The organism is Methylobacterium sp. D53M, from assembly GCF_053345625.1.
In genome coordinates this window covers 1-51,715 of record NZ_JBKFAL010000022.1, presented here as the reverse complement: position 1 = coordinate 51,715, position 51,715 = coordinate 1, and the positions used below count along the sequence as shown (strand labels likewise).

Genomic DNA, 51,715 nt, shown 5'->3' with positions numbered 1-51,715 from the left:
CCTCGCCGCGGCGCACGGCGACGCCGATCGAGACCGTCACCGACACGGTCCGGGTCGCCCCCTGCACGGTGAACGGCACCGCCTCGACGCGCTCGCGGATGCGCTCGGCGATGCCCTGCGCCTCGACGAGGCCCGCCTCCGGCAGGATCACCACCACCTCCTCGCCGCCGTAGCGCGCCACGATGTCGATCGGCCGCGTGTGCTGGCGGACCCGCTCGGCGAAGCCGCGCAGCACCTCGTCGCCGGCCTCGTGGCCGAAGCTGTCGTTGATCCCCTTGAAGTGGTCGATGTCGAGGATCAGCGCGGCGAGGCTCGCCCGGCGGGCGGCCTCGTCGCCGAACAGGGTACCGAGATGGCTGTCGAGGTAGCGCCGGTTGTGCAGGCCGGTGAGCGCGTCGGTCACGGCCATCTGCAGGGAGGCCTGCATCGCCCCCCGGAGCGCGTCGGTGAAGCGCTTGCGCTTCACCTGGGTGCGGACCCGGGCCATCAGCTCGTTGCGGTCGACCGGCCGCATCAGGAAGTCGTGCACGCCGAAATCGAGCCCGCGGACCACCCGGGCGCGGTCGTACTCCTCGGCGAGCATGATCAGCGGCATCGCCCGGGTCCGGTCGAGGGACCGGAGCTGGCTGCACAGGCGCAGGCCGTCGAAGCCGGTGAGGTCGAGGCTCACGAGGGCGAGGTCGAAGGACTCCTCGGCGGCGAGGCGCAGGGCCTCCTGCGGGTCGGGCTCGACCGTGACCACGTGGTGCTGGCGCAGGGCCCCGGCGAGGCGCTCGGCCGAGCCGGGCCGGTCCTCGATCAGCAGGATCCGGGCGTCGAGGCCGGTCTCGGCGGTGGCGAGCGCCAGGGGATCGCCGATCCCGAACTCCCGGGAGGCGAGCGCGCGCTGGCGCAGCTCGTCCGTCACGGCCTTGAGCCGCACGAGGCTGCGCACCCGGGTGAACAGGGCGGTGTCGTCCACCGGCTTGGTCAGGAAGTCGTCGGCCCCGGCGTCGAGGCCGCGCAGGCGGTCCGCGGGCTGGTCGAGGGCCGTGACCATCACCACCGGGATGTGGGCCGTGAGCGGGTTGTTCTTGAGGTGCCGGCAGACCTCGAACCCGTCCATGCCGGGCATCATCACGTCGAGCAGGACGAGGTCGCAGAGGCCCTTCTCGCAGATCGCGATCGCGTCCCGGCCGTTCATGGCCGCGAGCGTGTCGAAATATTCCAGGCCGAGCTTCGTCTCCAGAAGCCTGACGTTCGGGAACAGATCGTCGACGATCAGGACACGGGCCGACATGGTTCCTCGTGCGGGCGCGGGTGAGCGGCCCGGACCGGGCGCCGTGTGCCGTGGGGGCGCGCCGCCGGCCGGCCGCCGGGGCCGGGGCGGACACGACGGGACGGACGGTTGAACCGGTCACCCGGCCCGGCGCGGCCGGGGGTCCGGTTCAACGGCACGCCTCGCCGGCGTCAACGCGGTTCAAGATAGGCCCGAACCGTTGCCAAAAACTTCGCGACCGAGATCGGCTTCGACAGGTAGGCCTCGCAGCCGCCCTCGCGGATCCGCTCCTCGTCGCCCTTCATGGCGAAGGCCGTGATGGCGATCACCGGGATGCTCTTGAGGTCGTCGTCCTCCTTGAGCCACTTCGTCACCTCGAGGCCGGAGACCTCGGGGAGCTGGATGTCCATGAGGATCAGGTCGGGGTGATGGGCGCGCGCCAGCTCGATCGCCTCGATGCCGTGGGCGGTCTTGAGCGTCGCGTAGCCGTTCGCCTCCAGGAGATCGTTGAACAGCTTCATGTTCAACTCGTTGTCCTCGACGATCAGCACCGTCTTCTTCATGATCCGTTGTCCCGGTGCGCGCCGATCATGATTAGCGGGCCGTGAAGCCCCTCCGTCACCTTTGTAGCGTTCACATGTTGATGAATGGCAAACCTCTTCAAGGGCATGAGTCGGCCGAACGGCTCGCCCTGGACGTTCTGTTGTGGATCGCTGGGGACGACGACCGTCTCCTGCCCTTCCTGGCGGCGAGCGGCCTGAGCCCCGACACGCTCCGCGCGAGCGCCCGGGAGCCGGCCTTCCTGGTCGGCGTCCTCGACCACGTGATGGGCGACGAGAACGTGCTGGTCGCCTGCGCGAACGGCCTCGGGATCAAGCCGGAGCGGATCGCCGCGGCCTGGCAGGCGCTCTCGCCGCGGCCGGACGACGCATGGGCGTGAGGCGGGGCCTCAGGGCGTGCAGCCCTTGCCCGCCTCCCTGTCGGCCCGCCCCGCCTTGGCGTCGATGTCGAGGGCGGTCATGTCGCCCAGGATGGCGAAGTCGCCGTAATCGAGCTTGAGCGCGCCGCTGACGCCGTTCTCGTAGAGGTCGAAGCCGAGGGTGTAGATCGGCGTCCGCTCCCCGGCGCCCTCGGTGTAGTAGCTGAGGCGGACCGGCCAGCGCGGCATGGTGGCCAGCGACCCGTCGCGCAGGGGCTTGTCGCGGGTCGAGCCGGAGGCCGGGGCCGGGCCGGTCGCGGCGTGGCCGATCACCGCGAAGGTGTCGTAGACCTTCCGGCCGTCGTCCGAGCCGTCGAAGACCTTGACCGCGAGGGTCGACTGGCCGGCCCGCGCCGCCTCGATCAGGCGGCGCATGTGCTCGCTCGGGAACAGGACTGGCCCCTCCACGGTGAACGGCTTGGGGCCGCCCTTCAGCTTCACCGTCAGGGCGTCGCCCTGCTCGGAGGCGGTCCCGTCCACGGGGGCGGCGGGCTTGTTGTTGGTGAGCGTCGTCGTCTTGAACCGGAACTCGCGCCCCTGCCCGCCCTCGAAGGTGGTGCTGCGCATGTCGGACAGGCGCGCGCCGGTCTCGCCGGAGGACAGCTCCGTCACCTGGCGGGTCTGCATCGTGTAGCCGCGGCAGGCGTCGCCCCGGAAGTCGATGACGATGCGCCCGCGGGCGCTCTCCACCGAGCGGGTGCCGCCGCCCTCGGCCAGCGACAGGTCGTAGACCGCGCGGTGGTTGGCGAGCACGATCTCGGGCGCCGGCGGCTTGGCCTCCGGTTCGGGCGCGGCGGGCGGGGCCGCGCGGGCGGGCCCGGCGCAGACGAGAAGACCGGCCGTCAGCAGTGGGAAGAGGCGCAGGCGCATGGACAACCCCGGTTCGGTCCGCCGCAGATAGCAGGCTCAGGGAATCGGGCAATGCTTGGGCCGCCCCGGCGACGCGCCGGCCGCCCTACCGGTAGCCCTCGGCCTGGAGGGCGAACAGCTCGGCGTAGCGGCCGCCCCGCGCCATGAGGGCGGCGTGGCTGCCCTCCTCCAGGACCCGGCCGCCCTCCAGGACGAGGATGCGGTCGGCCATGCGCACGGTGGAGAAGCGGTGCGAGATCAGCACCGTCGTCCGCCCGGCCGACAGTTCCCGGAACCGGGCGAAGACGTCGTGCTCGGCCCGGGCGTCGAGGGCGGCGGTCGGCTCGTCCAGGATCAGGATCTCGGCCTCGCGCATGTAGGCCCGGGACAGCGCGACCTTCTGCCACTCGCCCCCGGAGAGGTCGAGGCCGCCGGCGAAGCGCTTGCCCAGCGGCTGGGCGTAGCCCTCGGGCAGGCGCTCGATCACCGGGGCCGCGAGCCCCCTCGCCGCCGCGGCCGCGATGCGGTCCGCGTCGTCGGCGGCCGCGATCCGGCCGACCGCGACGTTCTCCCCGGCGGTGAGGTCGAAGCGGACGAAGTCCTGGAAGATCGCCCCGATCCGCGCCCGCAGGTCGTCGAGGTCGTAGGCGGCCAGCGGCACGCCGTCGAGGAGCACGCGGCCCTCGTGCGGGTCGTACAGCCGGGTCATCAGCTTGACGATCGTGGTCTTGCCGGCGCCGTTGCCGCCGACCAGCGCCACCGTCTCCCCGGCCCGGACGGCGAAGGAGAGGTCGCGCAGCGCCCAGACCTGCGTGCCCGGGTAGCGGTAGCCGACCCCCTCGAAGACCAGCCCCGCGCGGATCGGGCTCGGCACCGGCGCGGGCCGCGCGGGCGAGCGGATCTGCGGCCGGATCGCGAAGAAGGCGTAGAAGTCCTCGAGGTACTGCGCCTGGCCGGTGATCTGGGTCAGCCCGAGGAGCAGCCCCTCCAGGCCGCCGCGCAGCCGCTGGAACGCGCCGGCCAGGAAGGCGAGGTCGCCCACCGAGAAGGCGCCCGCCACCGTCCGCCAGACGATCACCGCGTAGGCGGCGTAGTAGGCGAGCGTCCCGAGGCTCGCGAAGGCGAAGCCCCAGCCGGCCCGGGCGACCGCGAGGCCGCGGTTCTCGGCGAGCAGCCGCCCCGCCACCGCGGCGTAGAGCCCGGTGACGTAGCCCGCGAGGCCGAAGAGCTTGATCTCCTTGGCGGTCTCGACGCTGGCGCCGAGGTAGCGCAGGTAGTCGATCCGCCGCCGCTCGGGGCTGCGGATCCAGGCGAGGCGGTAGCCGGCCTTGGTGAAGTGCCACTCGTTGAGCACCGCCGGGACCAGGGCGGCGGCGATCAGCACGACGAGCCAGGGCGTGAAGGCCGCGACCCCGACCGCCAGGGTCGCGAGGGTCAGGAGGCCCTGCAGCTGGCCGAACACCGTGCCGATGAGGCCGGTGCGGCCGCTGACCTGCCGGCGGGCCCGCTCCAGCCGGTCCTGCTGGGCGCTGTCCTCGAACTGGGCGAGGTCGAGCTCGGCGGCGTGCGCCATCAGCCGCAGGGAGGCCGCGTTGGCGTAGAGGTCGCCGATCAGGGTCTCGACGAGGCTCGAGAGCCGGCCGGTCAGGTCCGAGAGCAGGGCGAGGCCGAACTCGGCGGCGACGAGGCCGGCGAGCCGCGCCCGGCCGGGATCGGCGAGCCACGAAGCGAGCCCCGCCTCCGGCGCCGGCCGGGCGTGCTCGGCCACGATCCCGTCGAGGATCAGCTTGGCGAGGTAGAGGGTCAGGACCGGCAGGCAGGCCGCCACGAGGCGCAGCGACAGGCTCGCCGCCAGTAGGCGCGGGCTCGCGGCGGCGATCTCCCGGAACAGGGTCGGCAGGTAGCGCAGGGCGCCGACGCGCGCGCCCAGGCGATCGCCCAGGCGCTTGCCGAGTCGCTCGCCGAGTCGCCGACGCAGTCCCGCCCCCGGCCGCGGTACGGGCCCGCTCATACCCTGGGGATGACCCGCCGGGTTTGGAGCGTGGATTGGACGACGCGCAAGGACAGCATTAACTGTAGATGCATATAGTTTTAATCCTCGTCGAGTGGTGCGTGCTCAGCGGTCCTGCAATTCTCAGAGTTTCGGTTCTCCTCATCATTGCCGGCATCCTCGCGGCGGTGGTGCAGGCCCTGCTGCCGAGCCCCGCACCCGGACCGGCGATTCCGCCCGCGTCCGCTCCGGAAACACCGGCGGCCCCCCAGCCCTCGGCGACGGTCCGGCGCGTCGAGCCGCCTCCCGCGGCTCCTGCGGCGCCGCCCGCCCCGGCCGCTCCGTCCGCCCCGCCAGCGGCGGCGGTCGAGCCTGCCCCCGCCCCGTCCGGCGGCGCTCCGGCGCCGACGCAGATGCCCTCCGACGCGACGGCCTTCCCCGCCGAGCCGCTCCCGCGGGAGGCGCAGCCCGATCCGTCGGCGCAGGAGGCGGCCGGTCAGGCCGAGGTCGACCGGGCGGAGGACAGCGCCGGTCCCCGGGCCCTGGCCATCCTCGATCTCAACACCGCCTCGGTGGCGGATCTCAATCACCTGCGCGGCGGCGGCGCCATCGGCCGGGCGATCGTCGCCAAGCGGCCCTACACGTCGGTGGAGCAACTGCTGTCGAAGCGCGTGCTCAGCCGGTCGGTCTACGAGAAGATCAAGGATCAGGTGACTGTGCGGTGAGGCTAGCTCCGGTCGATGGACCGCTGGCTTTCCAGGGAGTGTGCCAATAAATACACACTCCGCCGGAGGCTGCGATGCCGCGGGTCGAAACCGATCGCAAGACTACCGTGAACCGCCTCCGTCAGGAGGGGTGGATCGGCGAAGGCGGCGCCAAGCACGAGAAGTTCGCGCACCCTGACCGACCGGGAATCAAGATCATGGTGCCGCATCACCGCGTGCTCTCGCCGGGTGTCGCACGCAACATCGGCGCAGCGGCGGGCTGGATCTGAGGAGGATGCGGATGTCCCGCTATACGGTGTTGATCGATGGGGCGGCCGGCGCTTACGGCGTCGCGGTGCCTGATTGCCCCGGTTGCACCGCGATGGGTGCGACCATCGATGAGGCGATGGCGAACGCCACCGCCGCCCTCAGCGAGTGGATGGGGGATCGCATCGCGGCGGGCCTCGCGCCACCGGCTCCGCGCGCGCCCGACGCGGTCCGGGCTGACCCGGCGCTGGCCGAGGCTCTGGAAGAGGCGACGCTCGGCCTCGTTCCCCTTCTCCTCGACTCCGGCCGGCCGGTGCGGGTCAACGTCTCGCTGGATGCCGCGGCCCTCGCCGAGATCGATTCCGCGGCGCGGGCGCGGGGCCTCACCCGGTCGGCCTTCCTCGTCTCGGCCGCGCGGGACAAGATCCAGGCCGAAGGTTGAGCCGCGTCCTCACAGCTTCGTGCCGAAGATCTCGGCCACCTGCGGGATGTCCTTGTCGCCGCGGCCCGACATGTTGAGCACCATGAGGTGCTCGGCCGGGCGCTGCGGCGCGAGCTCCAGGATCTTGGACAGGGCGTGGGCCGGCTCCAGGGCCGGGATGATCCCCTCCAGCATCGAGCAGAGCTTGAACGCCTCCAGCGTCTCGGAATCGGTCGCCGACAGGTAGGTGACCCGGCCCATCTCGTGCAGCCACGCGTGCTCGGGGCCGATGCCCGGATAGTCGAGGCCCGCCGAGATCGAGTGGGCGTCGGCGATCTGGCCGTCCCCGTCCATCAGCAGGTAGGTGCGGTTGCCGTGCAGCACGCCCGGCTTGCCGCCGGTCAGCGAGGCCGCGTGCAGGCCCGACTGGACGCCGTGGCCCGCGGCCTCGACGCCGAAGATCTCGACCTCGCGGTCGTCGAGGAACGGGTGGAACAGCCCCATGGCGTTCGAGCCGCCGCCGATGCAGGCGACGAGCGAGTCCGGGATCCGGCCCTCCTGGGCGATCATCTGCTCGCGGGTCTCGCGGCCGATCACCGACTGGAAGTCGCGGACCATGGCCGGGTACGGGTGCGGGCCCGCCACCGTGCCGATGCAGTAGAACGTGTCGGCGACGTTGGTGACCCAGTCGCGCAGCGCCTCGTTCATGGCGTCCTTGAGGGTCTTGGTGCCGGATTCCACCGGGATCACCTCGGCGCCGAGCATCTTCATGCGGAAGACGTTGGGCGCCTGCCGGGCGACGTCGACCGCGCCCATGTAGACGACGCACTTGAGGCCGAAGCGCGCGCAGAGCGTCGCGGTGGCGACGCCGTGCTGGCCGGCGCCGGTCTCGGCGATGATCCGCGGCTTGCCCATGCGGCGGGCCAGCAGGATCTGGCCCAGCACGTTGTTCACCTTGTGGGAGCCGGTATGGTTCAGCTCCTCGCGCTTGAAATAGACCTTGGCGCCCTGCCCCGCCGGCGCCTTGGCGCGCAGGTGCTCGGTGAGGCGCTCGGCGTAGTAGAGCGGGCTCGGCCGGCCGATATAGTGGGTGCCGTAGCTCTCCATCTCGGCCTGGAAGGTCGGGTCCTGCTTGGCCGCGTCGTAGGCCGCCTCCAGCTCGAGGATCAGCGGCATCAGCGTCTCGGCGACGAAGCGGCCGCCGAAGATGCCGAAGCGGCCGCGCTCGTCGGGGCCGGTGCGGAAGGAGTTGGGCTCGGGGGCGATGGTCACGGGACGGATCCTGCGCGCGCGTGTCGATCTGTTGCCGGGTGCCTAGACCCATGTCGCCGTCACCGCAATGCGGCCAGCCGCGCGCGTAACCGGATCGGGCGCCGGCGCGAACGGGCTGTCAGCATCCGGCAGGAGGTTGACCATGGCCCTTCGCGACACGTTCCGCACCCTCTCCCGCCCGGTCCTCGGGGCGGGGCTCGGGCTCGGGCTCGCGGGCGCCGTCCTGCTCCCCCGGCTCCCGGCCTTCGCCGAGGAGGCGCCCCGGCGCCTGCCGGAGGCCGTGACCCGCTCCGCCGAGCCACCGGGGCCGCGCGTGGCCGTCTTCGCCGGCGGCTGCTTCTGGGGCGTGCAGGGGGTGTTCCAGCACGTGCGCGGGGTGAGCGGCGCGGTGTCGGGCTACGCCGGCGGCACCCGCGCGGAGGCCGATTACCGCACCGTGAGCGGCGGCGGGACCGGCCATGCCGAGGCCGTGTCGGTCACCTACGACCCGTCGGTCATCCGCTACGACGAGCTGCTGCGGATCTTCTTCTCGGTGGCCCTCGACCCGACCCAGGTGGATCGCCAGGGACCCGATGCCGGGCGCCAGTACCGCTCGGCCCTGTTCCCGCAGGACGCCGACCAGGCGCGGGTGGCCGGGGCCTACATCGCCCAGCTCGACGCGGCCCAGGCCTACGTGCGGCCGGTCGCCACCCGGATCGAGCCGGGCGCCGCGTTCTACCCGGCGGAAGGCTACCACCAGGACTTCATGGCCCTGCACCCCGGCCACCCGTACATCGCCGCCAACGATGCGCCGAAGCTCGAGGCCCTGAAGCAGCTGTTCCCGGAGCGGACGGCCGCGCAGCCGGTGCTGGTCAACCGCCCGCCAGCTTGAGCGCTCCCCGTCATCGCGAGCGCAGCGAAGCGACCCAGGGCAGCGCGACATCCCCCACAGCGTAGAGCCCCCTGGATTGCTTCGCTGCGCTCGCAAAGACGGCGCTGAGGGACCTAGTCCGTGTGAGGGTCGGTCCGCCGCCTTCCCTATTCTTCCGGCGGACGCGGCCGGCCGAAATCCGGTGCCGCGGTCTCCTGGCCCTGCGCCACGATGCTGCGCCGGATCGCCCGGGTGCGGGTGAACATCGCGTGGAGCGCGTCGCCGTCGCCCCAGCGCACCGCCTTGGCGAGCGCCGACAGGTCCTCGTTGAACCGGCCGAGCATCTCCAGCACCGCCTCGCGGTTGTTGAGGAAGATGTCCCGCCACATGGTCGGGTCCGACGCCGCGATGCGGGTGAAGTCGCGGAACCCGCTCGCCGAGAACTTGATCACCTCGGACTGCGTCGCCGCCTCGAGGTCGGCCGCGGTGCCCACGATGTTGTAGGCGATCAGGTGCGGCAGGTGGCTGGTGATGGCGAGCACGTGGTCGTGGTGCTCGGCGCTCATCGTCTCGACGTCGGCGCCCATCCCCGCCCACAGGGCGCGGACGGTCTCGATCGCCGCCGGATCGGTGCCCTCGGGCGGGGTCAGGATGCACCAGCGGCCCTGGAACAGGGTCGCGAAGCCCGCGTCCGGCCCCGAGAACTCGGTCCCGGCGATCGGGTGCCCGGGGACCAGCGCGACGCCCTCGGGCAGGTGCGGCCGGACCGCCGCCACCACGGCGCCCTTCACCGAGCCGACATCCGACACGATCGCGCCGGGCTTGAGATGCGGCGCCATCTCGGCCGCCGCCGCCCCGATCGCGCCCACCGGCACGCACAGGATGGCGAGGTCGGTGCCGGCGGCGCCCTCCGCCGGGTCGCCCGTGACGACGTCGGCGATGCCGAGCTCGCGCACCCGGGCGCGCACGGCCGCGTCGCGGTCCACCGCCACGATGGTCCGGGCGAGGCCGTAGCGGCGCGCCGCCCGGGCGATCGAGGAGCCGATCAGCCCGAGGCCGACGATGGCGAGGCGGCCGATAGCGGGCGCCTCGGTCCCGGGCGCCCCGGCCACGGACGTCTCAGCCATGCCGGCCCCGCACGAACTCGCCGAGCGCGGCCAGGAAGGCTTCGTTCGCCTCGGCCCCGGCGACCGTCACCCGCAGGGCGTTGGGCAGGCCGTAGGCGGTGACCCGCCGGGTGATGAGGCCGCGCTCGGTCAGGAACGCGTCCGCGTCCTCCGCCGAGCGGCCCGGCGCGTCGGGGAAGTGGATCAGCAGGAAGTTCGCGACGCTCGGCGTGACCTCCAGGCCGAGCGCGCGGGCGCCCTCGGTGAGCTTCGGCAGCCACTCGGCATTGTGGGCGGCGGCGGCGGCCATGTGCGCCTCGTCGGCGATGGCGGCCGAGCCCGCGGCGATCGCCGGGCCCGAGACGTTGAACGGGCCCCGGATCCGGTTGACCGCGTCCGCCACGTGCGCCGGCGCGACCATCCAGCCGATCCGCACGGAGGCGAGGCCGTGGATCTTCGAGAAGGTGCGGGTCATCACGACGTTCTCGGCCTCGAGGGCCAGCTCGAGCCCGGCCGAGTAGTCGTTCGCGCGGACGTACTCGGCGTAGGCGCCATCGATCACCAGCAGCACGTGCGGCGGCAGGCCGGCGTGGAGGCGGCGGATCTCGTCGAAGGGCAGGTAGGTGCCGGTCGGGTTGTTGGGGTTCGTGACGTAGACGATCCGGGTCCGGTCGGTGACCCGGGCCAGGATCGCGTCGACGTCGACGGTGAGGTCGCGCTCGGGCGCGACCACGGGCTCGCCGCCCGAGGCCAGGATGGCGATCCGGTAGACGAGGAATCCGTGCTCCGAGTAGATCCCCTCGGTGCCCGGCCCGCCATACGCGTAGGCCAGCAGCGACAGGAGCTCGTCCGAGCCCGCGCCGCAGACGATCCGCTCGGGATCGAGCCCGTAGCGCCGGGCGATGGCGGTGCGCAGGACGGTCGCGCGCCCGTCCGGGTAGGTCTCGAGCTTGGCGGTCGCCGCGTGGAGGGCGGCCAGCGCCGCCGGGCTCGGGCCGAGGGGCGTCTCGTTGGAGGACAGCTTGTAGACCTTGCCGCCCCCGGGCCGCCCGCTCTTGCCGGGCACGTAGGTGTCGATCGCCAGGACGCCGGGACGTGGTTCCGGACGGGCGGGTCGGGGGGCGGACATAGCGGTGCGACTCGGGATGCGCGGGGTTCGGTCGGTTCCGCGCCCGTCTACAGCATTTCCTCGGCCGGTGAACCCGGGGCCGCGCCCGGAGGGGCCGGCCCGACCGTGCCGGGGCGACTTGTCCGGCCCCACGGAGTCGTGCCTGTATGCCGGCGCTCCGCCGACAGGCGCCCAACACGAAGGATCCCTGCATGCCCCTCGAACGCTACCTGGACGGCGGCGCCCACATCCTCCCCGCCGACGACTCGCTGATCCGCTTCGCCATGACGAACGGCCAGCGGGTGATCGCGGTCGAGGTCCCGGTTCCCGTGCTGCGCCAGCAGTTCGGCGGCGCCGACCTCGCCCCCCTGGAGCTGTTCGCCCGCAATCAGGCGGTGATCGAGGCCGCGGCGAGCCAGGCCTACGACCGCACCGAGACCCCCAACGACCTCCTCGATCTGGGCCCGGAGGATTTCGACACCCGGCCGGCCTCGGCCAGGACCTGATCGGCGGGACTTCATCGGCAGACTTCAACCAGCGCGATCCATCCGGGGCGCCGCGGCAAATCGGCGACGCGCAAATGCCGCGGGGCACTCGCCACGTTTCGGCCTGTTGAACCGGGAGAACAGGGGCGCGTCGGGCGTGCCCCGACCCGCAACCCCTGGATGGATCGACGATGCCCGGTGACCTGATCCCCTGCAGCCTCTTCCTGATCGGGATCCTCGTTTCGGTCGCCGCGGATTGCCGCCTGCGGCGCGCCGAGGCGGCGCCCTGGGCCAACGGCTGCATCACGGCCGCCGGCGCCGCCCTGGTCTTCGCGGCCTGCGCGGCCGCCATGCGCTGAAGCGCCGGCTGAGGCGCCGGCTGAGGCGTCGGCGAGGAACCGTCAGACACCGGACGGACTTTCCCAGCGGCAACCGGGGGCGCGCCGAGACGCGCGGCGCCCCCGGTCGCGCGGCTGTCCGGGCGAGGTTCCCATGGTTTCGATGCAGGCCCTGATCGGCTGCGGTCTCGTGCTCACCGGCATGCTGATCGAGAGCGCGGCGAGCCGGCACTGGCGGGCGGGCGTCCGTGCGGACCGTCTGGATGCCCGGGCCGCCCTCGCGCTCGGCCTGCCCGCCCTGGGGCTCGCCGTGATGGCCGCCCCGATCGCGTGAGCGACCCGGCCGGGCCTGACCGTCCGGCCCGCCCGCGTTGACGCTCGGCCCCCCGCGCATTACCTCGGCGGGGCTGGCCGCGTCGGGCGAGTGCGGCGCGTCAGGCGATCCCGTGCTCTCCCGGTTCGGATCCGAACCGATACACGGTCGTCAAGACCCGCCATGGACACCCAAACGGACACGGCCCTGCGGCCCGACCCGATCGACGAGCCGGCCCGGCGCGCGTCCGAGCGCTCGCAGGCGCTCGACCCGCGGAGCCCGGTGGCGCGCTTCGCCGCCGACACGCCCCTGCTCACCGACGCGGGCGTCGAGCTCGCGCCCTTCCAGATCGCCTACCAGACCGCCGGCACGCTCAATGCCGCGCGCTCGAACGCGGTCCTGATCTGCCACGCGCTCACCGGCGACCAGTACTTCGCCCACACCCACCCGGTGACCGGCAAGCCCGGCTGGTGGGAGACGCTGGTCGGCCCCGGCAAGCCGATCGACACGGACCGCTACTTCGTCGTCTGCTCGAACGTCATCGGCTCGTGCATGGGCTCCACCGGCCCGGCCTCGATCGACCCGGCGACGGGGCGGCCCTACGGGCTGAACTTCCCGCTGGTGACGATCCGCGACATGGTCCGGGCCCAACTGATGCTGCTGGAGCATCTCGGCATCCGGGACCTGTTCCTGTGCATCGGCGGCTCGATGGGCGGGATGCAGGTGCTGCAATGGGCGGCGCTCTATCCCGAGCGCGTCTTCGCCGCGATGCCGATCGCCACCGGCGCCCGCCACTCGGCGCAGAACATCGCCTTCCACGAGGTCGGCCGACAGGCGATCATGGCCGACCCCGCCTGGGCGGACGGGCGCTACCTCGAGGCCGGCACCCGGCCCGCCAAGGGGCTCGGCGTCGCCCGGATGGGCGCGCACATCACCTACCTGTCCGAGCCGGCGCTGCACCGGAAGTTCGGCCGGCGCTTCCAGGGCGGCACGGCGCCGACCTTCTCGTTCAACGCCGATTTCCAGATCGAGAGCTACCTGCGCCACCAGGGCCTGAGCTTCGTCGAGCGGTTCGACGCCAACGCCTACCTCTACCTGACCCGGGCGATGGACTATTTCGACCTCGCGGAGGACCACGGCGGCGTGCTCGCCAACGCCTTCCGAGGCACCAAGACCCGCTTCTGCGTGATCTCGTTCACCTCGGACTGGCTGTTCCCGACCCGCGACTCCCGGGCAATCGTCCACGCGCTCAACGCCGCCGCGGCGCCGGTGGCCTTCGTGGAGGTCGAGAGCGACAAGGGCCACGACGCCTTCCTGCTCGACGAGCCGGCGATGTTCTCCGCGGCCCGCGGCTTCATCGACGCCGCCGCCCGGGCGCGCGGGCTGTGACGCGGATGGCGAGCGGCGGGCCCGGCAAGATGACCTTCGGCAAGCTGCCCCTGGGCAAGATCGCCTCGGGCAAGGTCCGCCACGGCGCCCCCTGGGAGGGCGCGGACGCCCTGCCCCACGCGGCCGAGGGCGGCGGCGCCCGCGTCGACCACCTCGTCGTGCTCGGCCTCGTCCCGGCCGGCGCCCGGGTGCTCGACATCGGCTGCGGCGACGGCTCGCTGCTGGCGCTGCTGCGCGACCGCCGTGGCATCGACGGGCGCGGGATCGAGCTGTCCCGCGAGGGCGTGAACGCCTGCCTCGCCCGGGGCCTGTCGGTGATCCAGGGCGACGCCGACACCGACCTCGCCAACTACCCGGACGGCGCCTTCGACGTCGTGGTCCTGTCCCAGACCATCCAGGCGACCCGCAATCCCCGGGTGGTGCTGGAGCACCTGCTGCGCATCGGCCGGCAGGTGATCATCTCGTTCCCGAATTTCGGGCACTGGCGGGTGCGCTCCGAGCTGGCCTTCCGCGGGCGGATGCCGGTCACCGAGATCATGCCGGACGCGTGGTGGGAGACCCCCAACATCCACCACTGCACGATCCGCGACTTCGTCGGCCTGTGCCGCCTGATCGGCGCGCGGATCGAGCACGCCACGGCGCTGGACGCCCGCGGCCGGCCGATGCGGTTCTCCATGCCCTGGTGGGTCTGGAACCTGTTCGGCGCGCAGGGCGTGTTCCTGCTCCGGCGCGAGGATGCCGGGCCCTAGAACCGCTCCCGAGCAAGGCGAGGCGGTGGCGCGTCGAGCCCGTGCCGGACGAGGCGCGGGTCCCCTCTCCCGTGCGGGAGAGGGACAGGGTGAGGGATCAGCTCCGTCCGGACGAGGCACACCCCCGTCGCGCCGTGATGGCTCGCTCGACCTCGAAGCGTCTTGTCCCTCACCGCAACCCTCTCCCGCACGGGAGAGGGGGCGTGGCGCGGATGTCTCGACCGGGGTCGTCGTCCTTCCCGACCGTTGCAACACGATCGGAAGCGGCCCCAGCATCGCGCCGCTGTTGTCCGGCGCTCCAGGGTCGCCGCGCGGCGCTGTCTCTCCCGGGCGCACCCGCGGCGCCCCGGCCCGGCGATTCCGCAATCCGTCTGAAATAGAGCAGAAACGGAGCTTGGCTATTTCTGGTCGCGTTCCCGTGATCGGACCGTGATTACGGATTCGTCCGGCGTTCATCCCGAGACGTGCGCGTCCACGAGGGGTCGTGGACTGTGCCCGGCTGCGCGGAAGACTTGCCGCAACCGCGAATTCCAGCAGGGTCGACAGGACACGTGCGCCGCGCGATCGTTCACATCGGGATGCCCCGAACCGGCTCCACCGCGTTCCAGGAGGTGCTGGCCCGCCTGCGCCCCCGCCTCGCCGCGGCCGGGATCTGCTACCCGAACCTCGCCCCGCCGGGCGCCCCCGGCAGCGACGACGTCAACCACTACCGGCTCGGCCAGGCGCTGGACCGGCGCCGCGGCGCCGCGGAGCGCCGCGAGGCCCTCGCGCGGCTCGACGCGATCCTGGCCGCCACGCCGGCCGACACGGTCCTGCTCTCCTACGAGGACTTCTCCGTCCAGCGCCCGTTCTGGCGCGTTCCCGAGATCCTGTCCGACCTGTTCGCGCGCCGCGGCTTCGCCCTGGAGGCGGCGCTCGTGGTCAAGCCGCAGGCCGAGCAGCTGGCCTCGGCCTACGCCCTGCGGGCGCAGGTCGTCGCCGAGGGCCGCACGTTCCGCGGCTTCCTGCGCTCCGAGGGCGGGTCCCGGCGCTACGACTACGCGGACCGGCTCGAGCCCTGGCGCCGCGCCGCCGCGGGGCGCGTCACCGCCCTGCCGTACCGCGACCGGCGGTCCGACGCGCCGCTGCTGGCGCGGCTGGTCGACGGGCTCGGGCTGGGCGAGCGCCTCGCGCCGCTCCTCGGCCCGGCCGACCTCGCCTACCGCACCAACCGGAGTTCCGGGCCGGTCGCGGTCGAGGCGTCGCGCCGCCTGTACCGGCTCGGCGTGCACCGGCAGGTGACCGGGCATCGCCGGCTGCTCGGCCACGTCCTCGACGACTGGGCCTGGGCGCGGGGGCTCGACGCGGAGCGGTTCCGCGGCGACGCCCCGGAGGGGCTGGCCCGCGTCGCGGCGCGCTACGCGGCCGGGAACGCGCGCTTCGCCGCCGCCTGCTGGGGGCAGAGCTGGGACGCGGTGATCGCGGCCGCGCCCGCCGCCCCGCCGAACGAGCTCGCCGCCGGGCCGGTCGCGCCCGAGACGGAGGCCGCGGTCGAGGCGCTGGTGCGGGCGGCGGCGGCGCGGGCCGCCTTCCGGTCCCCGCCCGCGTGGCGGCGGCGGACGGCCCATATCCTGGAGGAGTGCCGGGAGCGCCTCGGCGAGGCCGTCGGCTACCCGGTCTGGCGCGTGCCGTAGGGGCCCGCGCGTGTCGATGTCCGAGAACCGGCGGCCGCCCGCGCGGACGCCGCCCCAGGCGTGTGACCAGGCGGTGGACCAGGCGGTGGATATGTGCGTCGTGCAGAAGATCCCGCAGACGGTTCCGGCCGGCCTCCCTCCGGGCCCCGTGACCTGGCACCCCCTCCAGGCGCGGGAGGCGCGCTGGGCGCGCCTCGGCCAGGTGCCGGTGATCGCGTGGCTGACCGGCCTGTCGGGGGCGGGGAAGTCGACGCTGGCGGCGGAGGCCGACCGGACCCTGGTCGCGGGCGGCCGGCACAGCGCGGTCCTCGACGGCGACAACCTGCGCCACGGGCTCAACGCCGACCTCGCCTTCTCGCCGGAGGACCGCGCCGAGAACGTCCGGCGCACCGCCGAGGTGGCGCGGCTGATGGCCGAGGCAGGGACGGTGGTGATCGTCTCGCTGATCTCGCCCTACCGGGCCGACCGGGCGCTGGCGCGCCGGATCGCCGGCGACATCCCGTTCCTGGAGGTGTTCGTCGACACGCCGCTGGGCCTGTGCGAGGCCCGGGACCCGAAGGGCCTCTACCGGCTGGCCCGCGCCGGCCGCATCCCGGGCTTCACCGGCATCTCGGCGCCCTACGAGGCGCCGGAGCGACCGGACCTGACGATCGCCACCGAGGGCCGCGGCACCGCGGCCTGCGCCCGCGCCCTGAGCGCGCGGCTGATGCGGCTGAGCCGGGCGGGCGCGGGTGCGAGGCCGGGGCGGTGAGCGGCGCGCCCTGCCGGCGCATCGATCACGTGCTCGATTCCGGGCGTTCTCGTCCCTCACCCCAACCCTCTCCCGAATGGGAGAGGGGGCAGGTCGCGCCCGTCAGCGGCGCCGGTGCCCCTACCCGCCCGGCCAGCGCAGCTCCGCCCGCAGGCCGCCCAGCGCCGAGCGGCCGAAATCGAGCCGGGCGCCGGCGGCCTCGGCGACGTCGCGGGCGATGGCGATGCCGAACCCGGTGCCCGGCCGGCTCTCGTCCCAGCGCTGGCCGCGCCCGATTCCCGCGATGGCCGCGGCGCTCATGCCGGGGCCGTCATCCTCGACGGTGAGGCCCGGCTGGCCGGCGACCGTCCCGGTGATCCGGACCCGCCGGTGCGCCCACTTCCGGGCATTGTCGAGGAGGTTGCCCAGCACCTCCATCAGCTCGCCCTCCTCGCCCGGATAGGCGAGGGTCCCGGGCACCGCCACGGCCCAGTCGAGGGACCCGCCCTCCGGCAGCCGCCGCAGGGTCGCGACGAGGCGCTCCGCCACCGGGGCGACCGGGCAGGACCGCCGCCGCAGGTCGCCCGCGGCCGCGACCCGCGCCCGGGCCAGCGCCCGCTCCACCTGCCCGCCCATGGCCCGCGCCTGCTCGGCGATCTCGGCCGCCAGCGCCGGGTCGGCCGGCCCGGTCCGGCGCGCCAGGGCGTCCAGCACCGCCAGCGGCGTCTTGAGGCCGTGGGCCATGTCGGCGGCGGCGTCGCGGGCGCGGACCAGGGCGCGCTCCTGCGCGTCGAGCAGCCGGTTGAGATCGGTGACCAGCGGCCGGACCTCGTCGGGGAACTGCTCCGGCAGCCGCGCCCGCCGCCCGGTATGGACCGCCAGGAGCTCCGCCTGCAGCACCCGGAACGGGCCGAGCGCCCGGTGCACGAACAGGCCCATCGCCAGGGTCAGGACGACGAACAGGGCGACGAGCGCCGGGACGAGCAGGCGCAGGAAGGTGGTCCGGCTCGCCGCGAGGCCGCGCCGGTCCTCCGCCACCGCGACCCGCAGCGCGGTCTCGGCGCCCGGCGCGCCGATCTGCAGCGGCCGCACCACCGCGATGAGCCGGCCGCCGTCGGGCCCGGTCGTGTCGCGGGTGGCGGGGGCCTGCGCGCCCGCCCCGGCCGGTCCCAGGTCGAGGCTCCTGTCCCAGAGGGAGCGCGAGCGCAGCGCGCGCGATCCCGCCTCGACCTGCCAGTACAGGCCGCCGTAGGGCGTGGCGAAGCGCGGGTCCGGCAGGTCCCGGGACAGGGTCGGCGTCCCGTCCGGCGCGAGGCCCACCCGGCCGGCGATGAGCTTGGCGGTCCGGTCCAGATCCGCGACGGTGCGGGCGTCGAGCACCCGGTCGAGGATCACCGTGAGGCTGATCCCGGCGAGCACCAGCGCCAGCGCGATCAGCGCGGCCGCCGCGAGGCCGAGCCGCAGGCGGAGGGAGTCGCGCCTCACGGCCCGTCCGGTCCGGCGATCAGGTAGCCCTGGCCGCGGCGGGTCTCGATCACCCTGGGCCCGATCTTGCGGCGCAGGCGCGTCAGGAGCGCCTCCAGGGCGTTGGCCTCGCGCTCGGTCCCGACGCCGTGGAGGTGGTCGAGCAGCTCGCCCGCCGGCACGACCTGCCCCGGCCGGTGCAGCAGGAAGGCCAGCAGCCGGTATTCCAGGGCGGTCAGCTCCGTGGGCCTGCCGTCGACGCTGACCGCGCGGGTGCGGGTGTCGAGCTCGACCGTGCCGGCGCGCAGCACCGGCGCGGCGTGGCCGGCGGTGCGCCGCAGGATCGCCCGGAGCCGCGCGACCAGCTCCTCCATGCGGAACGGCTTGGCGAGGTAGTCGTCGGCGCCGGCGTCGATGCCCTCGACGCGCTCGCGCCAGCCGTCGCGGGCGGTGAGGATCAGGACCGGCAGGGCGATGTCGGCCGCGCGCAGGCGGCGCAGCACGCCGAGCCCGTCGAGGCGCGGCAGGCCGAGATCCAGCACCATGGCGTCATAAGGCTCGGTCTCGGCGCGGAACCACGCCGCCTCGCCGTCCGCCACCACGTCGGCGACGTAGCCGGCCCTCTCCAGCCCCTGCCGGATGTCCGCCGCGATGCGCGGCTCGTCCTCGACGATCAGGACGCGCACGGGCCGGCCTCCTCAATCATCGTCGTCCTCGTCCAGGATCTTCAGCGTGCCGGCATCGACCTTTACGGTCCGGCGCTTCCCGTCGGGCCCGAGGATGCGCAGCTTGTACAGCCAGTGCCCGTCATCGCGCTTGAGGTCGACCGACACGACGTCCCCCGGCACCGCCGCCCGGGCCGCCGCCAGCACCGCGTCGAGGGGGCGGATCTCGCCGCTCTCCAGCGCCCGGCGGGCCCGGTCGGCATCCTCGGAGGCGTGCAGGGGCCCGCCCGCGAGGGCGGCCAGCAGGCCGAGGGCGAGAACGAGGCGGCGGGGCGGGAACGGGCTCATGCGGGCGCAGGCTAGGCCGCGCCGCCTGACGGGACGCTGACAGCCGGCGTCAGGGTCGCGGGGCGGGGCTTCGGCACAAGGGCCGCCATAGCCCTTCCGGAGACCTGAGACCATGTCGCTCTACGTCGGTATCCTCCTTGCCTGCGCGGCCGGCCTCGCCGGCACCCTCCTCTGCCCGGACGACAGGGGCGGCCGCTCGCGCCTGCCGCTCCTCGCCGCGCTCCTGATCGGCGGCCTGTCCTGGCACGGCCCCGCGCGGGCCGGCGAGATCCTGCGCGGCCCCGCCCAGGTGATCGACGGCGGGACGCTGCGCGTCGGCGGGCGGCCGGTGAGCCTGTTCGGGATCGCCGTGCCGGAGGCCGACGCGACCTGCGCGGACGCCGGGGACCGGCCCTACCCGTGCGGCCGCGACGCCGCCCGGGCGCTCGCCGACCGGATCGGCGGGGCGGCCGTCACCTGCGAGCCGCGGGGCGAGGCGGGCGCGGCGCTCTGCCGGGTCGGCGAGGCGGATCTCGGGGCCTGGATGGTGGCGCAGGGCCTCGCCCTGCCCGACCGGGACCTCGCGCCGGACTACGCGCCCGCGGCGGACCGCGCCTGGGGGCGCCGCCTCGGCCTGTGGTCGGGGGTGTTCCAGGATCCCGCCGAGCGGCGGGGCCGCCGCGCCGCCGCGGGCCTGCGCGCCGCCGGGTGACGCCCCGTCCTCACGGGAACGCTCCCGGGCGCGCCCGGTTGGACCGGAGAGCCCGCCCGGGCGGCGGTGGACCCGCGGAGGCCCCATGAGGATCCTGACCCGTACGACGCTGCTCGTCGTCCTCCTCGCCGGCGCGACGGGGACCGTTCACGCCGCCGAGGGCCGGGGCAAGGCCGGCCAGGATGCCGGCGCGCCCACGACCAGCATGGGCGCGGGCGGTCTCAGCGGCACCGGCGCCACCCGGGACGGCGCCCGCACGGGCTCGGTCGAGAGCAAGGGGCAGCCGGGCGGCGCGAAGCCGACCTCCGCCCCGAAGGCCGGGACGGGCCGCTGATCCGCTCCGGCACCGCGGGATGAGGCGACGGGTCGGAGACTCCGTCCGGCCGGGCCGCGCTACTGCGAGCGGCGGCTGAACGAGACCGCGTAGGCCTGGACGCGGGCGTCGATCAGCGGGTCGTCCGAGACCTCGATCCCGTCGGTCAGGTTGTTGGGCATGAACAGCAGCGCCTTCTCGGCCTCGGCGCTGTCGGGCACGACCTTGCTCACCGTCACGGTGCCGAGATCGACCGTCTTCCGCTCGTCCGGCCAGGGCTTGGTGGCGTCGTTGGTCGGGTCACCCGGCTCGGCGAGTTGGGCCAGCATCCGGAACCTCGCCGGAGTCTTGGCGACCCGCGGGCCGATCTCGGCCATCAGGAAGTTCGGATCGCGCTTGGCCGCCTCCTCGGGCGGGAGGATCTCCTCGCCCTCCACCGGCACGAAGCGGAACCGGAACGGCTGCCGCTTGCCGGCCGCGTCCACCAGGATGAAGGCGTTGACGCCGTTATAGGTCTGCCGGGCGAGGCTCGACGGGGTCCTGGCGGTCCCGCCCGCGGTGGCGGCGGCCGGGTGGGCGGCGGCGAAGCGCTCCAGCGCGGTCGGATGGGCCGCCTTCGGGCCGCTCTCGGCGGCGGCCTTCAGGAGGTCGCGGAACTCCTCGCCCGTGGCGACCGGGAAGTACTTCAGCGAGTTCGTGACGACGTCCATCTCGGAGCCGTCGCTCAGCTTGAACTTGAGCGCGAGGCCGTGCGGGTTGGCGTCGGCCGCGCCGTCCGGGATGGTCGGGACACCGGTGGCGTCCGAGAACCGGATCGTCACCGGCACCGCCGGCCCCTGGAACAGGGAGGCCTTGCTGATCTTCGCCGCCTCGGGCGACGGGGTGAAGCTGCCCTCGGCGACCACGCCCTTGGCGTGGTTGGCCCGGGCGCCCGGATGCTTGCCGAACAGCGTGTTCATCACGTCGATCGTCTGCTCGGCGGTGGAGGCCTCCTGGGCCAGGGCCGGGGCGGCGGCCGCGAGCGCGGTGCTCAGCAGGAGGGCGAAACCCGATCTCGAACGCAGCATGGGAACCTCTCGGCAGCGCGGGCTCTCGGGAGCCGGTCAATGCGGACCGGCCCATCTTCTAGGGAGCGAGGCAGCGAGGGCACAACCAAAAGCTATGCCGCGGCGGAGCTGGGGTGTGGGTTACGTCCCGGCGGCAGGCCGCAGATCGAGAACTTCGTCTCTGCGAGCGGAGCGAAGCGACCTAGGGCAACACGACGTCCGGCGGTCTGGCGCGACTGGGTTGCTTCGCTCCGCTCGCAAAGACGGTGAGGAGCCCGCTACCGCGCGCCGCGGTGGAGGTCGCCCTCGATCAGCAGGGCGCTGCGGCTGTCGAGCCGCGAGCGGTAGACCTGCAGGTTCTCCATGACCCGCTGCACGTAGTTGCGCGTCTCCGTGAAGGGGATGCGCTCCACCCAGTCGATCACGTCGACGTCGCCCTTGCGCGGGTCGCCGTAGGCGTCGATCCACTTCTTCACGTTGCCGCCGCCCGCGTTGTAGGAGGCGAAGGCGAGCACGTAGGAGCCGCGCCAATCCTCCATCAGCTCGCCGAGATGGGCTTGGCCGAGCCTCGCGCAGTAGGCGGGGTCGCTGGTCAGGCGGTCGACGTCGAAGGCGGTCGAGACCCGGCGGGCGGTGCGCTGGGCGGTGGCCGGCATCATCTGCATCAGCCCCCTGGCGCCGACGCCCGACTGGGCGCGCGGGTCGAACTGGCTCTCCTGGCGGGCGATGGCGTAGACCATGGCCCGCTCGACCTGCGGGACTGCCGTGAAGGTCTCGTAGGTGGGAATGCCGATCGTCGGGTAGGCGTGGGCGTCGAGCGGCAGGCCGCGCTGGACCGCGAGCTTGCCGATCGCCACCAGGGCGCGGGCGTCCTTCATGTCGGTGGCGAGGTCGCCGAGCGCCTGGAGCTCGCGCGGGTCCGAGAGGTCCCGGGCGGCGTCGATGTAGAGCGGCAGGGCCAGCTCCTTGATCCCGGCCTCGCCGAGGAGGCGCAGGGCGCGGATGGAGAGCCGCCCGTCGAAGGCCTGGCGCTCCGCGCCCTCGAGGTCGGCCGGCGCCCGCAGGGGCAGGCTGGTCTGGCCGAGCCGGGCCCGGGCCACCTGGCCGTAATAGGCGATCGGCTGCAGGGCGGCGCGCTCGTAGAAGCGCTTCGCCTCCTCCGACTGGCCGAGCGCCTCGGCCGCCCGTCCCTGCCAGTAGGCGGCCCGCGCCACCGAGATCGGGCTCTCGGCGATCGCCGCCACCCGGGCGAAATGCTGCGCGGCGGCGGCGGGATCGCCGGCGAAGCGGAGCGCGATCCAGCCGGCGTGGAACTCGGCCTCGATGCGCTTCTCGGGCGAGCGCGCCGCCGGCTGGCTCGCCACCGCGTAGGCGGTCTTGGCATCGCCGAGGTCGAGGAGCTTGCGCGCCACGATCCGGCGCTCGATCCACCACTCGTCGCCGTCGACCAGCACGTCCGGGTTGCTCGGCGCCGTCGCGAGCACGGCGGCGGCCGCCTCGGGCTTGTCGGCCCGGCGGAAATACTGCGCCCGGGAGAAGATGTAGGACGCGTCGCTGCGCAGCGACGGCGGCACCGCGGCGAGCGCGGCCGCGGCGCCGGAGGACTTGTCCTCCACGGCCCGGCGGGCGCGCACGAGGCTGGCATAGGCGCCGCCCGCGTAGCCGGCGGCCCGGCCGGCGCTCTCCCAGTCGTCCTTCAGGAGCGCCCGCTCCATCCGGTAGCGGTGGTCGACCCGGGTCAGCGCGTCCGGGAAGGCGTCGAGCACCTTCGCTTCCAGGCTCCGCCCGAAGCTCTCGGTGCGCCAGAGGTCTCGGACCATCTCGGCGGCGTCGGCGTCGCAGCCGTCGGCGCGCAGGGCCAGCGCCAAGGCGAACTTGCCCGGCGCGCTCACCGGCTTCGCCGTGGCGAAGTAGGCCCGGACCGTCGCGGGCGCCTTCTTCTCGGAGAGCAGCGCCTCCTCGGCCCGGCGGCGCAGCAGCGGGCCGGCCGGCCAGTCCGGATTGGCCCGGACGAAGGCCACGGTGCGGTTGAAGCCGATCCCGGCGCCCGCGCGGATCGCCACCCACTCGAGAAGCGCCTTCGCGGCCGGGTCGGTGAAGCCGTCGCGCATCCGGTCGCCGTCGGCGACCCGGCCCTTGCGGTAGAGGTCGATGGCGCCGCGCAGCAGCGTCGGGTCGGTGTCGCCGGAGATCTTCGGGCGCGCGGGATCCGGCACCTCGGGCACCGGGGCCGCCGGGGTGACCGCGGCGTCCGGCAGCGGGAAGGCCACCGGGGCGTCGGGGTCAGCGGAGGCGTAGGCCGAGGCCGCGGCCGGCAGCGTCCGGGCGGGCTCCTCGCCCTTGTCGTCGCCGCTCGAGGCGTGGACCGGGTCGAGCTTCAGGGCGTCGGCCGCGACAGGGTCGCTCGCCTTCACGGCCTGCGCGCCCCGGACCTGGGCGGTCGAGAGGGCAGCGTCGCTCGCCGGCGGCGCGGGCTGTGTCGCTGGCTGCGTGGCCGGCGGCGTCGTGGGCGCGTCGATGCCGGCTTGGCCGGCTTGGCCGGCTTGGCCGGCCGGGCCGGCGAGCGCCACGCCGACGGTGGCGACGAGCGCGGCGGCGGTGAGGGACGTGCGCTTCGGGGCCGGATGCGAGGCCGCGGGTCGGATCACGATTCCCCCCTACTGATCACCGGAGCGGGAAAGGTCGAGGATCGGGCCGTGACCATTAAGATCGCGTTAACCGTCCCCACGATCTGTTTGCGCGCCGTGACGCGACCGCCTATGTCTGCCGGTCCGTGCCCGTACGATGCGGACCACGCGCGGCGCCGAGACCGCCGAAATCCCAGCTGGGACCCTTTGGGACGCCTGAGATGACCGAGATGACCGGGAGCCGCCTGCGGGGCTCGCTCACCGCGCTTGTGACGCCCTTCCGCGACGGGGCCTTCGACGAGGCCGCCTTCCGGAAGTTCGTGCGCTGGCAGATCGAGCAGGGCAGCCACGGCCTCGTGCCCACCGGCACCACCGGCGAGAGCCCGACCCTGACCCATTCCGAGCACGACCGGGTGGTCGAGGCCTGCATCGACGAGGCGGGCGGGCGCGTGCCGGTCGTGGCGGGCGCGGGCTCCAACTCCACCGCCGAGGCGGTCGAGCGGGCGCAGCACGCCGAGCGCGCGGGCGCCGACGCCGTCCTCGTGGTGACGCCGTACTACAACAAGCCGACGCAGGCGGGCCTCTACGCCCACTTCAAGGCCGTCAACGACGCGGTCGGCATCCCGATCATCATCTACAACATCCCGCCGCGCTCCGTCGTCGACATGAGCGTCGAGACGATGGCCCGGCTCTTCGAGCTGAAGAACATCGCCGGCGTGAAGGACGCGACCGCCAAGATCGATCGCGTCAGCCAGCAGCGTCAGGCCATGGGCGCGAGCTTCGTCCAGCTTTCGGGCGAAGATGCGACGGCGCTCGGCTACAACGCCCACGGCGGCCACGGCTGCATCTCGGTGGTGGCGAACGTCGCCCCGCGCCTCTGCGCCGACCTGCAGGAGGCGACGCTCGCGGGCGACTACGCCAGGGCGCTGACCCTCCAGGACAGGCTGTTCCCCCTGCAGACCGGCCTGTTCGCCGAGGCCAACCCGGCGCCGGTGAAGTACGCGCTGTCGCGGCTCGGCCACATGACCGACGAGCTGCGCCTGCCGCTGGTGCCGGTGACCGAGCCCACCAAGCGCATCGTCGACGACGCCCTGCGCCACGCCGGCCTGCTGGTCGACTGAGGGAAGTCACGCATCATGGCCCCGAAACCGGAGCCCAGTCGGCGCATCGTCGCCGACAACCGCGCCGCGCGCTATCACTACACGATCGAGGACACGCTCGAGGCCGGCATCGCGCTGACCGGCACCGAGGTGAAATCCCTGCGCGGCGGCAAGGCGACGATCGGCGAGGCCTATGCCGGACCCTCCGGCAACGACCTGATGCTGTTCAACGCCTACATCCCGGAATACCTGGAGGCGAACCGCTTCAACCACGACACCAAGCGCCCGCGCCGCCTGCTGCTGCACCGCCGCCAGATCAACAAGCTGATCGGCGCCACGCAGCGCCAGGGCTACACGGTGGTGCCGCTGAAGATCTACTTCAACGACAAGGGACGGGCGAAGGTCGAGCTCGGGCTCGGCAAGGGCAAGCAGGCCCACGACAAGCGCGAGGCGGTCAAGGAGCGCGACTGGCAGCGCGACCGGGCGCGGCTGCTGCGCGACCGGGGCTGAGGCCGGGCCGTCATCGCGAGCGCAGCGAAGTGACCCAGGGCAGCGCGACGTCTGAAGACGCGGCGCTCCTGGATTGCTTCGCTCCGCTCGCAAAGACGATCGTTCCGACAGGGGGGCGCGCAGGCCGTGATGCGCTCGCCTTGCGCTGACCGCGCGATGTCACAAGATCCCGGATTAGCCGGTGCGGCGTCCCGAGCCTGCGATCCTGCGGAGCGACCCATGCCCTCCCCCCACGATACCCTGCCCGACGACCTGCCGGTCCCCGTCGACGACGGCGCGGCCGATCACCTGCGCGGGATGCGCCTGCCCGACGTGTCGCTCACCGCCACGGACGGCCGCACGGTCTCGCTGGCGCGGCTGCCGGGCCGCACCGTGGCCTACGCCTACCCGCGCACCGGCGAGCCGGGCCGGCCGGGCCTGACGCCCGACTGGGACGCGATCCCCGGCGCCCGGGGCTGCACGCCGCAGGCCTGCGATTTCCGCGATCACCACGCCGCGCTGACGGCCCGGGGCGTCGCCCAGGTCTTCGGCCTCTCGACCCAGACGAGCGCCTACCAGCGGGAGGCGGCCGAGCGCCTGCGCCTGTCCTTCTCGCTGCTGTCCGATCCGCACCGGGCCCTCGCGATGGCGGCGCGCCTGCCCACCTTCGAGGCCGGCGACCAGGTGCTGCTGCGCCGCCTCACCCTGGTGATCGACGACGGCGTCGTGAGCGAGCTGTTCTACCCGGTCTTCCCGCCGGACCGGAGCGCCCGGCAGGTCCTCGACTGGCTCGACGGGGCCGGCGCCTGAGGCGCTACTCCTCCTCGGCCTCCGGCTGGCGGATGCCGTAGCGGTTCTCCAGGCCCGGATTGGCCCTTCCCTCCCCGCGGTAGCGGGTCGGCGCCTCGCCGGAGGCCCGCGCCGGGCGCTCGCCGGGCTCGCGCCCGATCCGGCCCGCGAGGCTCGCGAGGTCGACGAACTCGTCGGCCTGCCGCCGCAACTCGTCGGAGATCATCGCCGGCTGGGTCTGGATCGTGGAGATTACCGTCACCTTCACGCCGCGCCGCTGCATCGCCTCGACGAGCGAGCGGAAATCGCCGTCGCCGGAGAACAGGATCATGTGGTCGATGTGCGGGCTGAGCTCGAGGGCGTCGATCGCCAGCTCGATGTCCATGTTGCCCTTGTACTTCCGCCGCCCCATCGAGTCCGTGAACTCCTTCACGGGCTTGGTCACGACGCGGTAGCCGTTGTAGTCGAGCCAGTCGATCAGCGGCCGGATCGAGGAGTATTCCTGATCCTCGATCATGGCCGTGTAGTAGAATGCCCGCAGGAGGTTCTCCCGCGACTGAAATTCCTTGAGCAGCTTCTTGTAGTCGATGTCGAAACCGAGGGCCTTGGTGGTGGCGTAGAGGTTGGCGCCGTCGATGAAGATGGCGCTGCGCTGGGTGACTGGCATGAACAGGTCAGGTCCCGAAAAATCGTGGGTGACAGGAAATCGTCTGAACAATCGGTCAGGGTTCGCCCGGGGCGAAAGGCCGGGGCGCGTGGCCGGGACGGTGCGCCGCGATCGCGGCCGCCGCGCTCTGCAAACCGGGGTGGACCGGCGCGGTCGATGACCCGCGCCACCGACGCCCCGTCCGCCGGACCATTCGTTTCAAACGGGTCCGTGTCAAGCAGAGCACGGGATTGTGCGGTCGTGAAAAGCTGAACTCTCGGGGCGGATTAATTGACCACGACAGGGCTTCGTCGTGAAAACGGTGGTTTACGTAAGTTGATCCTGTAAACCTCAGATGCGCCGCGCGCCGCGCGCCGCGCGCCGCGCCCCGCGACCCTCGGCCTCAGCCGTTCACGCGCTCCACGCTGTTGACCGGGCGCTTGCCGCGCAGTTCGGCGATGATCGCGTTGAGATGCTGGAGATCCCAGACCGACAGGTCGATGGTGATGTCGGTGAAGTCCTGGGTTCGCCGCTTCATCGAGATGTTGTCGATGTTGCCGTCGTGGTCGGCGATCACCTGGGCGATCTGGGCGAACACCCCGGGCTCGTTGATCGACTTGAGCGCCAGCCGGGCGGGGAAGCGCTCGCCGCCGAGCGCCTCCGTGTCCCAGCGGACGTCGAGCCAGCGCTCCGGCTCGTTGTCGAAGGCCGCGAGTGCCGCCGACTGGATCGGGTAGACCGTCACGCCGACGCCGGGGGTCAGGATGCCGACGATCCGGTCGCCCGGGACCGCGCCGCCGTTCGGCGCGAAGGTGACCGGCAGGTCGCCCGCGAGGCCGCGGATCGGGATGGCGTCGCTGCGATCCGCGTCCTCCCCCTCCTTGCCGCCCTCCTTGCCGCCCTCGGCGCCCGGGAAGGTCAGCCGCATGGTCTGGTCGGAGGAGCGCACGAGCCGGCCGGCGCCGCTGGCGGCGCCCTGCGCGGCGGAGGGCCGGCGCTCGTCGCGGTGGTCGGGATAGACGGCGCGGACGACGTCGCCCGAGAACATCTCGCCCCGCCCCACGGCGGCGAACACGTCCTCGGTCGTCGCGCGGGCGAGCCGCGGCAGGGCGCCCCGGAGCTTGTCCTCCGAGAAGGTCTTGGCGGCGCGCTCGAAGGCCCGGTCCAGGATCTGCCGTCCGAGGCCGGCATATTGCCGCCGCACGGCGGTGCGGGTCGCCCGCCGGATCGCCGCGCGGGCCTTGCCGGTCACCACGAGGGATTCCCAGGCCGCCGGGGGCGAGGCCCCGTCGGAGCGGCTGATCTCGACCTCGTCGCCGTTGGCGAGTTCGTGCAGCAGCGGCGCCATCCGGCCGTTGATCTTGGCGCCCACCGCGGTGTTGCCGACGTCGGTGTGGACCGCGTAGGCGAAGTCGATCGGCGTCGCGCCGCGCGGCAGGGCGATCAGCCGGCCCTTCGGGGTGAAGCAGAACACTTGGTCTTGGAACAGCTCCAGCTTGGTGTGCTCCAGGAACTCCTCGGGGCTGTCGCCCTCGGCGAGGAGCTCGATGGTCCGGCGCAGCCACTGGTAGGCGCCGCTCTCCGCGGCGAGCCGCGGATGCACGCTGCCCTCGGCGCGGGCCGGGTCCTTGACCAGCTCGGTGCCGATCTCCTTGTAGTGGGCATGCGCGGCGATGCCGTACTCGGCGATGTCGTCCATGGCGCGGGTGCGGATCTGCAGCTCGACGCGCTGGCTCTTCGGCCCGATCACCGTGGTGTGGATCGAGCGGTAATCGTTCTGCTTCGGGGTCGAGACGTAGTCCTTGTACCGGCCCGGAACCATCGGCCAGCTGGTGTGGACGATGCCGAGCGCCGCGTAGCAATCCTGCACGGTGTCGACGACCACGCGGAAGCCGAAGATGTCGGAGAGCTGCTCGAAGGCGACGGACTTGCGCTCCATCTTCGACCAGATCGAGAACGGGCGCTTCTGCCGGCCGCTGACCTCGGCGGTGATCCCCTGCGCGCCGAGCTTCTCGGTGAGCACCTGCGCGATGGTCTCGACGACGGTCTCGGACTTGGCGGAGAGCCGCGTCAGGCGCTGGGTGATGGTGGCGTAGACCTCCGGCTCCAGGTTGCGGAAGGCTAGATCCTCCAGCTCCTCGCGCAGCTCCTGCATGCCCATGCGGCCGGCGAGCGGCGCGTAGATGTCCAGCGTCTCCTGCGCGATGCGGCGACGCTTGTCGTCGCGCATGTGCTGGAGGGTCCGCATGTTGTGCAGGCGGTCGGCGAGCTTGACCAGCAGCACGCGGACATCCGCCGCGACCGCGAGCAGCAGCTTGCGGAAGTTCTCGCCCTGCGCGGCCTGCTTGGAGACGAGGTCGAGGCGCTTGAGCTTGGTCAGACCGTCGACCAGGGCGCCGATCTCCGGCCCGAACAGCCGGCGGATCTCCTCGAGCGTCGCCTCGGTGTCCTCGACGGTGTCGTGCAGCACCGCGGCCACGATGGTGGCGTCGTCGAGGTGGAGGTCCGTGAGGATCGCCGCCACCTCGAGGGGGTGGGCGAAGAACGGGTCGCCCGAGGCGCGCTTCTGCGTGCCGTGCGCCTGCATGGCGTACACGTAGGCGCGGTTGAGCAGCGCCTCGTCGGCGGCCGGGTTGTAGCGCTTGACCCGCTCGACGAGCTCGTACTGGCGCATCATCCGCCGGGACGGGGCCGGCGCGTCCGGCGTCGTGCGCGGGGTCTGGATCACGCGCGATTGTTCCGCAACCGCCGGGACGGCGCCAGCCCCCGGCGGCGGGGCCGCGTCGGATGCCGGCGGGCCGGCCACGGAACGAGAGAACCCGGCGTCTCCGCCGGGTCCGGTCTCTGTCAGGTCGCGCCCATCCAGGCCCACGTGTCCAGGCTCACTCGCCCTCGTCGTCGGTCTCGACCGGCGGGGCGAGGTTCTCGAGGCCGCGCAGCAGGTCCTCCTCGCTCATGCGGTCGAACTGGACCGCCGCGTCGTCGCTGGAGGATTGCGGCGCCACCGCGGCGGCGGCCGGCGAGCTCGACAGCAGCGGCACGGTCTCGGCCTCGGGCTCGTCCACCTCGACGTACTTCTGCATCGAGTGGATCAGCTGCTCCTTGAGGTCGTCGGCCGTGATGGTCTCGTCGCCGATCTCGCGCAGGGCCACGACCGGGTTCTTGTCGCGGTCGCGGTCGATGGTCAGCGGGGCGCCGGCGGCCAGGAGGCGGGCCCGGTGGCTCGCCAGCAGCACCAGCTCGAAGCGGTTCTCGACCTTCTCGATGCAGTCTTCGACGGTGACGCGCGCCATGCGGGGCGGCTCCTTGGGCTTGAGCGACGGGTGATGTCGGGTATGGCGTCACTCTACACCGGATGCCGTTGTGCAACAAGCACAGCGGGTTGCGCGGGGCGCGCGTCCGGCGCGAACCCGGCGCGCGTCCGGCGCGCGTGCCGGTCCTGTCGGGCCGGACGCCGAGGGGCCGGACGCCGAGGGGCCGGAGGACCGCGTCGCTGCGGCATCATGGTGCGGCGCATTGTTGACACCCAGCGCCGCGGGTGCCAGTGCGCGCGCCATTCCAGAGTTTCGGCCGACACGGGCGGCGTTCGCGCGCCGCGCGGCGTCGGCGACCAGGACGCAACATGCGCGCACTCATCTTTCCGGGCCAGGGCAGCCAGGCGGTCGGCATGGCGCGGGACCTCGCCGAGGCCTTCCCGCAGGCCCGGGCCGTGCTCGACGAGGTCGACGCCGCCCTGGGCGAGAACCTGTCGCGGCTGATGTTCGAGGGGCCGGTCGAGGCGCTGACCCTCACGACCAACGCCCAGCCGGCCCTGATGGCGGCGAGCCTCGCGGTGCTGCGTGTGCTGGAGGCCGAGCGCGGCCTCGACCTCGGGCGCGACGTCGCCTGCGTGGCCGGCCACTCGCTCGGCGAGTACGCCGCGCTCGCGGCCGCCGGCAGCCTCACCGTCGCGGACGCCGCCAGGCTGCTGCGCCTGCGCGGCGAGGCCATGCAGGCGGCCGTCGCGCCGGGCGCCGGCGCCATGGCGGCGCTGATCGGCACCGATCTCGAGGCCGCCCGGTCCGTCGCCGAGGCGGCGGCCGACGAGGCCGGCGACGGCGCGGTCTGCGACGTCGCCAACGACAACGGCGGCGGCCAGGTGGTGCTCTCCGGCGACCGCGCGGCCGTGGAGCGCGCCGTCGGCATCGCCACCGGCCGCGGGATCAAGCGCGCCGTGATGCTCAACGTCTCGGCGCCGTTCCACTGCCGCCTGATGGCCCCGGCCGCCGAGGCCATGGCCCGGGCGCTCGCCGAGGTCGCGCTGGCGGCCCCGCGCGTCACCCTCTACGCCAACGTCGCGGCCGCCCCGGTCACCGATCCGGAGGCGATCCGCGCGGCCCTGGTCGAGCAGGTCACCGGCACCGTGCGCTGGCGCGAGAGCGTCGCCGCCATGGCCGCCTCCGGCGTCGACCGGTTCTACGAGCTCGGCGCCGGGAAGGTCCTGACCGGCCTCGTCAAGCGCGTCGCCCCCCAGGCGAGCGCCGCCGCAATCGGCACCCCCGCCGACGTCGCCGCCTTCGCGCTCTGACCCGCGCGCTCTGATCCGACGGAGTCCCGCATGTTCGATCTCACCGGCCGCAAGGCCCTCGTCACCGGCGCGACCGGCGGTCTCGGCCAGGCGATCGCCCGGGCCCTGCACGCGCAGGGCGCCGCCGTGGCGCTCTCGGGCACGCGGCCCGCGGCCCTGGAGGCGCTCGCCGCCGAGCTCGGCGAGCGCGCCAGCCCCGTCGCGGCCGACCTGTTCGACAAGGACTCGGTCGAGGGCCTCGTCCCGGCCGCCGAGGCCGCGATCGGCCCGCTCGACATCCTCGTGAACAATGCCGGCATCACCCGCGACAACCTCTTCATGCGGATGAAGGACGAGGAGTGGGAGCAGGTGATCGCCGTCAACCTCACCGCCGCCTTCCGCCTGTCGCGGGCCGCCGTGAAGGGCATGATGCGCCGCCGCTCCGGGCGGATCGTCAACATCGGCTCGGTGGTCGGCAGCACCGGCAATCCCGGCCAGGGCAACTACGCCGCCGCCAAGGCGGGGCTCGTCGGCATGACCAAGGCGCTCGCCGCCGAGGTCGCCTCGCGGGGAATCACCGTCAACTGCATCGCGCCGGGCTTCATCAGCTCGCCCATGACCGACGCCCTCAACGAGAAGCAGCGCGAGGGCATCCTCGCCCGCGTGCCCGCCGGGCGGCTCGGCGAGGGGTCGGAGGTCGCGGCGGCCTGCCTCTACCTCGCCTCCGCGGAGGCGGGCTACGTCACCGGCCACACGCTGCACGTGAATGGCGGGATGGCCATGTACTAGGGCGCGTATACCGGTTCCCGGCCGGCGGGAACGGCGCGCGAATCACCCCCGCCGACACGCAAGTGCCACACCCATGAAGGCTTTCTGAACGGGCCCTCGCCAGGGCTGGAACCCTGTGCTACCACGCCCCGCAGCCGTACAGGGGGTTGACGGTTCAGCGGGTTTTCAGTCCAAGGCCCTCCGGCGGGGGCGTCCCGGCTCACGCGCCGGTTCACCTCAGAAGCACGCGCGATCGGACACCGGCCCGTCACAACAAGCCCGCAGGGGCGCGACGCGGCCACGGCACCACCCCGAGAAGACTGACAGACCAGAAGGACGAGGACGGAAGACCGATGAGCGATATCGCTGAGCGCGTGAAGAAGATCGTCGTCGAGCACCTGGGCGTGGAGCCCGAGAAGGTGGTCGAGAGCGCCAACTTCATCGACGACCTCGGTGCCGACAGCCTCGACACCGTCGAGCTGGTCATGGCCTTCGAGGAGGAATTCAACGTCGAGATCCCGGACGACGCTGCCGAGACGATCCAGACGGTCGGCGACGCCGTGAAGTTCCTGGAGAAGAACTCCGCCGCCTAAAGGCGCCGGGGACCGGGTTTGACGCGGCGCGGGTGAGGCGAAACAGCCCCCGCGCCGTTATGCGTTTCAAGGCTCGGAGTCGTGACGGGGCCCGCGGGGACCGATTCTGCCTCCGAGCGAGTTAGGACGATGCGCGACCGCGGCGGTGCCGGCGGGACGGCGCCTCAAGACGGGACAGGGCACATGCGGCGGGTGGTGGTCACGGGTCTGGGGATGGTCACGCCGCTGGGCAGCGGGGTGGAGCACACCTGGAGCCGGCTGATCGCGGGCGACAGCGGCGCCGGCCCGATCCGCGGCTTCGAATCCGCCGACCTGCCCTGCCGGATCGCCGCGCAGGTCCCGTTCGGCGACGGCACCGACGGCACCTTCAACCCCGACCTCGTGATGGAGGTGAAGGAGCAGCGCAAGGTCGACCCGTTCATCGTCTACGCGATGGCGGCGGCCGACGAGGCCCTGAAGGATGCCGGCTGGCTTCCTAAGAGCCACGAGGACCAGTGCGCCACCGGCGTGCTGATCGGCTCCGGCATCGGCGGCATCGGCGGCATCTACGACGCCTCCGTGACCCTGCACGAGAAGGGCCCGCGCCGGATCTCGCCGTTCTTCATCCCGGGCCGGATCATCAACCTCGCCTCAGGCCAGGTCTCGATCGCGTACGGCCTCAAGGGGCCGAACAACGCCGTGGTGACGGCCTGCTCCACGGGCGCCCACGCCATCGGCGACGCGAGCCGCCTGATCGCGCTCGGCGACGCCGACGTGATGGTGGCGGGCGGCGCCGAGTCGCCGGTGAACCGCCTGTCGATCGCGGGCTTCTCCGCCTGCCGGGCCCTGACCACGGGCTTCAACGACACGCCCGAGAAGGCCTCGCGCCCCTACGACCGCGACCGCGACGGCTTCCTCATGGGCGAGGGCGCCGGCATCGTGGTGCTGGAGGAATACGAGCACGCCAAGGCCCGCGGCGCGAAGATCTACGCCGAGGTGGTGGGCTACGGCCTCTCGGGCGACGCCTACCACATCACCTCCCCATCCCCGGACGGCGACGGCGCCTTCCGCTGCATGACCGCCGCGGTGAAGCGCGCCGGGATCGCGCCGTCCGAGATCGGCTACATCAACGCCCACGGCACCTCGACGCCCATGGGCGACGAGCTGGAGCTGAAGGCCGTGGAGCGCCTCCTGGGCGACGCCGCCGCGAACGCGACCATGTCGTCCACCAAGAGCTCGGTCGGCCACCTGCTGGGCGCCGCCGGCTCGGTCGAGGCGATTTTTTCCATCCTCGTCCTGCGCGACAACGTCATCCCGCCGACGCTCAACCTCGACAACCCCTCCGTCCAGACCAAGATCGATCTGGTGCCATTCGAGGCGAAGCGGAAGCAGGTCGACGTGGTGCTGTCGAACTCGTTTGGATTCGGGGGGACGAATGCCAGCTTGGTGATGCGGCGAGTGTCTTAACTTGCTGATCAATCAGAATGTGATTTGCCGAGCACAATAGCTCCATGGCTTAGCTCGTGCTCAGCAAACGTCGATCGTAGTGCCAAACTCTAAGCCGCAGCTAAGATTCGTTCGCGTAGCTTGTTCCGCAACACTGCCGACTTGGCAAAAATTCTACGATTCAGCTCGTTGATGCCTTCCATTTTTTCGATTTTCTCAATTTCTCCCATTATTTTATCGAAGTGATTGGCAATTTTTGCCTGATCAGAAAGAACATCTGTTAATTTTTTGCTGTATTTCTCTGCCGATTTCTTGTTGAGATCTAAGTTCTCGGCTTTGTTGACGAGGTATTTAAAGCCCATTATGGTTTGATATCTATAAACTCTGAATCTCTGATATCTTGAGTCGAGATTCCGGTTTCGAAAAAGCTGTTCAAGCTTGAATATCGCGTATGCAGCGGCGTGATATGGAAATAAATTATGCGAATTGTTAAAAATTCTGTTGCCGACGAACGGTAGTAACCCTGAATAATACTTTGTAACTTGATGGGGTTCATCAAGCATCATGGCTGAAAATGCTTTGAGCAGACCTTCTGGCGTTGTGATTCTAACTTTTTCCACGCCAGGAATGCCAACGTACTGCCCACGCCTTCTCTCGTAAAGCAATTGGAGTTCGCCAACAAAATTCTTATCAAAAAACAATTCAATCTGCTTTTGATAAGGTTCTAACGCCCAGAACTGGGTTTTCGCAACCTCGTTTTGCCTATTTGATCCTTTTATGATTTCGCTTGTTACATCCTCGTTCTCCGTGGAGATTATTTTGATTGGCACCACAATAGATGCATCCATCGAAGATCTTTTATCGAATATAACGTGACTGGTCTGGCATCCGTTTACTATCTGATAATCCTGCAGCACAAATTTGTTTCCTGCGCGCGTCAAGCTCCGAGCAACGATAGTTATTCCATTATTACGTAGCGGGAATTCGCTTTTTGTGTCGGATACCAATGTTTCGCCAATTTTTTTATTGACGTCGCTATCGGCTAATACATCGCGTACGTTGTCGGAGAAAATAAATTTCCTAATATTTTCGTTTTCATCGAGGATAAGCTTCATGAACTCGTTGGAGCCAATCACTCCAATATAGGCTTCCTTTACGTTCGGTATATTTGGGAGCGCGACGCTCGCTGGAAATTCTATTGTTGCACTTACGGAGTTCTTTGATTTAAAATACAAATCTTGAATAGACTTTGTGTCTAGCGATCGGAATGATACTTTAGAGAATATGTTTAAATTCTTGAGCTGTTCGATCTTTTGCTCAATTAGTGCGTTAAGATTCGTATCATTGGACCACTTGCCAAGGGAAGCAAAGAAAATAGTTAGTTGGGGCAACCTGCGGGTGAACAAATGCGCTTGATCATAAATTTTGTTTTTAATGTCGAATTTTGACTTTACCTCAATTCCCTGGACAAATTTTATATCTTTACTGAAGAAATCTATAATCGCGGATAGAGTTTTCAACATCTCTCCCGAATCGAAATGGTTCGAAGTCTTGCTCTGTATAAAAACAAAATCGCATTCCAAAGTCTTTGTTGCTTGGACTATGTCGTCAAATTGGTCGTCTTCCTCTATCATTGTGTCATTGACGATGATAGCAATGCCGTCGATTCCAAATTCTGTTTGACCCGTAGCTAAGTCTGAAACTGTAAACTCGCCGGGAAAGACATCAGATACTGCTAGATTATTGACAAAATGTTCGAATTTTTCTTCATCAGTTTGATTCTCAAGGTTTTGAGCGATCGAGAATTCTTTTAGGAGCGAAGCAGTTACCGGGTCTAGCGCCATCTGACGACCTTAGGTGGTGGAACCTTGGCTTTGATGACGCTATAGGTTGAATTTAATCGTGTCTACCACCCGCGTCGCTCATCCTCCCCCGGCACTCGCCCCTGCGGCGTGAGCGCGTGCACCACCTCCGGCAGGGCATGGGCGAGCTGCGACAGCAGCGTCTCGCGGTCCAGCCCGGTCTGCTGCTGGAGGGTGTCCACCGTGTCGGGGCCGAGCGCCCGGGCGAGCTGGTCCGGGGCCACCGGGCGGTTGGTGCCGTGGCCGATCCAGGACTCCATCACGTCGCCGAGGCCGCCCTGGCGGAACCGGTCGACCAGCCCGTCGAGGCCGCCGAGATCCCCCTGCCCGTCCGGGGCGGGGCGGCTCGGCGGCGGGGCGTCGCCGGGGCCGTCGAGCATGCCGGAGAGGTCCGAGAAGTCGCCGGGCGGCAGGGACGGGTCCGCCGGCCCGCCCGGGCCGCCGTCGCGGCGGCCACCGTACTGGTCCCAGCCGCCGATGTCGCCGTTCTCGTCGGGGTGGCGCCCGCCGGCATCGGCGGGGTGCTGGCCGGGATCGCGCCCGTAGGGTCCGGCGCCGCCGGAGCGGTCGGCCTCGGGGCCGGGCTCGCCCCGGTGCCCGCGGCCGAAGATGTCGCCGAAGCTGCCGCTGGCGCCCTTGGCCAGCAGGAGCATCAGGAGTGCCTTGACCAGGGGCGACATGCCCCCGGACCCCTGCTTCTGCCCGCCGAACACCTGACCGAGCACGCCGCCGATCGCCGATTCGAGCAGTCCCATGCGCGTCTCCCCCCTAGGCCCGGGCCGGACGGGCCCGGGCGAACAACATTCCGGGGCGGGCGCGGGTTGCCTCGCTCAGCGGGCCGGCGTCGCGAGCGCCGCCTGCGCGGTGCCGCCACCGGTCGTGGCGTCGGCGGGCTCGACCAGCGGCACCGTCGCGGCCGAGAGGATCAGTCCGGCCAGGAACAGGCCGGTGGCGGCGGCGCCGGCGCGGGGGCGCGGCAGGCGAACGGCGCGGCGTCGCGCGGGATGGGGACTGTCGACGGTCCTGGGCATCGCGGCCTCTCCGGGTTCGGGGCGGGCCCTCGGGCCCTTTCTGCCGGAAAAACGCCGTCGGGGGGCGGAGAGGTTCCCGCGCCGTCAGGTCCGGCCGGCGAGGCGGCGTCCCAGCGCCCCGAGCAGGCAGGCCGCGCAGTAGGCCGGCAGCATCAGGGCAGCGCCGTCGAGCCACAGGCCGGGCAGCCCGGGCACGAACCCGGCGATCGCCGCCGCGGCCACGAGCCCCGCGACCACGCAGAGCCCCAGCGAGGCGGCGAGGCGGTCCGGCCAACCGACCAGCGCGCCGACCACGAGGCCGAGCGCGGCCGCCCCGGCGAGCCCGGGCCAGAATCCGGCGAGCAGCAGCGTCACGGCCGTCCGGCCTCCCTGCGGGCGCGATGGTGGCGCGCGGCCGGGCGCGCGGATGGGCGCGGCCCGGCTGGCGGGCGCGCGGCGGAGCGGATCTCCCTCACGGCAGCAGCGCGAAGACGACGGGGCCGCCCGGCCCGTCCGGCCCGGCCGTGACCTGCTCCGGCCGGGCTCCGGCCTGGAGGAGGTACTCCACCACCGCCTGGGCGCGCAGGCGCGGCAGGTCGACCGGCGGCTCGTCGGGGGCCTCGGCGGGCTTCTTCGCCGCCGCCTTGCCGGGCCCGGCCGGCTCCTTCCTGGCCGCGCCCGCCTTGCTCCGATCCTTCGTCGCGTCCTTGGCCGCGTCCTTCATCGCGTCCTTGGCCGCGATTTTGGCCGCGTGCGTCGCGGCTTCCTTGGGCGCCGGGGCCGGCGGCGCGGGGGTGGCCGGCTTGGCGGCGTCGGCGACCCGGGTCGGCTCGGCGGTCGCGCCCTCCCCCGGTGCCGGTCCGGCGGCCGGGGTCGCGGGCGGCTTCGCCGGGTCGGCGGGGCCGGAGACCGCGACGCGCAGCGACGGGCAGGTCTTCGCCAGGGCGGCCAGCGCGTCGAGGGTCGGGTAGAAGGCGGGCGTCAGCACGGCGCCGCCCGCGGGGAAGTGCAGGTCCGCCCCCGCCAGGGCGGCGCTGAAGTCGGCGCGGCAGGTGGCGGGGTCGCGCCGCTCCGCCGCGTCCCGGGCCGTGACGCTGGCCTGCCCGGTCCAGCCCGGGGGCAGCGCCTCGGCGAGCCGGTCGGGGGTGCGCGCGGCGCCCTCCCGGTAGAGGCTCTCGCCGGTGAGCGTCACGGCGCGGTCCGAGACCGCGACGGTCCCGTCCGCGAGGTTCGTCACCAGCGGGGCGGCGGCGGCCAGCGCGTCCCCGAGATCCGGCGGGGCGCCGTCGGCGAGGCGGGTGCGGTCGATGACCGGCTCCCGGAACAGGCGCGGGCGCAGGGCGGCCAGTACCCGCTCCCGGGTCGCGGCGTCCGGCAGGTGGCCGGTGAGGGTCACGGCGTCGGCGGTCCGGCGGATCGCCACCCGGTAGGGCGAGAGCGGCCGCGCCGTGAGCGCCACCCGCCCGGCCGCCACGCCGGCGGGCCGGCCCTCGCGCATCAGCGCCTCGGCGTCGGGGAGCGCCTGCCCGTCGATGGCGTCGCCGGTCACCGAGACCGCCCCGTCCTGGAACACGACCTGCCCGGACTGGATCAGCTCGGCGAGCTTGAACGCGAAGGCGATGAGGCTCTTCGGGTCGATCGCCGGGTCGAGCCCCCGGGCGGCCAGGAGCCGGTCCTCCACGGTGCCGCCCGCCGCGGCCTCGGTGGCGGCGCGCAGGGCGGCCTCGCGGTCGGCCGCCGAGGGGGCGAAGCCGTCGAGGACGATGCCCCGGCCCGATTTCTCCACGGCGAACCGGTACGCGGCCACCTTCGGGGGCAGGATCTCGACCCGCCCGACGCTGAACCCCTCCGGCGGGTCCGACAGGGCGGCCCGCAGGGCCTCGTAGGCCGGCACGTCGAGGGCCTCGCCCGACAGGCTGAGCACGGTGTCGCTGAGCGCCGCCCGCCCGCCTTTGGCGAGGCCGGAGAGCCGGGCCGCCAGGAACGCGGCCGCGCCGGCGAAATCCGGCGGCGCGCCCCGGGCGGCCCGGGCGGTGTCGTCGAGGCCGGTGCCGGGATCGAGGGCGCCGGCGATCCGCGCCTCCAGGGCCCGCCGGCCGATCTCCACCGGGCGGCTGCCTTCGAGGGCGATCCGGTTCTGACCCGTGCGGATCGCCGCCCACTGGAAGGGCGCGGCGGTCTCCACGATGCCGAGTTCGGAGACGATGCGGCGCGGGCCGTCGAGGGCCGCGAGGCGGGACAGCACGGTGGCGCGCTCGGCGACGTCCGGCGCCTCGCCGGCGGCCACGAGGTCGCGCCCGACGGCCTCCAGGCGCAGCCACGGCTCGCCGGTGGCGGTGGCCGTGCCGGCGGCGATCGCCGCGCCCTCCGCCGCGAGGCCGTCGGCGATCCGCGGGGCGGCGTAGAGGGTCGCGCTCGCCCAGATCAGCGCGAGGGCCGGGAGGCCGGCGAGCCAGCCGGCGCCGCGCAGGCCTTGGGCGAGAGTTTCGGGCAACGGCACGGTCGCAGGTTCGGGCGCGGGTCGGGACGTGGGGGCAGGCGGATCCGGTGCCGAGAGCACACCGTCTTTCCGGCAGCATGAAGGCCGGCGGCCTCCTTTCTCCCACGGGCCAGCGCCGCGCCGCGTCCCCGCGCCGCCGGAACCGGCCGGACGCCCTCCGGTTTCCGAGCCAGACCCCGTCCCCGCTGAGGAGCGTGCCATGCGATCCATCCTCGCCGCCGCCCTGCTGCCGGCGATCGCCGTCCCGGCCGGGGCCCAGAGCCTGTCGGCATCGCTGGAGCCGATCACCCCTGTCGCCAATCCGGGCCAGCTGAGCCTCGGCGGCAGTTCCACCACCGGGCCGTTCCCGACCGTCTCGGCGCAGACCGGCGGCCTCGTGAATGCCGGCCAGCTGAGCTTCGGCGGGGGCGGCGGCGGTGGCGGCGGCCGCATCGGCGCGTCGGGCGGCCTCTCGGCCGGGACGACGCTCGGCGCCACGACCGCCGGTTCGGGCGCGACGGGCCAGCTCGGCGGCCTGGGATCCACCGCGACCGGCGGTGCCGGCGTCACCGGCACGACCCTCGGGACCGGCGGGACGATCGGCGCCACCGGTGCCCGCAGCGGCCTCAGCGGCGCGTCCCGCACGGGCCTGGGCTCGACCGCGGGGAGCCTCCTGACACCGACCCTCGGAACGGGCGGTCTCGGGGGTGGGTCGGGCCTGTCCCCCGGCCTGGGCATCGGGCTCTCGGGAGCCGGCCTCGGCGCAGGTGTCGGCGCAGGTGTCGGCGCAGGTGTCGGCGCAGGCGTTGGAGTAGGTGTCGGCACGGGCCTCAACGCTGCCGGAAGCCTCGGCTCCTCGCTCGCGACCGGCTCGTCCGGCGTCGCGTCGGCCGGTCTCGGCAGCGGCGTGGCCGCGTCGGGCATCGGCGCGACGGGCGCCACCCTGTCCCCCGGCGGTCTGTTCGGGCTGTTCGGACTGTTCGGGCTCGGGACCGGAACGGCCGCGAGCGGGGCCACGGCCGCGACGGTTTCCGGGACGGGCGGCGCCGGCACGGGCGGCGCCGGGATCCCCGGGACGCCCGGGCTGCCCGCGGACGATCCCGCCCAGGCGGCCCGCACCCTGGCGACCGGCGGCGGGGCGATCGGCGGTGCCGGGATCGGCGGCGCGGCGGCCGCGCCGGTCCGGACCGGCGACCTCTGCGGCGGGCCCTTCGCCGAAGCCTGCCTCGGCCAGGGGTTCTGAGCGGCCTCCGGGGCCGGAACCGCGCCGAACCGCTGCCGTTCCTTCTGTGCCGGCACCTCGGCCGGGACAGGAGACAGAGATGAACGTCATGCTGGGCCGCGTCTCGCTCGCGGCCGCTCTCGTGATCGGCGTCTCGAGCGCTGCCCTGGCGCGCGATGCCGGGCCGAAGGCCCACGGCGCCAAAGGCACGGCCGGCCTGCACGGGATCGGCTTCAACGAGCCGAAATTCCGCTCGGACCTGCGCACCGGCAAGGAGCAGCCCTATACGTGGCCGGTGAGCGACCGCTATCGCCCGGTCTCGCAGCCCTTCTACGGTCGGGCCTACTGAGCCGCCCGGCGCACGCTCCGCCGAATGGATGAGTGGCGGCGCCCCGCTCCGCCGCGCACAACCGGGGCCGGCCCCGTTCCGTCATCGGAGCGGGCGCCGATCCGGCGATGGCCCAGAGGCACGGGGTCCGTGGCGTGCCGGCTCCCGAGGCAGGAGAGTGTGATGCATCCGCTGAACCGGCGCGTCGTCGCGGTCCCGGCCGTCGCGCTTCTGGTCGTCGCGCCCCTGCCGGGGCGCGCGGGCGAGTTCGCGCAGGTCCCGCCGGTGCCGGGCATGGCCCTGACCTTGCCCGATCCCGGCATGGCCAACGGGGCGCCCGCGCCCGCTCCGACGGCGGCACCGGCCCCCGCCGCGGCCGCGGAGCCGCCCGCTCCGGTCAGGGCGGCCTCCGTTCCGGCGGTCGAGCGCCGGTTCCGGGGCCTGGGCAGCGGGCTCTCGTCGATCGACGGGCAACTCCCGAACCAGCGCACCGGCCAGCGTCACCAGCACGTGGTCCGCGACATCTGCATCGGCTGCTGACCCGATCCGCCCCCGGTGCGGGCGCCGGCTAGTGCGGCGCCCGCGCTCGGGAATTCGCCTGGATCCAGCGCGGCGAGAGGATGTCGCCGGCCTCGGTGATGATCCAGGGTTGGGCCTCGCCGGATTCCATCGCTGCGATCGCGACGGCGAGGGCCTCGCGCAGGGTCGCGAACGGCCGCCCCTCCGCGGCGCGGGCCGGTTTGCCCTTGGGCCAGATGGTCAGTTCGGCTCGTCTGTCGAGGTCGGAGGGCGTCATCGGCGCTCTCGTGATGCTTCGCAGGGTGCTTCGGCGGGATGTGGGCGTTCTACCGTGCCTGTGTGCGTGCCTGTGTGACGCGGATCTGGCGCCGCGGTCTCCGATTCGCGCCACGGGCCGCGACGCCAGCAACGCGCGCGCTCGCCCGGCGGTTTCGATCGGTCCGGGGGCGCGCGCGAAAAACAAATCACCCGCTCCTCAAGTTTGATTTGAGAACGCGCCGGTGGAAGTTTAGTTCATTTGCATCGAATGCATGCCGCTCAGGATCGGCGCCTGAATTCACGGCTGAGAATTTCCGGGAAACACTGCAATACCGTGCCGCCATGGCGATATGGTGCAATGCGATAAATGCATGCCGCGACGCACAAATCCGTGGTCTCATGCGCTGGTCGATCGCATCCCGCGGTCGACACCGCGATCGAACCGGAGACGCACCATGCGCACGATCCTCATCCTCGCGTCGGCCGCGCTCACCTCGGCGGCCTTCACGGGCCTCGCCGCCGCCGACGACCGCCTGCACCTGACGCCGCCGCTCTATCGCGATCAGGCCCGGCCCGCCCAGCAGATCCGCGCGATCCACGATCTGACCACCACGCCCCAGCCCGTCGCCGCGCCGGCGACCGTCAATCGGACGGTCTCGTCCCTCGGCCGGCCGATCGTCCAGGCCGCCGTCGAGGCGAGCCGCTGAGCCGGCTGCCGGAGACGGGGCGCCCCGGGCGGCTCCGTCTCCGGCCGACGCTCAGACGATGTGCAATTCCTGCGCGGCCACCGACGGTTCCACGCCGCGACGGATCAGGCGCCGCGTCCGCGCCCGCTGATCGCGCGCGGTACTGAGGGCAGTCCCCGCCGCGCGGTACCCCTCGAACCACAGATCCGCCCACGCATACTGCGCCGCCATCGCGAGCAGGACGGCGTTCTCGGCCTGTCTCAGGCCTAGCCGCAGGCTCTCATCCACCAGGCGGCCAACCTCCCCGTACATCATCTCCAACTCCGCGTCCGAACACGGCCGGCAGCGCCGCGAAGGGCCGCCGGCCACCCGCCCAGAGGCCGCTCGGCTCTCACGCTCAGTGCGACGCCGCCCCGGCGGCGTCGCGAGCCGCGGCCGCCGCTTCCCGGGCCGCATCCTGCCCTCGCACCACTTTCGTGCGGACCGTGTCGGGCGCGCGCCGCGCCGCTCCGACGACGCTTCCGAAGGCCGTCCGGGCCTGCGCGAGACCGGTCTCGGCGACGTCTCGGATCCGGGTCGGGACCTCGTGGCCCGACGACTGTGCCATGCACTGTGCCATGCGTGGTCTCCTGTCGGCCGCCATCCGGGTGCGGCCGGCCCGTTTGTGCATCGCACATGGACGGACGTCCAGGGATCGCCCGCGCGTCGGCGCGACCGGTCAGATCTCCGTCTCGCGCCGGACGATCGCCTCTTCCCCGCTGCCCTTCTGCGCGAGGCCGACCTCGGGATCCTCGGTCGGGATCGTGGCCGGCGCCGCCTTGACGCGCTCCGCCGGAGGCTCGTCCGCCTCGCGCGCGTCCGGGCCGCGGCTCGTCGGGTCTGCGGTCTCGCGCGTCATGCGGTCTCTCCCTGCCTGCAGCCAACGCGACGGGGCGTGTGCGGGTCCCGGGGCTCCGTCACGATGGCGGGAGGCGCGACGCGGATCGCGGCTCTATATGGAAGGTGCGAGCAGGGAGAGTGGTGTGTTCACCGTCAAGGGGATTGATCCGTCCGGGCGCGTCATGACGTTCGCCTGCGGGACGGACGAGCAGGCGATGGAGAAGACCTGGGAGTTGGCCCGGCGCGGCTTCCGCGAGATCACGGTCGCCGATCCGAAGGGCAAGGAACTCTCCGCGGCCGCCTTCGAGCGCTCGCTCAACATCGACTGGGAGTGACGCGCGTCGGCGCGCGCCGGGAGCGCCGCCGCCCCCGAGCCTGCCGACGACACTCTGGCCGCGCCGAGCGCCGGTCGACCCGAGGCAGGCGCCTGTCAGGTCGCCTCGAGTTCGCGCCAGAGGTTCGCGCGGCCCGACCGCGCCGTCTCGGGGATGTCGGTTGTGGCGCCGATCTCCTCCGCCTTGCGCCAGATGGCGCGGCAGACGAGGATCTCGCTGCTCGCATCGATGCTGAGGATGAAGCTGTCCGGAACGATCTCGGCATCCGGGAGCGCGACCCGCACGCCGCCGGCCGACCGGTCGTAGACGATGCACGGCAAGCTTCGATGCTCGTCGACCGAGATGCTGCCGGTCTCGTTGAGAAGCGTGCGTGGAGCGCTGCGTCGTTCGAACATCACCGCCTCGAGAACCTCTGCCCGACAGGATCGGTCACCCGGGTTCAAGGGCGGTTTGCGAAATGCCTCGAATTGTCGGGAAGCTGCCGTCCCTGTGAATTCGGCGCTCTTCATGCGCGCTCGGCCGGAGGCCGGATGCGCGGAGCACCGCCGCCCGCCGAGCGACGGGGGCGACGGATCCGCAGTGACGGAGACGGCCTCGGTCGGACCGCTCGGCGCGTGTGACCGGCCTCAGGATCGACCTACTCGGTCACGACCTCGACGAGGGTGGTGAGAAAGCCCAGCGCGACGGCCCCGATGCCGCCCATGAAGGCCGCATCCCACCCGGCGAACTCCCTCGACTGGGGCGCGCGCAGGAAGGCGAACAGCGTCACGGCGGCCCCGCAGACGACGAGAGCGAGGGCCAGCAGGATCGATCGAGACATGGCGTTTCCCTATGCGCCGGTCTCGCGGCCCTTGAGGGCTCTTGTAAACGGACGAGTGCGACCGGCTTGATCTGTTCAGTCTCGTCCGTCGTCGAAACATGACAGACGAGAGCGCGGTGAACAAGGTGTTCATCTGTTCTGCACTGCGGAACAGCGGCCGGAATGACGCTCTCATCTGATCCGCACAGGACTGAAGTCGCGCGCGGCCAGGGCTGCCCTTCACGAGGGGCTTCGGCCGGCCGCGGGGAGTGCCCCGCCGGGACGGGATCCGGCGCGGTCAGTCGATGAAGACGCGGACGCCGTCCGTGTTGAGCAGGTCGCGCTGGTCGGCGCACCATTGCTCCGGTCCGACCGCGGCGATCTCGTCCGCGACCCGCCGGCCCTCCTCGGCGATGGCGTTCCGGGCACGCTGGTGGCCGAGGCCGGCGTCGAGGGCTCGGCGGACCGTGCGGGACAGGCCCTCGGACACCGTGTCGTCGATGGTGTAGAGCTTGCGGCAGTGCAGGACGATGCCGGCCTGCGCGCCGACGATCCGCACGAGACCCCGGATCGTCTCCGCGCGCTTGGTGTCGTCTGCCTCCTCGGCAGCCCGGGCGGTGCCCGGCACGACCGCCGTTCCCAGGAGGGCGGCGAACAGCAGGGCGCGAGTCATCCGGGGCATTCCTTCTGGCCGATGCCGGAGCCGTCTCCGGAACGCCGCACCGGGCGGCCGCGCCCGCCCCGTCAGATTCGGCCGGTCACTTCCGGGCGGCCATCAGGTCGTGGGTCAGAACGGTCAGCTTGCCGATCAGGTTGCTGATATCGGAGCCCTTGCACGACCATTGCGTGCCGACCGCCTCGCCATCGGCCGAGACGGAGACGACCGCCACCGAGCGCAGGCGACCCTCGCGGGCCAGGGCCAACTGATCCTGCAGCACGGCGATGATCGACGCGGTGTCCTCGTCCACGACTGCGGGCGCGATATGCGCCGGGAACGGCACGACCGAACTCGTCATCGTCTGCTCTCGCTTCATCTCGCCGACCCCTTCGGTAGCATCCTCGGGCCCCGGCGTGCGCATCAGCTTTGTGCAGAGTGTGGCAGCTTGTCCGTGTCCCGCGATGTCCTGGACGTGTGTGGCGACGATGCAACGGTCTCGGCGCGGCTCCGGGCCGCGCGGCGGAACGAGGCGCCGGGCTCCGCGGCGCTTCGTTACGAGGGGGCCCCGCCGAGCGGGGCGCCCCCGGAGGTCGTCATCCTCAGGCGGCCTTGCGGCCCTTGCGCTCGCGCTCGGCCATGGCGCCGGGCTGGCCCAGGCCGATCGCCTTGGCGAGGGCGGAGCGCTGCTCGGCGTAGCTCGGCGCGACCATCGGATAGTCCGCCGGCAGGCCGTAGCGGTCGCGGTAGCTGCGCGGATCCAGGCCGTGGCTGGTCAGGTGGCGCTTCAGCGTCTTGTAGGTCTTGCCGTCGATGAAGCTGACGATCCCGTCGTGGCGGACCGACTTGCGGATCTGGGCCGCGCTCGGCTTCTCGACCTCGGCCTGCGGGACCGCCCCGATCTCCGCCGTCAGAGTCCCGGTGACGAGCCCGCTGATCGCGCCGTGCACGCGCGCGATCAGGGCCGGAAGCTCCGCGGCCGGCACCGGATTGTTCGACACGTAGGCGGCGACGATATCGCCCGCCAGCTCGATGAAGTTGGAGTTGGGCCCTGTGGTTTCTTCTGACACTGTAAGATTCCTGGTGTGCCCCTCGCCCGGGATCTGCTACTTTTGAGCACTGAATGCAAGTTACAAAACCGTTGGCGGGCCGCTTCCGGTGCATGATCGGGGTGCCCGCCGCGGAGATCGGCCGACCATTTCTGGCGATTTCCGGCGGAGTATTTCAGGGCGCCGTCCGAGTCGGCCTATCGACTGCGGTAGAGTTTCCGCTCTGCAGAACGACCAGAACGTGCATCTGGCGGACTTGAAGTCGGCCCGGGCCGGCCCGTGGGACGTTCCGCCGTCATCCGCGGTGACGCGGCGCCCCGGTCGTGGCATGGCGCGGCCATGCTGATGCTCGCCCTCCTCATCGCCCTGCTGGCCGTCGTGGTCGCCATGTTCGTGCTGCGGCGGTGGACCGGGCGGCTGGCCTCGCTCGCGACGCTCCTGGCCGGAGCGATCATGGTCCTGTGGCTCGCCGAGGTCGGCCTGCTTCCCGGAACGCAGGGCCCGTTGACGGCGTACCGCCCCCTCGTGCCCGGGCTCGACCGGTAACGGTTCGGTAAGCGTACCGGCGGAGCATGGGGTATGCCCACGCTCTCCGCCCCGCGCCTGCTCACGTTCCTGGTGTCGGCCGTGCTGATCGGCCTCGCCGTCGCCAGCCTCTACACGCGCATCCCGATGGTCGGAAAAACCGTCGTGGCGCACCGGCAATGGTTCTTCATCGGCGCCTACGCCCTCCTCGCCCTCGGGGTGACCACCCGCAGCCTGTAGTGGACCGCGCCGCGGTCCGTTCGCCACCGCGCGCCGCGCCGAGGAGGCCGGAATGGCCCTGAAGACCACCTACCTCGTGCAGCCGTTCGAGCTGCACCGGAACCGCCTGCGGCCGGCCCGCCAGGAGCCCGCGCAGAGCGAGTTCGGCGCCCTCAAGAAGGCAGAGGCGCTGGCCGCCCGCATGCCCGGCGCGGCGGCCCTCAGGGTCGTGGCCGACGACGAGACCGGGGAACTCGAGGGCGTCACGATCCTCGGCCAGTTCGGGACCGTTCCGGACGATTTCGCCGAGAGCCTGCTGGGGGGCTGATGCCGTCCGCGGACGCCGGCTTACATCCGGCCGCGTCTGGGGGTGCGACACGGGCGACCTCCGATTGCGGCCCTCCGGAAACTACGTAGAAACAGCGGAGACTGATCCTTGCGAGCTCCGGCGCTCGCCGAGCTCGCATCCGTGCCCCGCTATTTCATCGACCTCCACGACGGCGCCAACTTGGTTCGCGACCGCGACGGCTTCGATCTTCCGGATCTCGCCGCGGCGCGGGCGCAGGCGGTGCGCATCCTGACGCGGCTCGCGCAGGGCTTGACCGATCCGATGGAGCGGCAGGATTACGTGCTCGCCGTGCGCGACGAGCAGGGCGCGGTCCGCCTGCGCCTGCGGCTCTCCTACGATGTCGAGGGCGGCTGACGGCCCGGCCGCGCGCGGGTCGGGAAAGCGGGAGATCGCATGCGACGCTCAACAGGTCTGACCGGCCCGCTCGCGGCGGCGCTCCTGCTGCTCGTCGCCGCCGGACCGGCAGGGGCGCAGACCGCGCCGCCCCCGCCCACGGGATCCGCCGCGGCGACGGCCGACAACGCCGTGCTGCTGACGGTCTTCCTGCGCCACGACCAGTCCCGCCCGCTGGCGGAGCTGAACGCGCAACTCGCCAAGCAGGGCTTCTACAAGGCCTTCCCGCCGCCGGGCATCGAGGTCGTCTCGTGGAACGTCGTTATGGGGATCGGGCAGATCATCGTCCTGCGGCTGCCGGCCTCCCGCCTGCGCGAGGTCAACCGCGTCCTGGAGGACACAGCCTGGGGCGCGTACCGGACCGAGTTCTTCCCGACCTACGATTACAGGGCCGTGGGCCTCGCGGAGCACGAGAAGGCGCGCTGAGACCGTCCCGGCCGCCTCAGGCCGGAACCGCGCCGCCCGGACCGACCGGCCCGAGATCCAGCGCGTCGTCCCACAGGTAGGGGTGGCCGAGGCGCTTGGCCGCGTACATCGCCGCGTCCGCCCGCTCCACCAGGGCCTGCGCCCGGGTGGCGTGCAGGGGCGCGCAGGCCACGCCGATCGCCGCGCCGATGCGGATCGGCGATCCGGTCCCGAGATCGTACGGCTCGGCGAGGCGCGCCTGGAGGCGCAGGGCGAAGCCGAGGGCCGGCGCCGGCGCCGCGTCGCCGAGCAGGATGGTGAACTCGTCGCCTCCGAGCCGCGCGGCGCAATCGGCCGCGCCGAGCGCCGCCCGCAGGCGCTCGGCCAGCTGCCGCAGGAGCGCGTCGCCCACCGCGTGCCCGTGGCGGTCGTTCACCGGCTTGAAGCCGTCGAGGTCGAGGCACAGCAGCGCGCAGGGCGCGCCGTCGAGGTCGGCCAGGGTGCGGTCGAGCCGGGCCGCGAACAGGTGGCGGTTCGGCAGGCCGGTCAGCGGGTCGTGGTGGGCCATGTAGCGCAGGAGCGACTCCGCCCGGCGGCGCTCGGTCACGTCCTCCCACAGGGCGGTCCAGCCGCCGCCGGCCTGCGGGTGCAGCGTGATCGCGACCTGGCGCCCGTCCGCGAGCGTCTGGACCACGGCGTCGGTCGCGCCCCGGGCGAGGAGCCGCCGCCGCGCCGCCCAGAGGCCGCAGGGATCCCGGTCGGCCGGGACCGCCCCCGCGGCGCTCGCCGCGCCCACCGCCCGGGCATGCATGCCCGGCCGGATCCGGTTCGCGGGCGGGCCGAACAGGCGCCGGAACCCGTCGCTCACGAACAGCAGCCGGTCGGCGGAATCGAACAGGCACAGGCCGTGCGGCAGCGAGTCCAGCGCCTGGACGATGCCGGGTCCGAGCTTGCGCCCGCGGCCGAGCCCGTCCTGGCGCCGGGCGCAGGCCGCCTGCCGGTGGCGCCGCGCCAGCCTCGTCGCCGCCCTGCCCGCCTCCGCCGCCATGGCCGGTCCCCCGAAACGCCCGACAGCGTCGGCGGGCGATCGCCGGAACGTGCCGGCTCGGAAATTAGTCTCCGGTCTTCATAGAATGGGATTCCTTTCGCCAACCTTGACGAAAGTCGTGCGCGTTGAGCGATCTTCGCGGAGATTGACCATCCGCAAGTTGAGGTGGTGATCGCGGCGCGCGAACTCTGTCGGTCGACGGGTCCGCGCGGTCGAGCCGCGCCGCCGTCCCGGGTGCCGCCGCACGGTCCCGGGACGACGTCTATCGGCGGCGCGTCAGGGCGCGTCGTGCGGGCCGTGATGGCCGTCGAGCACCGTGTCGCTGGTCGGGACCGTCGCGGCGACGGCCTCGGCGCGGCGGATGTCGGGCGCGGTCGCCTCCTCCACGAAGGCCGCCACGGCCTCGCTCAGCGGCAGCGTGCGGGTCTGCTGGCTGCCGAGCCGCCGGATCGAGACCGTGCGCTCCTCCGCCTCGCGGCGACCGAGCGCCAGCAGCACCGGCACCTTGGCGAGCGAGTGCTCGCGGACCTTGTAGTTGATCTTCTCGTTGCGCAGATCCGCTTCGACCCGCAGGCCGGCGCGCTCCAGGGTGCGGATGACGTCCCGGGCGTAGGGATCGGCCTCGCCGGTGATCGTCGCCACCACCACCTGGACCGGCGCCAGCCACAGGGGGAAGTGCCCGGCGAAGTGCTCGATCAGGATGCCGGTGAAGCGCTCCATCGAGCCGCAGATCGCCCGGTGGACCATCACGGGCGGCTTCCGGGCGCCGTCGGCGTCGATGTAGAAGGCGCCGAACCGCTCGGGCAGGTTGAAGTCCACCTGCGTGGTCCCGCACTGCCAGTCGCGGCCGATAGCGTCGCGCAGCACGTACTCGAATTTGGGCCCGTAGAACGCGCCCTCCCCCGGGTTGACCGCCGTCTTGATCCGGCCGGCCGACTGCTCCTCGATCTGCGCCAGCACGCGGGTCATCACGTCCTCGGCGTGGTCCCAGAGGGCGTCGGAGCCGACGCGCTTCTCGGGCCGGGTCGAGAGCTTCACGACGATCTGGTCGAAGCCGAAATCCGCGTAGGTCGAGAGGATCAGGTCGTTGATCTTCAGGCACTCGTCGGCGAGCTGGTCCTCGGTGCAGAAGACGTGGGCGTCGTCCTGCGTGAAGCCGCGCACGCGCATCAGCCCGTGCATGGCGCCGGACGGCTCGTAGCGGTGGACGATCCCGAACTCGGCCATGCGCAGGGGCAGGTCGCGGTAGGATTTCAAGCCGTGCTTGAAGATCTGCACGTGGCCCGGGCAGTTCATCGGCTTGAGGGCGAACCAGCGCTTGTCCTCGGCCTCCTCGCCCGCGGACTGCGCGGCGAACATGTTCTCCCGGTACCAGCCCCAGTGGCCGGAGGTCTCCCACAGGGCCTTGTCGAGGATCTGCGGGGCGTTCACCTCGGCGTAGTCGCCGCGCAGGCGCCGGCGCATGTAGGCGATCAGCTCCTGGAAGATCGTCCAGCCCTTGGCGTGCCAGAAGACGACGCCCGGCCCCTCCTCTTGGAAGTGGAACAGGTCCATCTCGCGGCCGAGCCGTCGGTGGTCGCGGCGCTCGGCCTCCTCCAGCCGGTGCAGGTAATCGTCGAGATCGGCCTGGTTCGCCCAGGCCGTCCCGTAGATGCGGGTCAGCATCGGGTTGTTCGAGTCGCCGCGCCAGTAGGCCCCCGCGACCTTCATCAGCTTGAAGGCGGTGCCGACCTTGGCCGTCGAGGTCATGTGCGGGCCGCGGCAGAGGTCGAACCAGTCGCCCTGGCGGTAGATCTTCAGGTCCTCGCCCGGCGGGATCGCGTCGACCAGCTCGACCTTGAAGCCCTCGCCCTTGCCGGCGAACAGCGCCCGCACGTCCTCGCGCGTCCAGACTTCCTTCGTGAAGGGCGCGTCGCGCGCGATGATCTCGCGCATCTTCGCCTCGATCTTCGGGAAGTCCTCGGGCGTGAACGGGGTCTCGCGATGGAAGTCGTAGTAGAAGCCGTTCTCGATCACCGGGCCGATCGTGACCTGCGTCTCCGGCCAGAGCGCCTGCACGGCCTCGGCGAGCACGTGCGCGCAGTCGTGCCGGATCAGCTCCAGGCTGCGCGGGTCGGCGCGGTCCAGGAACTCGATGCGGGCATCGCGGTCGATCGGGTCGTCGAGGTCGGCGACCGTGCCGTCGAGCGCCATGGCGACGGTGCGCTTGGCCAGCGACTTGGCGATGCCCTCGACCACGGCCCGGCCGGTCGTGCCGGCGGCGATCTCCCGCGTGTTGCCGTCGGGGAAGGTGAGAATCGGCATGGTACGAGCGTCTCCGGGCTCAGTCCTGCATACGGGGCAGGTAAGCGGTTTCGAGGGAGCGGCCGTGTAGACCGATTTCTCGGGCGAGGGAACAACGGTGCGGCGCAACTTCACGCATCCCTGCCCTTCGTCCGCCGTTCGGGTGCGCGTGATCGTCCCCGCGCGCGTGTGGCGCCGGGGGCATGGCCCGGGAGGCGAGCACGAGGGACGCGGGACGCCGCGGGAACCCAGGTGTCGGCCAAGTACGCGCGGGATCCGATCCCCGCGGCGCCCCGCGGCATCGACCGGGCATGGTCCCCGGCCGGTGCCGTCTTTCTCGTCGCGGCGTCTCCGACGTCCCGGTCCTGCGACTCCCCGTTAGCGGTCTCGGGCGAGGTGCGCGCACGCCGTGCCCGCACCT

62 protein-coding genes (1 of these 62 cut by a window edge) are annotated in these 51,715 nt (G+C 72.2%); 31 read left to right on the top strand and 31 right to left on the bottom strand.

What is annotated here, in order from left to right; genetic code table 11:
- Both ACLBYG_RS24510 and ACLBYG_RS24505 read right to left on the bottom strand, forming a co-directional pair.
- Nucleotides 1–1,279, bottom strand: the 5' portion of a protein-coding gene (locus tag ACLBYG_RS24510; RefSeq protein ID WP_091682506.1) for a PleD family two-component system response regulator. Its footprint begins 95 nt before the window's first position; 1,279 of the gene's 1,374 nt are visible here — the first part of the coding sequence; its start codon is at nucleotides 1,277–1,279; its stop codon lies beyond the left edge, outside the window.
- 170 nt (nucleotides 1,280–1,449) lie between these two features.
- Nucleotides 1,450–1,821 carry a response regulator gene (locus tag ACLBYG_RS24505; protein ID WP_007560977.1) on the bottom strand — a complete coding sequence of 124 codons (372 nt, stop codon included), beginning with the start codon at nucleotides 1,819–1,821 and terminating at the stop codon, nucleotides 1,450–1,452.
- A 74-nt stretch (nucleotides 1,822–1,895) separates the two neighbouring features.
- On the opposite strand from ACLBYG_RS24505, the gene ACLBYG_RS24500 reads away from it, so the two are divergent.
- Nucleotides 1,896–2,198 carry a DUF3572 domain-containing protein gene (locus ACLBYG_RS24500; protein WP_307188484.1) on the top strand — a complete coding sequence of 101 codons (303 nt, stop codon included), beginning with the start codon at nucleotides 1,896–1,898 and terminating at the stop codon, nucleotides 2,196–2,198.
- Nucleotides 2,199–2,207: 9 nt separating this feature from the next.
- Here the strand turns inward: ACLBYG_RS24500 and ACLBYG_RS24495 are convergent, their stop codons facing one another.
- Both ACLBYG_RS24495 and ACLBYG_RS24490 read right to left on the bottom strand, forming a co-directional pair.
- Entirely contained in the window at nucleotides 2,208–3,107 is a 900-nt protein-coding gene (locus tag ACLBYG_RS24495) for a cell envelope integrity EipB family protein (RefSeq protein WP_091682508.1), read from the bottom strand.
- A gap of 85 nt (nucleotides 3,108–3,192) precedes the next feature.
- A complete protein-coding gene (locus ACLBYG_RS24490; RefSeq protein WP_447683191.1) occupies nucleotides 3,193–5,097 on the bottom strand; it encodes an ABC transporter ATP-binding protein in 1,905 nt (634 codons plus the stop codon).
- Between the two features lie 392 nt (nucleotides 5,098–5,489).
- On the opposite strand from ACLBYG_RS24490, the gene ACLBYG_RS24485 reads away from it, so the two are divergent.
- From ACLBYG_RS24485 to ACLBYG_RS24475, 3 genes are all read left to right on the top strand, one after another.
- Nucleotides 5,490–5,801: a helix-hairpin-helix domain-containing protein gene (locus ACLBYG_RS24485; RefSeq protein ID WP_020095230.1), complete on the top strand. Its 312-nt coding sequence runs from the start codon at nucleotides 5,490–5,492 to the stop codon at nucleotides 5,799–5,801.
- A gap of 74 nt (nucleotides 5,802–5,875) precedes the next feature.
- On the top strand, nucleotides 5,876–6,070 hold the full coding sequence (locus ACLBYG_RS24480; RefSeq protein ID WP_447683190.1) for a type II toxin-antitoxin system HicA family toxin: 195 nt from the start codon (nucleotides 5,876–5,878) through the stop codon (nucleotides 6,068–6,070).
- Between the two features lie 5 nt (nucleotides 6,071–6,075).
- Entirely contained in the window at nucleotides 6,076–6,489 is a 414-nt protein-coding gene (locus ACLBYG_RS24475) for a type II toxin-antitoxin system HicB family antitoxin (RefSeq protein WP_447683189.1), read from the top strand.
- A gap of 9 nt (nucleotides 6,490–6,498) precedes the next feature.
- Here ACLBYG_RS24475 and trpB read toward each other — a convergent pair whose 3' ends face one another.
- Nucleotides 6,499–7,740, bottom strand: coding sequence for a tryptophan synthase subunit beta (gene trpB, locus ACLBYG_RS24470; RefSeq protein WP_447683188.1), 1,242 nt, complete (start codon nucleotides 7,738–7,740; stop codon nucleotides 6,499–6,501).
- A gap of 142 nt (nucleotides 7,741–7,882) precedes the next feature.
- Here trpB and msrA point away from each other — a divergent pair, with 142 nt between their 5' ends.
- The gene (gene msrA, locus ACLBYG_RS24465) at nucleotides 7,883–8,611 is read left to right on the top strand and encodes a peptide-methionine (S)-S-oxide reductase MsrA (protein WP_447683187.1); all 729 of its coding nucleotides are present in this window, start codon (nucleotides 7,883–7,885) and stop codon (nucleotides 8,609–8,611) included.
- A 146-nt stretch (nucleotides 8,612–8,757) separates the two neighbouring features.
- On the opposite strand, the gene ACLBYG_RS24460 is transcribed toward msrA, so the two are convergent.
- The gene (locus ACLBYG_RS24460) at nucleotides 8,758–9,717 is read right to left on the bottom strand and encodes a prephenate/arogenate dehydrogenase family protein (protein ID WP_447683186.1); all 960 of its coding nucleotides are present in this window, start codon (nucleotides 9,715–9,717) and stop codon (nucleotides 8,758–8,760) included.
- Complete coding sequence (locus ACLBYG_RS24455; RefSeq protein ID WP_447683185.1) at nucleotides 9,710–10,825, bottom strand: pyridoxal phosphate-dependent aminotransferase; 1,116 nt, start codon at nucleotides 10,823–10,825, stop codon at nucleotides 9,710–9,712. Before ACLBYG_RS24455 ends, ACLBYG_RS24460 begins: the two co-directional genes overlap by 8 nt.
- Before the next feature lie 191 nt (nucleotides 10,826–11,016).
- Between ACLBYG_RS24455 and ACLBYG_RS24450 the strand changes: the two genes are divergently transcribed.
- From ACLBYG_RS24450 to cysC, 7 genes are all read left to right on the top strand, one after another.
- A complete protein-coding gene (locus tag ACLBYG_RS24450; protein WP_056523934.1) occupies nucleotides 11,017–11,310 on the top strand; it encodes a hypothetical protein in 294 nt (97 codons plus the stop codon).
- Between the two features lie 170 nt (nucleotides 11,311–11,480).
- Nucleotides 11,481–11,648 carry a hypothetical protein gene (locus tag ACLBYG_RS24445; RefSeq protein ID WP_020095222.1) on the top strand — a complete coding sequence of 56 codons (168 nt, stop codon included), beginning with the start codon at nucleotides 11,481–11,483 and terminating at the stop codon, nucleotides 11,646–11,648.
- A 133-nt stretch (nucleotides 11,649–11,781) separates the two neighbouring features.
- Complete coding sequence (locus tag ACLBYG_RS24440; protein WP_091682522.1) at nucleotides 11,782–11,961, top strand: hypothetical protein; 180 nt, start codon at nucleotides 11,782–11,784, stop codon at nucleotides 11,959–11,961.
- 162 nt (nucleotides 11,962–12,123) lie between these two features.
- Nucleotides 12,124–13,329 (top strand): homoserine O-acetyltransferase MetX, encoded by a 1,206-nt coding sequence (gene metX / locus ACLBYG_RS24435; protein WP_331292567.1) that lies wholly within the window; start codon nucleotides 12,124–12,126, stop codon nucleotides 13,327–13,329.
- Nucleotides 13,330–13,358: 29 nt separating this feature from the next.
- Nucleotides 13,359–14,078, top strand: coding sequence for a methionine biosynthesis protein MetW (gene metW / locus ACLBYG_RS24430; RefSeq protein ID WP_447683217.1), 720 nt, complete (start codon nucleotides 13,359–13,361; stop codon nucleotides 14,076–14,078).
- Nucleotides 14,079–14,629: 551 nt separating this feature from the next.
- Nucleotides 14,630–15,751: a hypothetical protein gene (locus ACLBYG_RS24425; RefSeq protein ID WP_165923119.1), complete on the top strand. Its 1,122-nt coding sequence runs from the start codon at nucleotides 14,630–14,632 to the stop codon at nucleotides 15,749–15,751.
- Between the two features lie 91 nt (nucleotides 15,752–15,842).
- Nucleotides 15,843–16,502 (top strand): adenylyl-sulfate kinase, encoded by a 660-nt coding sequence (gene cysC, locus ACLBYG_RS24420; RefSeq protein ID WP_427508100.1) that lies wholly within the window; start codon nucleotides 15,843–15,845, stop codon nucleotides 16,500–16,502.
- A gap of 120 nt (nucleotides 16,503–16,622) precedes the next feature.
- Here the strand turns inward: cysC and ACLBYG_RS24415 are convergent, their stop codons facing one another.
- The 3 genes from ACLBYG_RS24415 to ACLBYG_RS24405 are packed head-to-tail and all read right to left on the bottom strand — an operon-like array spanning nucleotide 16,623 to nucleotide 18,958.
- Nucleotides 16,623–17,966 carry an ATP-binding protein gene (locus tag ACLBYG_RS24415; protein WP_447683184.1) on the bottom strand — a complete coding sequence of 448 codons (1,344 nt, stop codon included), beginning with the start codon at nucleotides 17,964–17,966 and terminating at the stop codon, nucleotides 16,623–16,625.
- Nucleotides 17,963–18,631 (bottom strand): response regulator transcription factor, encoded by a 669-nt coding sequence (locus ACLBYG_RS24410; protein WP_447683183.1) that lies wholly within the window; start codon nucleotides 18,629–18,631, stop codon nucleotides 17,963–17,965. The genes ACLBYG_RS24415 and ACLBYG_RS24410 overlap by 4 nt, the downstream gene beginning before the upstream one ends.
- A gap of 12 nt (nucleotides 18,632–18,643) precedes the next feature.
- Nucleotides 18,644–18,958: a PepSY domain-containing protein gene (locus ACLBYG_RS24405; protein WP_091980259.1), complete on the bottom strand. Its 315-nt coding sequence runs from the start codon at nucleotides 18,956–18,958 to the stop codon at nucleotides 18,644–18,646.
- A gap of 112 nt (nucleotides 18,959–19,070) precedes the next feature.
- Here ACLBYG_RS24405 and ACLBYG_RS24400 point away from each other — a divergent pair, with 112 nt between their 5' ends.
- On the top strand, nucleotides 19,071–19,649 hold the full coding sequence (locus ACLBYG_RS24400) for a thermonuclease family protein (RefSeq protein ID WP_447683182.1): 579 nt from the start codon (nucleotides 19,071–19,073) through the stop codon (nucleotides 19,647–19,649).
- 85 nt (nucleotides 19,650–19,734) lie between these two features.
- Entirely contained in the window at nucleotides 19,735–19,983 is a 249-nt protein-coding gene (locus tag ACLBYG_RS24395; RefSeq protein WP_447683181.1) for a hypothetical protein, read from the top strand.
- A gap of 59 nt (nucleotides 19,984–20,042) precedes the next feature.
- On the opposite strand, the gene ACLBYG_RS24390 is transcribed toward ACLBYG_RS24395, so the two are convergent.
- Nucleotides 20,043–21,029, bottom strand: coding sequence for a catalase family peroxidase (locus ACLBYG_RS24390; RefSeq protein WP_447683180.1), 987 nt, complete (start codon nucleotides 21,027–21,029; stop codon nucleotides 20,043–20,045).
- A gap of 257 nt (nucleotides 21,030–21,286) precedes the next feature.
- Complete coding sequence (locus ACLBYG_RS24385) at nucleotides 21,287–23,656, bottom strand: transglycosylase SLT domain-containing protein (protein ID WP_447683179.1); 2,370 nt, start codon at nucleotides 23,654–23,656, stop codon at nucleotides 21,287–21,289.
- Nucleotides 23,657–23,856: 200 nt separating this feature from the next.
- Here ACLBYG_RS24385 and dapA point away from each other — a divergent pair, with 200 nt between their 5' ends.
- From dapA to ACLBYG_RS24370, 3 genes are all read left to right on the top strand, one after another.
- Nucleotides 23,857–24,756, top strand: coding sequence for a 4-hydroxy-tetrahydrodipicolinate synthase (dapA, locus tag ACLBYG_RS24380; RefSeq protein WP_056523905.1), 900 nt, complete (start codon nucleotides 23,857–23,859; stop codon nucleotides 24,754–24,756).
- Between the two features lie 15 nt (nucleotides 24,757–24,771).
- Nucleotides 24,772–25,245, top strand: a complete 474-nt coding sequence (smpB, locus tag ACLBYG_RS24375; protein ID WP_020095208.1) for an SsrA-binding protein SmpB — start codon at nucleotides 24,772–24,774, stop codon at nucleotides 25,243–25,245.
- Nucleotides 25,246–25,464: 219 nt separating this feature from the next.
- Nucleotides 25,465–26,034, top strand: a complete 570-nt coding sequence (locus ACLBYG_RS24370) for a peroxiredoxin (protein ID WP_447683178.1) — start codon at nucleotides 25,465–25,467, stop codon at nucleotides 26,032–26,034.
- A 4-nt stretch (nucleotides 26,035–26,038) separates the two neighbouring features.
- On the opposite strand, the gene ACLBYG_RS24365 is transcribed toward ACLBYG_RS24370, so the two are convergent.
- The 3 genes from ACLBYG_RS24365 to rpoZ all read right to left on the bottom strand — a co-directional run bounded on the left by ACLBYG_RS24365 (nucleotide 26,039) and on the right by rpoZ (nucleotide 29,952).
- Nucleotides 26,039–26,680: a LabA-like NYN domain-containing protein gene (locus ACLBYG_RS24365; protein ID WP_020095206.1), complete on the bottom strand. Its 642-nt coding sequence runs from the start codon at nucleotides 26,678–26,680 to the stop codon at nucleotides 26,039–26,041.
- A 382-nt stretch (nucleotides 26,681–27,062) separates the two neighbouring features.
- Entirely contained in the window at nucleotides 27,063–29,336 is a 2,274-nt protein-coding gene (locus ACLBYG_RS24360; protein WP_091682570.1) for a RelA/SpoT family protein, read from the bottom strand.
- 205 nt (nucleotides 29,337–29,541) lie between these two features.
- Entirely contained in the window at nucleotides 29,542–29,952 is a 411-nt protein-coding gene (rpoZ, locus tag ACLBYG_RS24355; protein ID WP_010685409.1) for a DNA-directed RNA polymerase subunit omega, read from the bottom strand.
- A gap of 329 nt (nucleotides 29,953–30,281) precedes the next feature.
- On the opposite strand from rpoZ, the gene fabD reads away from it, so the two are divergent.
- The 4 genes from fabD (at nucleotide 30,282) to fabF (ending at nucleotide 34,012) form a co-directional block, all read left to right on the top strand.
- A complete protein-coding gene (fabD, locus tag ACLBYG_RS24350; RefSeq protein WP_091682547.1) occupies nucleotides 30,282–31,226 on the top strand; it encodes an ACP S-malonyltransferase in 945 nt (314 codons plus the stop codon).
- A 30-nt stretch (nucleotides 31,227–31,256) separates the two neighbouring features.
- Entirely contained in the window at nucleotides 31,257–31,994 is a 738-nt protein-coding gene (gene fabG / locus ACLBYG_RS24345) for a 3-oxoacyl-[acyl-carrier-protein] reductase (protein WP_447683177.1), read from the top strand.
- A gap of 332 nt (nucleotides 31,995–32,326) precedes the next feature.
- Complete coding sequence (locus ACLBYG_RS24340) at nucleotides 32,327–32,566, top strand: acyl carrier protein (protein WP_007559070.1); 240 nt, start codon at nucleotides 32,327–32,329, stop codon at nucleotides 32,564–32,566.
- Between the two features lie 183 nt (nucleotides 32,567–32,749).
- Entirely contained in the window at nucleotides 32,750–34,012 is a 1,263-nt protein-coding gene (gene fabF, locus ACLBYG_RS24335) for a beta-ketoacyl-ACP synthase II (RefSeq protein ID WP_447683176.1), read from the top strand.
- A gap of 89 nt (nucleotides 34,013–34,101) precedes the next feature.
- Here the strand turns inward: fabF and ACLBYG_RS24330 are convergent, their stop codons facing one another.
- From ACLBYG_RS24330 to ACLBYG_RS24310, 5 genes are all read right to left on the bottom strand, one after another.
- Entirely contained in the window at nucleotides 34,102–35,835 is a 1,734-nt protein-coding gene (locus ACLBYG_RS24330; RefSeq protein WP_447683175.1) for an AIPR family protein, read from the bottom strand.
- Nucleotides 35,836–35,897: 62 nt separating this feature from the next.
- Nucleotides 35,898–36,608 (bottom strand): YidB family protein, encoded by a 711-nt coding sequence (locus tag ACLBYG_RS24325; protein WP_447683174.1) that lies wholly within the window; start codon nucleotides 36,606–36,608, stop codon nucleotides 35,898–35,900.
- Nucleotides 36,609–36,683: 75 nt separating this feature from the next.
- Nucleotides 36,684–36,884 (bottom strand): hypothetical protein, encoded by a 201-nt coding sequence (locus ACLBYG_RS24320; RefSeq protein WP_447683173.1) that lies wholly within the window; start codon nucleotides 36,882–36,884, stop codon nucleotides 36,684–36,686.
- A gap of 84 nt (nucleotides 36,885–36,968) precedes the next feature.
- Nucleotides 36,969–37,238 carry a hypothetical protein gene (locus tag ACLBYG_RS24315; RefSeq protein WP_091682552.1) on the bottom strand — a complete coding sequence of 90 codons (270 nt, stop codon included), beginning with the start codon at nucleotides 37,236–37,238 and terminating at the stop codon, nucleotides 36,969–36,971.
- Between the two features lie 97 nt (nucleotides 37,239–37,335).
- A complete protein-coding gene (locus ACLBYG_RS24310; protein ID WP_447683172.1) occupies nucleotides 37,336–39,363 on the bottom strand; it encodes a BON domain-containing protein in 2,028 nt (675 codons plus the stop codon).
- A gap of 199 nt (nucleotides 39,364–39,562) precedes the next feature.
- On the opposite strand from ACLBYG_RS24310, the gene ACLBYG_RS24305 reads away from it, so the two are divergent.
- The 3 genes from ACLBYG_RS24305 (at nucleotide 39,563) to ACLBYG_RS24295 (ending at nucleotide 41,432) form a co-directional block, all read left to right on the top strand.
- Nucleotides 39,563–40,585: a hypothetical protein gene (locus ACLBYG_RS24305; RefSeq protein ID WP_447683171.1), complete on the top strand. Its 1,023-nt coding sequence runs from the start codon at nucleotides 39,563–39,565 to the stop codon at nucleotides 40,583–40,585.
- 79 nt (nucleotides 40,586–40,664) lie between these two features.
- Nucleotides 40,665–40,913: a hypothetical protein gene (locus ACLBYG_RS24300; protein ID WP_447683170.1), complete on the top strand. Its 249-nt coding sequence runs from the start codon at nucleotides 40,665–40,667 to the stop codon at nucleotides 40,911–40,913.
- 162 nt (nucleotides 40,914–41,075) lie between these two features.
- Nucleotides 41,076–41,432 (top strand): hypothetical protein, encoded by a 357-nt coding sequence (locus ACLBYG_RS24295; RefSeq protein WP_026605252.1) that lies wholly within the window; start codon nucleotides 41,076–41,078, stop codon nucleotides 41,430–41,432.
- 28 nt (nucleotides 41,433–41,460) lie between these two features.
- Here the strand turns inward: ACLBYG_RS24295 and ACLBYG_RS24290 are convergent, their stop codons facing one another.
- Nucleotides 41,461–41,688, bottom strand: a complete 228-nt coding sequence (locus ACLBYG_RS24290; protein WP_331297873.1) for a hypothetical protein — start codon at nucleotides 41,686–41,688, stop codon at nucleotides 41,461–41,463.
- A gap of 436 nt (nucleotides 41,689–42,124) precedes the next feature.
- Between ACLBYG_RS24290 and ACLBYG_RS24285 the strand changes: the two genes are divergently transcribed.
- The gene (locus ACLBYG_RS24285) at nucleotides 42,125–42,376 is read left to right on the top strand and encodes a hypothetical protein (RefSeq protein ID WP_056523875.1); all 252 of its coding nucleotides are present in this window, start codon (nucleotides 42,125–42,127) and stop codon (nucleotides 42,374–42,376) included.
- Between the two features lie 51 nt (nucleotides 42,377–42,427).
- Here ACLBYG_RS24285 and ACLBYG_RS24280 read toward each other — a convergent pair whose 3' ends face one another.
- The 3 genes from ACLBYG_RS24280 to ACLBYG_RS24270 form a co-directional block, all read right to left on the bottom strand.
- The gene (locus ACLBYG_RS24280) at nucleotides 42,428–42,670 is read right to left on the bottom strand and encodes a hypothetical protein (RefSeq protein ID WP_447683216.1); all 243 of its coding nucleotides are present in this window, start codon (nucleotides 42,668–42,670) and stop codon (nucleotides 42,428–42,430) included.
- Nucleotides 42,671–42,752: 82 nt separating this feature from the next.
- Nucleotides 42,753–42,974 (bottom strand): hypothetical protein, encoded by a 222-nt coding sequence (locus ACLBYG_RS24275; protein ID WP_447683169.1) that lies wholly within the window; start codon nucleotides 42,972–42,974, stop codon nucleotides 42,753–42,755.
- Nucleotides 42,975–43,073: 99 nt separating this feature from the next.
- A complete protein-coding gene (locus tag ACLBYG_RS24270) occupies nucleotides 43,074–43,253 on the bottom strand; it encodes a hypothetical protein (RefSeq protein ID WP_020095191.1) in 180 nt (59 codons plus the stop codon).
- Nucleotides 43,254–43,350: 97 nt separating this feature from the next.
- On the opposite strand from ACLBYG_RS24270, the gene ACLBYG_RS24265 reads away from it, so the two are divergent.
- Entirely contained in the window at nucleotides 43,351–43,569 is a 219-nt protein-coding gene (locus ACLBYG_RS24265) for a hypothetical protein (RefSeq protein ID WP_447683168.1), read from the top strand.
- Between the two features lie 95 nt (nucleotides 43,570–43,664).
- Here ACLBYG_RS24265 and ACLBYG_RS24260 read toward each other — a convergent pair whose 3' ends face one another.
- The 5 genes from ACLBYG_RS24260 to ACLBYG_RS24240 form a co-directional block, all read right to left on the bottom strand.
- On the bottom strand, nucleotides 43,665–44,078 hold the full coding sequence (locus ACLBYG_RS24260; RefSeq protein WP_244540003.1) for a PilZ domain-containing protein: 414 nt from the start codon (nucleotides 44,076–44,078) through the stop codon (nucleotides 43,665–43,667).
- A 128-nt stretch (nucleotides 44,079–44,206) separates the two neighbouring features.
- On the bottom strand, nucleotides 44,207–44,389 hold the full coding sequence (locus ACLBYG_RS24255) for a hypothetical protein (RefSeq protein ID WP_020095188.1): 183 nt from the start codon (nucleotides 44,387–44,389) through the stop codon (nucleotides 44,207–44,209).
- 277 nt (nucleotides 44,390–44,666) lie between these two features.
- Nucleotides 44,667–45,041: a hypothetical protein gene (locus ACLBYG_RS24250; protein WP_020095187.1), complete on the bottom strand. Its 375-nt coding sequence runs from the start codon at nucleotides 45,039–45,041 to the stop codon at nucleotides 44,667–44,669.
- 85 nt (nucleotides 45,042–45,126) lie between these two features.
- Nucleotides 45,127–45,402 carry a hypothetical protein gene (locus tag ACLBYG_RS24245; RefSeq protein WP_026605251.1) on the bottom strand — a complete coding sequence of 92 codons (276 nt, stop codon included), beginning with the start codon at nucleotides 45,400–45,402 and terminating at the stop codon, nucleotides 45,127–45,129.
- 223 nt (nucleotides 45,403–45,625) lie between these two features.
- Nucleotides 45,626–46,093 carry a MucR family transcriptional regulator gene (locus ACLBYG_RS24240; RefSeq protein ID WP_020095185.1) on the bottom strand — a complete coding sequence of 156 codons (468 nt, stop codon included), beginning with the start codon at nucleotides 46,091–46,093 and terminating at the stop codon, nucleotides 45,626–45,628.
- A gap of 318 nt (nucleotides 46,094–46,411) precedes the next feature.
- Here ACLBYG_RS24240 and ACLBYG_RS24235 point away from each other — a divergent pair, with 318 nt between their 5' ends.
- The 5 genes from ACLBYG_RS24235 (at nucleotide 46,412) to ACLBYG_RS24215 (ending at nucleotide 47,984) form a co-directional block, all read left to right on the top strand.
- Entirely contained in the window at nucleotides 46,412–46,618 is a 207-nt protein-coding gene (locus ACLBYG_RS24235; protein WP_026605250.1) for a hypothetical protein, read from the top strand.
- A 33-nt stretch (nucleotides 46,619–46,651) separates the two neighbouring features.
- Nucleotides 46,652–46,837 carry a hypothetical protein gene (locus tag ACLBYG_RS24230; RefSeq protein WP_012318898.1) on the top strand — a complete coding sequence of 62 codons (186 nt, stop codon included), beginning with the start codon at nucleotides 46,652–46,654 and terminating at the stop codon, nucleotides 46,835–46,837.
- Between the two features lie 52 nt (nucleotides 46,838–46,889).
- Nucleotides 46,890–47,144 (top strand): hypothetical protein, encoded by a 255-nt coding sequence (locus ACLBYG_RS24225; protein WP_020095183.1) that lies wholly within the window; start codon nucleotides 46,890–46,892, stop codon nucleotides 47,142–47,144.
- 141 nt (nucleotides 47,145–47,285) lie between these two features.
- Complete coding sequence (locus tag ACLBYG_RS24220; RefSeq protein ID WP_026605249.1) at nucleotides 47,286–47,519, top strand: DUF6894 family protein; 234 nt, start codon at nucleotides 47,286–47,288, stop codon at nucleotides 47,517–47,519.
- Between the two features lie 39 nt (nucleotides 47,520–47,558).
- On the top strand, nucleotides 47,559–47,984 hold the full coding sequence (locus ACLBYG_RS24215) for a hypothetical protein (RefSeq protein WP_100251998.1): 426 nt from the start codon (nucleotides 47,559–47,561) through the stop codon (nucleotides 47,982–47,984).
- Between the two features lie 16 nt (nucleotides 47,985–48,000).
- On the opposite strand, the gene ACLBYG_RS24210 is transcribed toward ACLBYG_RS24215, so the two are convergent.
- Together ACLBYG_RS24210 and thrS are read right to left on the bottom strand one after the other, a co-directional pair.
- The gene (locus ACLBYG_RS24210; protein WP_447683167.1) at nucleotides 48,001–49,011 is read right to left on the bottom strand and encodes a diguanylate cyclase domain-containing protein; all 1,011 of its coding nucleotides are present in this window, start codon (nucleotides 49,009–49,011) and stop codon (nucleotides 48,001–48,003) included.
- A gap of 276 nt (nucleotides 49,012–49,287) precedes the next feature.
- Nucleotides 49,288–51,315, bottom strand: coding sequence for a threonine--tRNA ligase (gene thrS, locus ACLBYG_RS24205; protein WP_447683166.1), 2,028 nt, complete (start codon nucleotides 51,313–51,315; stop codon nucleotides 49,288–49,290).
- Nucleotides 51,316–51,715 lie beyond the last annotated feature (400 nt).

Bases quoted from the DNA above. Each gene is read 5' to 3' on its own strand.
- ACLBYG_RS24290 (WP_331297873.1), bottom strand. From the start codon at position 41,688: ATGACGCCCTCCGACCTCGACAGACGAGCCGAACTGACCATCTGGCCC.
- ACLBYG_RS24300 (WP_447683170.1), top strand. From the start codon at position 40,665: ATGAACGTCATGCTGGGCCGCGTCTCGCTCGCGGCCGCTCTCGTGATC.
- ACLBYG_RS24485 (WP_020095230.1), top strand. From the start codon at position 5,490: ATGCCCTCCGACGCGACGGCCTTCCCCGCCGAGCCGCTCCCGCGGGAG.
- ACLBYG_RS24325 (WP_447683174.1), bottom strand. From the start codon at position 36,608: ATGGGACTGCTCGAATCGGCGATCGGCGGCGTGCTCGGTCAGGTGTTC.
- metX (WP_331292567.1), top strand. From the start codon at position 12,124: ATGGACACCCAAACGGACACGGCCCTGCGGCCCGACCCGATCGACGAG.
- ACLBYG_RS24215 (WP_100251998.1), top strand. From the start codon at position 47,559: ATGCGACGCTCAACAGGTCTGACCGGCCCGCTCGCGGCGGCGCTCCTG.
- thrS (WP_447683166.1), bottom strand. From the start codon at position 51,315: ATGCCGATTCTCACCTTCCCCGACGGCAACACGCGGGAGATCGCCGCC.
- cysC (WP_427508100.1), top strand. From the start codon at position 15,843: ATGTGCGTCGTGCAGAAGATCCCGCAGACGGTTCCGGCCGGCCTCCCT.
- metW (WP_447683217.1), top strand. From the start codon at position 13,359: ATGACCTTCGGCAAGCTGCCCCTGGGCAAGATCGCCTCGGGCAAGGTC.
- ACLBYG_RS24340 (WP_007559070.1), top strand. From the start codon at position 32,327: ATGAGCGATATCGCTGAGCGCGTGAAGAAGATCGTCGTCGAGCACCTG.
- ACLBYG_RS24280 (WP_447683216.1), bottom strand. From the start codon at position 42,670: ATGATGTACGGGGAGGTTGGCCGCCTGGTGGATGAGAGCCTGCGGCTA.
- ACLBYG_RS24330 (WP_447683175.1), bottom strand. From the start codon at position 35,835: ATGGCGCTAGACCCGGTAACTGCTTCGCTCCTAAAAGAATTCTCGATC.
- ACLBYG_RS24365 (WP_020095206.1), bottom strand. From the start codon at position 26,680: ATGCCAGTCACCCAGCGCAGCGCCATCTTCATCGACGGCGCCAACCTC.
- ACLBYG_RS24270 (WP_020095191.1), bottom strand. From the start codon at position 43,253: ATGACGCGCGAGACCGCAGACCCGACGAGCCGCGGCCCGGACGCGCGC.
- ACLBYG_RS24480 (WP_447683190.1), top strand. From the start codon at position 5,876: ATGCCGCGGGTCGAAACCGATCGCAAGACTACCGTGAACCGCCTCCGT.
- fabG (WP_447683177.1), top strand. From the start codon at position 31,257: ATGTTCGATCTCACCGGCCGCAAGGCCCTCGTCACCGGCGCGACCGGC.
- ACLBYG_RS24475 (WP_447683189.1), top strand. From the start codon at position 6,076: ATGCGGATGTCCCGCTATACGGTGTTGATCGATGGGGCGGCCGGCGCT.
- ACLBYG_RS24210 (WP_447683167.1), bottom strand. From the start codon at position 49,011: ATGGCGGCGGAGGCGGGCAGGGCGGCGACGAGGCTGGCGCGGCGCCAC.
- ACLBYG_RS24405 (WP_091980259.1), bottom strand. From the start codon at position 18,958: ATGAGCCCGTTCCCGCCCCGCCGCCTCGTTCTCGCCCTCGGCCTGCTG.
- ACLBYG_RS24285 (WP_056523875.1), top strand. From the start codon at position 42,125: ATGCGCACGATCCTCATCCTCGCGTCGGCCGCGCTCACCTCGGCGGCC.
- ACLBYG_RS24495 (WP_091682508.1), bottom strand. From the start codon at position 3,107: ATGCGCCTGCGCCTCTTCCCACTGCTGACGGCCGGTCTTCTCGTCTGC.
- ACLBYG_RS24440 (WP_091682522.1), top strand. From the start codon at position 11,782: ATGGTTTCGATGCAGGCCCTGATCGGCTGCGGTCTCGTGCTCACCGGC.
- ACLBYG_RS24245 (WP_026605251.1), bottom strand. From the start codon at position 45,402: ATGAAGCGAGAGCAGACGATGACGAGTTCGGTCGTGCCGTTCCCGGCG.
- ACLBYG_RS24260 (WP_244540003.1), bottom strand. From the start codon at position 44,078: ATGAAGAGCGCCGAATTCACAGGGACGGCAGCTTCCCGACAATTCGAG.
- ACLBYG_RS24305 (WP_447683171.1), top strand. From the start codon at position 39,563: ATGCGATCCATCCTCGCCGCCGCCCTGCTGCCGGCGATCGCCGTCCCG.
- ACLBYG_RS24460 (WP_447683186.1), bottom strand. From the start codon at position 9,717: ATGGCTGAGACGTCCGTGGCCGGGGCGCCCGGGACCGAGGCGCCCGCT.
- ACLBYG_RS24295 (WP_026605252.1), top strand. From the start codon at position 41,076: ATGCATCCGCTGAACCGGCGCGTCGTCGCGGTCCCGGCCGTCGCGCTT.
- ACLBYG_RS24445 (WP_020095222.1), top strand. From the start codon at position 11,481: ATGCCCGGTGACCTGATCCCCTGCAGCCTCTTCCTGATCGGGATCCTC.
- ACLBYG_RS24450 (WP_056523934.1), top strand. From the start codon at position 11,017: ATGCCCCTCGAACGCTACCTGGACGGCGGCGCCCACATCCTCCCCGCC.
- fabF (WP_447683176.1), top strand. From the start codon at position 32,750: ATGCGGCGGGTGGTGGTCACGGGTCTGGGGATGGTCACGCCGCTGGGC.
- ACLBYG_RS24455 (WP_447683185.1), bottom strand. From the start codon at position 10,825: ATGTCCGCCCCCCGACCCGCCCGTCCGGAACCACGTCCCGGCGTCCTG.
- ACLBYG_RS24265 (WP_447683168.1), top strand. From the start codon at position 43,351: ATGGAAGGTGCGAGCAGGGAGAGTGGTGTGTTCACCGTCAAGGGGATT.
- ACLBYG_RS24230 (WP_012318898.1), top strand. From the start codon at position 46,652: ATGCCCACGCTCTCCGCCCCGCGCCTGCTCACGTTCCTGGTGTCGGCC.
- ACLBYG_RS24255 (WP_020095188.1), bottom strand. From the start codon at position 44,389: ATGTCTCGATCGATCCTGCTGGCCCTCGCTCTCGTCGTCTGCGGGGCC.
- smpB (WP_020095208.1), top strand. From the start codon at position 24,772: ATGGCCCCGAAACCGGAGCCCAGTCGGCGCATCGTCGCCGACAACCGC.
- ACLBYG_RS24400 (WP_447683182.1), top strand. From the start codon at position 19,071: ATGTCGCTCTACGTCGGTATCCTCCTTGCCTGCGCGGCCGGCCTCGCC.
- ACLBYG_RS24370 (WP_447683178.1), top strand. From the start codon at position 25,465: ATGCCCTCCCCCCACGATACCCTGCCCGACGACCTGCCGGTCCCCGTC.
- ACLBYG_RS24235 (WP_026605250.1), top strand. From the start codon at position 46,412: ATGCTGATGCTCGCCCTCCTCATCGCCCTGCTGGCCGTCGTGGTCGCC.
- ACLBYG_RS24250 (WP_020095187.1), bottom strand. From the start codon at position 45,041: ATGACTCGCGCCCTGCTGTTCGCCGCCCTCCTGGGAACGGCGGTCGTG.
- ACLBYG_RS24390 (WP_447683180.1), bottom strand. From the start codon at position 21,029: ATGCTGCGTTCGAGATCGGGTTTCGCCCTCCTGCTGAGCACCGCGCTC.
- ACLBYG_RS24360 (WP_091682570.1), bottom strand. From the start codon at position 29,336: ATGATGCGCCAGTACGAGCTCGTCGAGCGGGTCAAGCGCTACAACCCG.
- ACLBYG_RS24395 (WP_447683181.1), top strand. From the start codon at position 19,735: ATGAGGATCCTGACCCGTACGACGCTGCTCGTCGTCCTCCTCGCCGGC.
- ACLBYG_RS24275 (WP_447683169.1), bottom strand. From the start codon at position 42,974: ATGGCACAGTGCATGGCACAGTCGTCGGGCCACGAGGTCCCGACCCGG.
- dapA (WP_056523905.1), top strand. From the start codon at position 23,857: ATGACCGAGATGACCGGGAGCCGCCTGCGGGGCTCGCTCACCGCGCTT.
- ACLBYG_RS24500 (WP_307188484.1), top strand. From the start codon at position 1,896: ATGTTGATGAATGGCAAACCTCTTCAAGGGCATGAGTCGGCCGAACGG.
- ACLBYG_RS24490 (WP_447683191.1), bottom strand. From the start codon at position 5,097: ATGAGCGGGCCCGTACCGCGGCCGGGGGCGGGACTGCGTCGGCGACTC.
- ACLBYG_RS24505 (WP_007560977.1), bottom strand. From the start codon at position 1,821: ATGAAGAAGACGGTGCTGATCGTCGAGGACAACGAGTTGAACATGAAG.
- ACLBYG_RS24320 (WP_447683173.1), bottom strand. From the start codon at position 36,884: ATGCCCAGGACCGTCGACAGTCCCCATCCCGCGCGACGCCGCGCCGTT.
- ACLBYG_RS24225 (WP_020095183.1), top strand. From the start codon at position 46,890: ATGGCCCTGAAGACCACCTACCTCGTGCAGCCGTTCGAGCTGCACCGG.
- msrA (WP_447683187.1), top strand. From the start codon at position 7,883: ATGGCCCTTCGCGACACGTTCCGCACCCTCTCCCGCCCGGTCCTCGGG.
- fabD (WP_091682547.1), top strand. From the start codon at position 30,282: ATGCGCGCACTCATCTTTCCGGGCCAGGGCAGCCAGGCGGTCGGCATG.
- rpoZ (WP_010685409.1), bottom strand. From the start codon at position 29,952: ATGGCGCGCGTCACCGTCGAAGACTGCATCGAGAAGGTCGAGAACCGC.